The sequence below is a fragment of the Antarcticirhabdus aurantiaca genome (genome assembly GCF_009765365.1).
Classification (GTDB): Bacteria; Pseudomonadota; Alphaproteobacteria; order Rhizobiales; family Rhizobiaceae; genus Antarcticirhabdus; species Antarcticirhabdus aurantiaca.
Map to the genome: position 1 here is coordinate 56,941 of NZ_VTOM01000019.1, position 55,750 is coordinate 112,690.

Below are 55,750 nucleotides of genomic sequence, written 5' to 3' on the forward strand. Positions count from 1 at the left end.
TTGGCCATGCCGCAGTCGAGCAGCATCTGCTCGGCATCGAGGGCGATGATCATGTTGTCTTCGACGACGAGGCCGTTGAGGCCCTGCAGCGCTGGTTCCGGGGTCATGGCGCAATCCCGTGGCAATGGCCCTTCGCGGGCGCGGGGCCGGCATCGATCCGGTCGAGCACGGCGCCGAAATGGCGGAAGGCGGCCTCGGCCCCCGCGAGGCGGGCGTCCTGCCGGGCCGGGGCGGCGAGATCGTCCGGGTCGGCCCCGGCGAGAACCGACAGGTAGGCCGAGAAGCCGGCGGAGGCGTCGGCATCGGCGAGGTAGCGGAAGCTCGCCTCAGGCCAGAGCTCGGCGGCCCGCCGCTGGAGGAGCCGCCGGTGCATGTAGCGCGCCCCGAGCTTGGAGCCTTCGAGGACGTAGGCGATGCCGACCGCCTCGTCGAGGCCGGGCGCTGCGGACGCGGGAGCGGAAGCCTCGGGCGCGCCGAGGGCATCGAGGTCCATGGCCGCGCGGTCGGCTTCGAGGGCGGCGAGGCTGGCGACGAGCGGCGCCACGGCTTCCGGCCGGGCGGCGAGGGCGCTCGCCAGGAGCCGCGGCACGAGATCGGCGAAAGCGGCGGCGTTCATGGCGACGAAGCGGCGGTAGCTCTCGGGCCCCGCTTCTTCCGTCATGCCGGAAAAGCGCGCGTCGAGCGCCTCATGGGCCGCCCGCGTGCCTTCGCGCAGATGCGCCCGCAGCGCCGCCGGGCCGGTCAGGCGCCCATCGGTGGCGGCCTCGATGCTGGTCTGTGCTGAAGGCAATTCGGCTCGTCTCCCCAAGCCCTAGAGGTAGGTGCTCGCGTCGATGGCGCAAGCTCGCGCGAGCGTCCAGCGCTATTTCCGCACCCGGGCGCGGCTCAGAATCGGTCGCGCAGCGCGAACCAGGTGAGGGCGAGGAAGAGGATCGGGGCGCGCAGGGCGCCTCCGCCGGGAAAGGCCGAGATCTTCAGCTCCTCCAGGAGCCGCAGCCGGTCGCGGTTGCCGGAGACGCGCTCGGCATAGAGCCGGCCGGAGAAGTTCGACAGCATGACGCCGTGGCCGGAATAGCCGCCGATGGCCGTGATGCCGGGCTCGACCTCCCGGACATAGGGCATGCGCTGCGGCGTGATGCCGACATAGCCGCCCCAGGCATGCGTGAGGGGCACGTCCTTCAGCTGCGGATAGATCTCGGCGATCTGGCGCTTGATATGGGCGCCGATGTCGCCGGTGGCCGAGGTGTAGGCCTCGCGCCCGCCGAACAGGAGGCGGTTGTCGCGGCTCTTGCGGAAGTAGCGCACGACGAAGCGGGAATCGTCCACCGCCTCGCCGCCCGGCAGGACGTCGGTGCCGGCCGGCAGCGGCTGGGTCGCGCCGATAAAGGAGCCGATCGGCATGATGTGCGCGGCCGTCTTGTTGCTCAGCTTGGTGCCGTAGGCGTTGGCGGCGAGGAGCGCGCGCTCCGCCCGCACCGTGCCGCGCGCCGTCTCGACGACGACGCCCCCGCCCTCGCGCCGCACGCGGGTCACCTTCGTGTCCTCGACGATCCGGGCGCCGGAAGCGTGTGCCGCCCGGGCGAGGCCGACGAGAAGCTTCATCGGGTGGATGTGCCCCGTGCCGGTGTCGCGCAACCCCCCGAAATAGCGGTTCGAGCCGAGGCGCGCCGCGGTCTCCTCGCGCGCCATGACGTTCACATGCGGATAGCCGTAGCGCAGCGCCAGCTTCTCAGCCTCCGCGCGGTAGTCGGCGAGGTAGCGCTTCTTGTGGACGACGGAGAGCTGGCCGAGCCGGTAGTCGGCGTCGATGTTCTCGCTCGCCATGAGATCGAGGAGGTGGGCCTTGGCGTCCTCGGCGAGGTCGAACAGCGCCTTGGCGCGCTCGAAGCCGTAGGCCTCCTCCATCTCGACCACGCCGAGCCGCTGGCCGGTGTTCATCTGCCCGCCATTGCGCCCCGAAGCGCCGTCGCCGAGGCGCGCGCCCTCGATGAGCAGGACGGAAGCGCCGGCGCGCGCGAGGTGCAGCGCGGCCGAGAGGCCGGTATAGCCGCCGCCGACGATCGCGACGTCGGCGCGCGCGTCGCCGTCGAGGGCGGGAAAGCGCGGGCGCGCGACGCCCTCCTCGTACCAGGAGCGGCCCGGCGAGATCGGGGACTGGTGGGGCGTCTCCATCGTCAGACCTGGAGCAGCAGGAATTCCCGCTCCCAGGGGCTGATCACCTGCATGAAGGTTTCGAACTCGCCCCGCTTGATGCCGGCATAGGTGCCGACGAACTCGCGCGAGAAGACGTCGAGGAAGGCGTCCTCCGCCTCGAAGGCGGCCACCGCCTCCAGGAGCCCGCGCGGCAGCGAGATCTCGCCGTCCTCGTTGGCGGTAAGGTCGGTGGGCGAGCCCGGCTCGACCTTGCCCACCATGCCGAGATAGCCGCAGGCGAGCGAGGCGGCGAGCGCGAGATAGGGGTTGGCGTCGGAGGAGGGGAGGCGGTTCTCGACGCGGCGCGAGCGCGCGTCCGAGGTCGGGACCCGGAAGGCCGTGGTGCGGTTGTCGAAGCCCCAGGCATTGTTGGTCGGCGCCGACATGCCGTAGGTCAGGCGCCGGTAGGAGTTGACGTAGGGCGCCATCATGATGAGGGCCGCCGGCACGTAGCGCTGGCAACCGCCGATGAAGTTGAAGAAGGCGGGCGAGGGCGTGCCGTCGGGAAGCGAGAAGACGTTCTCGCCCGTGCGCACGTCCACCACCGACTGGTGGATGTGCATGGCCGAGCCCGGCTGCTTCTCCATGGGTTTCGCCATGAAGGTCGCGTAGATGCCGTGCTTGAGCGCCGCCTCGCGGATGGTGCGCTTGAACAGGAAGACCTGGTCGGCGAGCTCCAGCGGGTGGCCGTGGCGCAGGTTGATCTCCAGCTGCGCCGCGCCGTCCTCGTGGATCAGCGTGTCGATCTCCAGGCCCTGCCCGTCGGAGAAGTGGTAGATGTCGTCGATGAGCTCGTCGAACTCGTTGATGCCCCCGATGGAATAGGACTGGCCGCCCTGGATCTGCCGGCCGGAGCGCCCAACGGGCGGCGTCAGCGGATAGTCCGGGTCGACGTTCTTGGAGACGAGGTAGAACTCGATCTCCGGTGCCACCACCGGGCGCCAGCCCTGGTTCTCGTAGAGCGCGAGGACGCGCTTCAGCACGTTGCGCGGCGTGTAGCCGACGGCCGCGCCCGTCTGGTCGACGAGGTCGCAGATCACCTGCGCCGTCGGATCGGTCTCCCAGGGCACGAGCGAGAGCGTGCCGAGGTCGGGCACGAGCTTCAGATCGCCGTCGTTGGGCGAGTAGCGGAAGGTGCCGGTCTCGTCCGGATATTCGCCCGAGATCGTGTGCATGAAGAGGGCGGAGGGCAGCGCCAGCGAGGTGTCGCCGGTGAACTTCTTGGCCGGCATCATCTTGCCGCGCGCGACCCCGGCGAGGTCCGGCGTGATGCACTCGACGTCCTCGATGCGGCGCGCCGCGAGCCATTCCGCCGCCTCGCCCATGGAGCGCACGCCGCGCTTGGAGTCGAGGAAGGCGCGCTTCTCGGCCGGCGAGAGCTGGACGCCCGACAGGTCGCGCTTGGCCGGCAGGCCGCCGAGATCGGGCTCGGCGACGGGCGGCGGGGCCTTCACGTCCGTCAGTCCGGGGCCGCGATGCGTCTCGGTCTGCCTGGGCGTCGGGTCGGTCATGCAATCCTGCGGCGTTGACGGCGATACGCCGACTATAGAGCGGCGCGGGAAAAGGCGGAAGCCGGGGGCGGTGTGGCGCGCGCGCCTCGGCCGTTCTATCTTGGCGGCATGTGGCGAGGCGGCTTCGGAGGCGAGATGACGACCGTTGCGGGCGGTGACGTTCGGCAGGCGCGAACCCGAACGGCCGAGGCGATCGAGGCGCTGGCGGTCCGCGGCATGCGCGCCTGGGCTGTCGGCTCGCTCGCGCGCGACGAGTTCCGCGCGGATTCGGACGTGGATGTCCTCGTCGAATGCCCGCCCGAATCCGAGTACGAGGCCTTTCGCATCGTCGAGGATCGACTCGGCGCTCAGCCGTTCGACTTCATCCCGGCATCGCGCCTGCGCCCGGACACCTTGAGACATCTCATGGAGGAGGCCGTCGATGCATCCACCCTTCGCGCGCGTCAGGCGCCGGCTGGATGACGTTCGCGAGGCCTTCGACCGGCTGCAGGCGATCGAGGCCGAGATCGTGCCACTTCTCGCCGCCACGCCGGGCGAAGCGGCGGGCGTCGCGCGCAACATGCTGCGCGGATCGGGCATCGAGGGCATCTATTCCGGCATCGAGGGCGTGCTGAAGGCGCTTCTCGTCGCCGCCGACGGAGAGGTTCACGCCGAAGGGGGCGCATGGCACGCCCGCCTCCTCGCGCAGGCGGCCGAACCGACGGGCCGCCGGCCGCCGATCATCTCGCAGGCGGTCTTCGACCGGCTGGACCGGTTGCGGGCGTTCCGGCACGTCGAGCGGAACACCTATGCGCATCTCCTGCGCGCCGGCGACGTGGAGCGCAACGTCCAGATCCTGGTCGAGGCCTTTCCCGCTTTCGAGGTTGAGATCCTCGACTTCCTATCGAGCTTCGACCCCGCCGACGCGTGATCCCGGCCCCACCGCGAGGCAGGACCGGGATCATAAGGCGAGCGCGGCTCAGCGCTCCGTCTTCAGGATCACCGGGATCAGGAGGTCGCCCCAGGTGCCGCCGCCGGAATGGTGGCGGGCGGAGCGGACGAGCTCCACCGAGACGCCGGCCTCGACCGCCTTCATGACCGACTGGTTCAGGCGGTGGAGGTCGTTGGCGAGCATGCGGATGGCCGCCTGCTGCGCGTCGTCCATGGCGGAGGCCTGCTCCTCGGCGCGCTCCTTGACGCGGGTGCGCGGGCGGTTCTCGGCGGCGATGTCGACGATGCTGCTCATGATCGTATCTCCCTGCGTCGGTTGCTGAACGTCACTCGGCCGCGATGGCGGAGGGCTTGAACTGGTCGTGCTCGGTGGATTCGTGCATGGCGGTGGTGGAGGAGAGGCCGCCCGAGATGGCGGTGGCGACGGCGTCGAAGTAGCCGGTGCCGACCTCGCGCTGGTGCTTGGTGGCGGTGTAGCCGTTGGCTTCCGCCGCGAACTCGGCCTCCTGCAGCTCCGAATAGGCCGCCATCTGCCGGTCCTTGTAGCCGCGGGCGAGCTCGAACATGCCGAAGTTCAGCTGGTGGAAGCCGGCGAGCGTGATGAACTGGAACTTGTAGCCCATGGCGCCGAGCTCGCGCTGGAACCGGGCGATGGTCGCGTCGTCGAGGTTCTTCTTCCAGTTGAACGAGGGCGAGCAGTTGTAGGCGAGGAGCTGGTCGGGATGCTCGCGCTTCACGCCTTCCGCGAAGGCCCGGGCCTGTTCGAGATCGGGCTTCGAGGTCTCGCACCAGATGAGGTCGGAATAGGGCGCGTAGGCGATCGCACGGGCGATGCAGGGCTCGAGCCCGTTGCGCACTCGGAAGAAACCCTCGGGCGTGCGGCCGGCGTCGTAGTCGACGAAGGGGCGATCGCGCTCGTCGATGTCGGAGGTGAGGAGCTTGGCGGCCTCGGCGTCCGTGCGGGCGATCACGAGGGTGGGCGTGCCCATCACGTCGGCCGCGAGGCGCGCGGCCGACAGGTTGCGGATATGCGCCTGCGTCGGGATCAGCACCTTGCCGCCGAGATGGCCGCACTTCTTCTCCGAGGCCAGCTGGTCCTCGTAGTGGACGCCCGCCGCGCCCGCCTCGATGAAGGCCTTCATGATCTCGAAGGCGTTGAGCGGCCCGCCGAAGCCGGCCTCGGCGTCGGCGACGATCGGGGCGAACCAGGTCTCGACGCTCTTCGTGCCTTCGGCGTGCTCGATCTGGTCGGCGCGCTGGAGCGTGCGGTTGATGCGCCGGCAGAGTTCGGGCGCGGCGTTGGCCGGGTAGAGCGACTGGTCGGGATACATGGCGGAAGCGGTGTTGGAGTCCGCCGCGACCTGCCAGCCCGAAAGGTAGATGGCCTTCAGACCCGCGCGCACCTGCTGCATCGCCTGGTTGCCGGTCATCGCGCCGAGCGCGTTGACGAAGGGCTCGTTGCGCACGAGGTCCCAGAGGCGGTTCGCGCCGGTCTCGGCGAGCGTGTGGCGGATCGCGACCGAGCCGCGCAGGCGCTCCACGTCGGCGGGCGAATAATCGCGCGTCACGCCGTCGAAGCGGCCGGCGGGTGCGGACGGAACGAGATTGTAAAAGTCGGTCATGCTGCCTGGCCTCGGATCTCGCGGGCGCTCCGGTTGTCGATCGTTTCGACAAACCTTCCAAGCGGCCGTTGCGAACAATCTGTCACCGCAGTTGCAGGGCATCCAGGCTCGATGTCGCGGTCGGGCCGGTCATTCGGGTCGTCTTGTGTCGAGGTTGACAGCCGCGTCTTGTAAATCGGTCACGATTGTAAAAGATGCGGCATCCGAAACGGCGTTCGCAATCCACGGCAACGCGCGCCGCCCATGCTCCCGAACGACATGATCGCGAAACAAAAAGTCATGGCGCCGTCGATGTTTGGAAACCTTTTTCCGCCATGGTCGGCACGCTTCATCGAAAGCGCTGTTGAACGCCATGGAGTGCGAAATGAGCGTCGCCGATTGGGTCGGGCGTGTTCTCAAGGTCGTGCAGGGTATCGCCCGCCCCGCCTACCGCCCCGAGTTGCACTACATGCGCGGGCCCGGCCCCGCCTGCATGCGCCGTTCCGCCTCCGGCGAGCGCTGATCCGCTCCGCCGCGCAGCCTGACGGGGCGCGGCGCTGATGGCCGAGAACAAGATCTTCGCCGGCCCGCGCGTCCGGCGGATCCGCAACGGACTCGGCCTCACCCAGACGGCGATGGCCCAGGCGCTCGGCATCTCCCCGTCCTATCTCAACCTCATCGAGCGCAACGGCCGCCCGCTGACCGTCCAGCTCATCCTGCGGCTCGCCCAGGTCTACAAGGTCGACCTCGCCGACCTCGAGGGCGCCGAGCGCCAGGGCTCCGTGTCCGAGCTGAAGGCGATCTTCTCCGACCCGCTGCTGGCGGGCGAGGTCGCCGGCGAGCAGGAGCTCGTCGAGATCGCGGAGGCCGCCCCGAACGCCGCCGCCGGGATCGCCAAGCTGTATCGCGCCTATCGCGAGAGCCAGGCCCGCTTGTCCGACCTCGCCGATCTCCTCGCCCGCGAGGGGCGGCCGACGCGCGTCCTCGAGGCGCGCCTGCCGATCGACGAGGTGCAGGAGGTCTTCGAGAACCGCCCGAACTACGTCGCCGCCCTCGATTCCGCCGCCGAGCGCCTCCACGCGGCGCTGGAGCCGGGCGACGACCTTTATCCCGCCGTGAAGAGCTGGCTGAAGCGCGAGCACGACCTCGTGGTGCGCGTCCTGCCGGTGGCCACCATGCCGAACTGGCGCCGGCGCTTCGATCGCCATTCGCGCCGCCTCTTCCTGTCCGAGCGCTTGTCGAGCGCCGACCGCTTGCGCGAGGTCGCGATGGAGGCGGTCGGCCTCGCCTTCGGCGCGGCGATCGACGCGGAAGCCGAGAGCTTCGGCTTTTCCAGCGACGAGGCGCGGCGCCTCGCCCGCTTCGAGCTGACGCGCTACGCCGCGCACGCGCTGGTCATGCCCTACGGCGCCTTTCAGGGCGCGGCGGTGCGCGCGGGCTTCGACGTCGAGGTCCTCGCCGCCCGCTTCGGCGCGTCCTTCGAGCAGGTCGCCAACCGCCTGACGACGCTTGGCCGGGCAGGCGCGCCGGGGCTCCCCTTCTTCATGCTGGAGGTCGACAATGCCGGCAACCGCTTCCGGCGGGCCGGCGCGCGCGGCTTTCCGCACCAGCGCTTCGGCGGGGGATGCCCCAAGCTGCCGATCCACTCCGCCTTCGCCCATCCCGGAGAGGTTCTGGTGGAGCGGGCGCAGATGCCGGACGGGGCGGAGTTCCTGCTCGTCGCCCGGACGCTGGAGGGGCTGCGCTCAGGGTTCGGCGAGCGTCCCCGCCGCACCGCGCTTCTTCTCGGCCTCGACGCCGCCCATGCCGGCGAGACGGTCTACGGCCGGGCGCTCGCCGCGCCCGGCGGGCCGGTCGCGATCGGCCCGGCCTGCCGGCTCTGCGAGCGCCAGGCCTGCCTCGCCCGCGCCGAGCCGCCCTTGACGCGCCCGCTCGGCCTCGACGAGATGGTGACGGGCCTGTCGGCCTTCGATTTCCAGTGAGGCGGGGAAGGGGCGGCGATGGGCGTGGCTGAGCGGCCCTGGCGGCGGATGCGCCGAAACGACGTGCCGGCGGTGGACGGGCTCGGCGGCGTCGTCCATCCCGCCTTCTACGAGCGGCCCGAGGTGTTTCTCGATCGCCTCGCGCTGTTTCCCGAAGGCGCCCTGGTCTGCGACGCGCCGGACGCGGCCTTCGGCATCGCCGGCTACGCCATCGCCTATCCCGCGCCGCTCGCCGCCCCGCCGCCGCTCGACACGGTGCTCGGCCGCCTGCCCGCCGACGCCGATGCCCTCTACATCCACGACGTCGCGGTCGATCCCGCCTTTCGCGGCCGCGGGCTCTCCGAAGGCGCCGTTTGGCGCCTCGTCGACCTTGCCGAGGCGCGTTTCGCCGCGGCGACGCTGATCTCGATCTACGGCACGCCGCCCTTCTGGCGCCGCTTCGGCTTCGAGCAGCGGCCGGACCTGATCGACCCGGAGAAGCTCGCCTCCTACGGCGGGGAGGCCGTTTTCATGCTGCGACCGTGCGGCGCGCAAACAAGCAGCTTGGGTCCAAGGACTTGAAAAGCGGCACGAAACATTAGGAATATGGGGGCGGCATCGGCAATAGTGCGCGACGCCCCGCTCCGCCGACTTTCAGGGAAGGTCCCGCCTCGATCATGAAGCAATCCACCGTTCTCCTCGCCGCCGCCGTGCTCGCCGCCTCCGTCGCCGCCGCGCCCGCACAGGAGAAGGTCGTCAACGTCTTCAACTGGTCGGACTACATGGATCCGCAGATCCTTGCGGACTTCACCAAGGAAACGGGGATCAAGGTCGTCTACGACGTCTACGATTCCAACGAGATGCTGGAAACGCGCCTGTTTGCCGGCTCCTCCGGCTACGACGTGGTGGTGCCCTCGGCCGAGTTCCTGGCGCGCCAGATCGAGGCCGGCGTGATGCAGCCGCTCGACAAGGCGAAGCTGACCAACATCGGAAACATGTGGCCGGTGATCACCGACAAGGTCGCGGCCTATGCCGGCGTCAACGATTATTCGGTCAACTACATGTGGGGCACGACCGGCATCGGCTACAATCCGAAGATGGTCGCCGAGCGCATCCCCGACGCGCCGACCGACTCGCTGAAGCTCCTGCTCGACCCGCAATACGCCTCCAAGCTGGCCGATTGCGGCATCTACATCCTCGACTCGGCGAGCGAGGTCATCCCGCCCGTCCTCAACTATCTCGGCCTCGACCCGAACTCGACCGAGCCGGAGGACCTGAAGAAGGCCGAGGAAACCCTCCTCGCCGTCCGCCCCTTCATCCGGCGCTTCGATTCCTCGGGCTATATCGCCGCGCTCGCCAACGGCGAGATCTGCCTCGCCTACGGCTTCTCGGGCGACGTCTTCCAGGCGCGCGACCGCGCCGAGGAAGCGAATGCGGGCGTCGAGGTCGCCTATTCGATCCCCGTCGAGGGCACGCAGATCTGGTTCGACCAGCTCGCCATTCCCACCGACGCGCCTCACCCCGAGGAAGCGCTCGCCTTCATCAACTATCTCATGCGCCCCGAGGTCATCGCCAAGGCGACGGACTTCGTCGTCTACGCCAACGGCAACCTCGCCTCGCAGACGCTGATCGACCCCAAGATCCTGGCCGACAAGGCGGTCTATCCCGACGAGGCGACGCTCGAGCGCCTCTACGTGAAGCTGCCCTACGACGCGCGGGCGCAGCGCCTCGTCAACCGCGTCTTCACCACGGTCAAGACCGGCCAGTGAGCGCCCTGGGCGAGGCGCGGCCGCAGCCCGCGCCGACGGGCCGGTCGCTCGGCAGCATCCGCCGCTCCTTCGCGCCCTGGGCCGATCCGGCCGAGGTTCCGCTGATCGAGTTCGCCCGCGTGTCCAAGCGCTTCGGCAGCTTCGCGGCGGTGAGCGAACTCGATCTCGCGATCTATCGCCGCGAGTTCCACGCCCTTCTCGGGCCGTCGGGCTGCGGCAAGTCCACGCTGCTTCGCATGCTGGCCGGCTTCGAGGAGCCGACGAGCGGCGAGGTGCGTCTCGACGGGCAGACGCTCAACGGCATCCCGCCGCACAAGCGGCCGGTCAACATGATGTTCCAGTCCTACGCGCTCTTCCCCCACATGAGCGTCGAGAAGAACGTCGAGTTCGGCCTGAAGCAGGACGGGATGGCGCGCTCCGAGCGCGCCGACCGCGTCGCCGAGATGCTGAAGCTCGTGAAGCTCGAGCCCTTCCGCAGCCGCAAGCCCGCCCAGCTCTCCGGCGGCCAGCAGCAGCGCGTCGCGCTCGCCCGCTCGCTCGCCAAGCGCCCCAAGGTCCTCCTCCTCGACGAGCCGCTCGGCGCGCTCGACAAGAAGCTGCGCGAGGAAACCCAGTTCGAGCTGATGGACCTCCAGCAGAGCCTCGGGCTCACCTTCCTGATCGTGACCCACGACCAGGAGGAGGCGATGACCATGGCCGACCGCATCTCGGTGATGCGCGAAGGGCGCATCGCCCAGGTCGGAACGCCCGAAACCGTCTACGAGGCGCCGGCGAGCCGCTACGTCGCCGAGTTCGTCGGCGGCGTGAACATCCTGTCCGGCACCGTCGCCGAGCGGCGCGGCGACCGCGTCCGGCTGACCGTCCCCGGCGGGATCATCGAGGCCGACGTGCCGGTGGGCAGCCGGCTGCAGACCGGCTCGCCGGCCGTCTTCGCCGTGCGGCCGGAAAAGCTGCGCATCGCCCGGCACGCGCCGGCCGATCCCGGCGTCAACGCCTTTCGCGGCGAGGTCTGGGACATCGCCTATCTCGGCGACATGACCCTCTTCAACGCGCGCCTGCCCGGCGGCGAGATCCTCAAGGCCGCCACCGTCAACGCCGCGCGCGCCAGCGCCGAGCCGCTCGGCTACGAGGAGGAGGTCTGGCTGACCTTCGCGCCCGACGCCGGCGTCGTCCTGCCGGAATGAGCGCCGACGTGGCCGAACCGGCGGGGGCGCCCGCCGCCCGCCCGGCGCCCGAACCGGCCGGGCCGGAGCGCATCGCCGACAGCGCGTCCTTCCGCCGCCTGGTGGTGGGGCTGCCCTTCGTCTGGCTCCTTCTCCTGTTTCTCGTCCCCTTTCTTCTCGTCCTGAAGATCTCGCTCTCGACGCTCGCCCTCGGCCAGCCGCCCTACGAGCCGGTCTTTCCGCTCGCCGAGATCGCGAGCTTCGGCGAGCGGCTGCGCGAGCTCAGCTTCGAGAACTACCTCTTCCTGACGGACGATCCGCTCTACCTCGACTCGCTGATCTCCAGCCTCGTCACGGCGAGCGTTTCGACGGTGCTCGCGCTTCTCGTCGCCTATCCCTTCGCGCTCGGCCTCGCGCGCGCGCCCGAGCGCCTGCGCCCGATGCTGCTCGTCCTCACCATCCTGCCGTTCTGGACGAGCTTCCTGATCCGCGTCTACGCCTGGATGGGGATCCTCAGGAACGAGGGCTTCCTCAACCAGCTCCTGCTCTGGCTCGGGCTGATCGACCAGCCGCTGGTGATCCTCAACACCAACACGGCCGTCCTGATCGGCATCGTCTACTCCTACCTGCCCTTCATGGTGCTGCCGATCTATGCCAGCCTCGAGCGCCAGGACCCGCGGCTCCTGGAGGCCGCGGCCGATCTCGGCTCGCCCCCCGCCCGCGCCTTCTGGCAGGTCACCTTTCCGCTCTCGCTGCCGGGCGTCCTCGCCGGCTGCCTCCTCGTCTTCATCCCCGCGGTCGGCGAGTTCGTCATCCCCGACCTTCTCGGCGGCTCGGAAACCCTGATGATCGGCAAGACGCTCTGGAACGAGTTCTTCATCAACCGCGACTGGCCGGTCGCCTCCGCCGTCGCGGTGGTGCTGCTCGTGCTGCTCGTCGGCCCGCTCCTTCTTCTCCAGCGCGCCCGCGGCAGCGCCGGCGCCGGGGCGCTCTAGGCATGGGCGGCGCGCGCGGCTGGAGCCCGTTCAACATCGTCTCGGTGGTGGTCGGCTTCGCCTTCCTCTACATCCCGATCGTCCTCCTCGTCGTCTTCTCGTTCAACGCCTCGCGGCTCGTGACCGTCTGGACCGGCTTCTCGACGCAGTGGTACGCCGCGCTGCTCGCCAACCAGCAGCTCCTCGACGCGGCCTTCGTGACGCTGCGGATCGGGCTGATCTCGGCGAGCCTCGCCACCGTCCTCGGCACGCTCGCGGCCATGGCGCTGACGCGCTACGCGCGCTTTCGCGGCCGGCTCCTGTTCAGCGGCATGATCTACGCGCCGCTCGTCATGCCGGAGGTCATCACCGGCCTGTCCCTGCTTCTGCTCTTCGTCGCCGTCGGGCTCGACCGCGGCTTCTGGACGGTGACGCTCGCCCACGTCACCTTCACCATGTGCTTCGTCACCGTGGTGGTGCAGTCGCGGCTCGTGTCGCTGGATCGCAGCCTGGAGGAGGCCGCGCAGGACCTCGGATGCCCACCCTGGAAGTCCTTCCTCGTCGTCACCCTGCCGCTGATCTGGCCGGCGGTCGCGGCGGGCTGGATGCTGGCCTTCACGCTCTCGCTCGACGACCTCGTGATCGCGAGCTTCACCTCCGGCCCGTCCTCGACGACGCTGCCGATGCGCATCTACAGCCAAGTGCGGCTCGGCGTGACCCCGGAGATCAACGCCATCTCGACGATCCTGATCGGCATCGTCACCTTCGGCGTCGTGGTGTCCGCCGTTCTGACCAAGCGCGGCGCCGTCCGGCGCGCGCGCGACGAGCGGCTGGCCGCGGAGGGCTAGGCCGAGCGACGTTCTAGCGGCCGGTCTCGCCGGACGCCTTCAGCGCCTTGCCATGGGCCGTCTCGATCGCCTGCATCGTGTCCTCCAGCCCCTTCAGCGTCGGATCGACCGGCGCGTCGGGCGCGAGGGCGAGGTAGTCCAGCGCCTCGATCGCCGACAGGGCCGCGACGAGCTGGAGGCGCGCCTGCGCGTCGGGCACGGCCGCGCCGCCGGCGAGCCGCGCCTTCACCTCCGCCAGCCGCGCCAGAACCGGACGCGAGGGCGTCGCGGCCGTGCCGGCTGCGGCGGACAGGAGCGGCGCCGCGCGCAGGAACCCGCCGACCGTCGCCGCCTCGACCAGGCGGTCGATCGTGGCCAGGCGATCCGCCTCGCTGTCGATCGCGGGCGGCGCCTTGCCGGCGAGCGCCAGCGGCGGCAGGTCGGGATCGATCACGGGCCCGGCCGCCATGCGCACGCGCATGGGCGCGGGCGGACCGGCAAGGCCCGCGGGCATCGGCTGGACGGCGGCCGCGCCCGGCGTTATCGGCGCTTCGAACGCGGCGGGGCGGCGGATGCCGTGGGTCACCACCGCGTCGAGCACGGCCTCGCGATCGGCCCCTTGCGCCTCGCGCAGGCCCGCGATCGCCGCGGGGATCGGCCGCGCCTCGGGCGCGAAGCGGGGGAGGGGCACCGGCCTCATCGCGGCGAAGGCGCGCGACACGGCCGCCGCCGCCGCTTCGCGCTGCGTGGCAAGGTTCGCCTGATGGGTGGACGGGTCGATGCCGCCGATCGTGCCGAGCTGGCGGCGCATGGTGCCGAGAAAGAAGTCGACGTTCTCGCACAGATAGGGCGAGGGGCTCTGGTCGAGATAGTCGGCAAGGTCCGCCCGGACGCGCTCGGCGACCCAGCGCTCGTTGCTGCCGGCAAGGCCACCCGCCGCGCCCCGGCGCTTGGCGAGCGCGTTCGCCTCGCGCAGCGCGGCCTGCTCGGCCGGTGCGCGCCGCAGCGAGGGGGGCACGAAGAGAAGGGCGCCGGGCAGCGAGGGGTCGCCCGCCGACAGCGCTGCGGCCGCGGGCCGGGCCACGGTCTTGAAGACGCCCGCCCGCACTCCTTCCAGCGCGTCGTGATAGGCCGCCGGGCAGCTCTGCCCGCCGCGTACCTCCGATCCGCCCTGCTGCGCGAGGACCGGCGAGGCCGGCGCGGCGAGGATGGAGGCTCCGACAAGAAGCACTCCGAGATGCTGGACGATGGACGGCATCGCTCCCCCTTGGGCTCGACAGGCGCGCCGATGCTGGACGCGATCCTTGCCGGTAGATTTAAGCGGTAAAGCTGAACAGCCTCTTGCTCCCCCGGCTCAAAGGCTGCGGACCCACCCTCCCGTTGGTCCGCCGCGCCTTGATCGCCGCCGCACGTTCAGGGTATAGACGGGGCGAAAGTGCCGACACGATGTCTATGTAGCTCAGCAGGATAGAGCGCTTTCCCGAGGCATTTAGCTTACCACGTGCGGAAAGGCATGGCTCCGCACGGTGGTAAACTTACCCAAGCAGCCCCGCCTATCGGCGTCGGAGCTTGCACGGGGCACCGGATGCACCGCAGAATCGTCGCGACGTCGGCAGCCGCTTGAAACAGGTTGGTCTATAGGCTAGCGTTTCCGAGGGTTGAGCGAGATCCTCATCGGTGATCGCTCGTCTTAGATGTCTGCGTAGCTCAGCAGGATAGAGCACAGGATTCCTGGTAAAATTGGGCGCCACGAACCGAAAGGGCGTGGTGGATCTGCTCAAAGTCGGGGAACGCTTCTCAAGCTCTTGAGGTGCCGATCCCGAGCCAAGCCGGCTTCGGCCGGAAGGTGTAGAGACTGGTAGGGCAGCACCTAAGGGCTCCGGCCTAGGGTGAAGGGACAGTCCAGACCACGAATGCCGTTCGCGGCAGCGGCGAAAGCCGAAGTGGTATGAATCCTGGGGTCGTGGGTTCGAATCCCGCCGCAGACACCAAGCTCCAGAACATCAAGGTGCGAGAGCGCCGACATGGTTGTCGATCGGCGCCGTGTCATCACCTCGCCGACATCAGCACGCTCAATAGGTTGGCGCGCCGATCGGCATGGAAGCCGGGCGCCGATCCACACACAGGGCAGGGGCAGGGGGACCGGGGACGATGACGGGGCGCGACGCGGTTATCGGCGGCCGTGATCGATGGAAGATCGAGCCGTTGTCGAGGAGGCGCTCGGCCGGAAGGCGCTCGACGTCGGACTCCAGCATCCGCTCCTGGATTCGGCGCAGTTCGGCGATGATCTTGGGATCGACTCGGAAGTCCGGCTCCAGCATGGCCGCCGGTTCGATCAGCATGCGGAAGCGGTAGATCTGCTCGAAAGCCTTGGGCGTCTTGGCGACGGGAAGCAAGCGCCAGCCATAGCCCTGCTTGCGCTCGGCCCAACCCTCGCGCGTCGCGCGAACCAGGATGTCGGAGATCTGGGCCTTGGTCAGCACGTAGCGCTCCCGCAGCATCTGCTCGCTGACTGCCGCCGCGACATTGCGCACGTTGCCGATTGGTACAGCAACCTGTTGAGCGTGCCGACGCCTGCGCGGTTGCGATCAGGCGCCGATCAGCAATCTGACCGACGGCCGCAGCATCCCCCTTGTGGCATTCAGCGGCCTAGGACTCCACCATTGTAGGCAGATGGAGATATGGCGATGACGGTGCGGAAATTTATGGACGTGTCGACCGGGCACCTGACGCGGGATGACGTCGAACTGCTCCAAGCGGGCGCGCTCCCGATCGAGGTCCTGGCGTACGAGTATGGCTGGATCATCTCGACGGCAGGCCTCATGGGGATCGACGGTGTAGAGGAGAATGCGGCCAAGCTCAGCGCCTCCGGCCTTTCTGGCACCTTTATTGAGGTCGCTCGGGCGGCAGGGGCACGAGATTGCTGGATCCTGCGCTTCGACGCCGATGCCGATCTCGACCTCGAGCTGCCGATCGGCGGCTACGGCCTCGACGTCGAGGATGCCAGTCATCCTGGTTGAGCCAGCAGCATCCGAAGAGGATTGCCAACAGAACAGGCACGAAGGATCAGGCGCCGACCACGGGTTCATCTGCCCGTGCCGGTGAACGCATGAGCGATAGGCACTTAGAGCGCGGCAGACTTGGTAGTCGAGACGTGCCGGCCGGCCGCCTCGTTCGCGTCCGAGAGGCTCTCGTCGAACGGCTTGCCGAAGGTGAGAGCCGCGACGAGGGCGCCGACGAAGACGTCGCCCGCGCCGTGGGTGCTGACGAGGGTCACAGGCCGCGCGCGCAGCGTCACCGTCGGTTCGCCCCGCTTGACGCCGGCGACGCCATCGCCGCCGGCCGTCACAACGACGACGGGGAAGCGCGCGGCGAGCGCTTCCGCCGCCGCGCGCGCATCGTCAAGGCCGGCAACGCCCCGGCTGCCGAACTGCTCAGCCTCGATGGCATTGACGACGAGGACGTCGAGGAGGCCGGCGAGATCGTCGGAGAGCGGGCGGTAAGGCGCGGCGTTGAGGCAGACGAGCGCGCCCGCGGCCTTGGCGGCGCGCGCGGCGGCGACGTTGACGGCGTCGGGCACCTCGTTCTGGAGGATCAAGGCGGACGCCCCCGCCCAGAGATCGGCGGCGGCGACGCGGCCGGGATCGATCGCGATGTTCGCGCCCGACACGATCACGGCGCCGTAGTCGCCGCCCGCATCCGAGATCGCGACGCTCATACCCGAGCCGGTGCCGGCCAGCGTCTCGACGTGGGTGGCATCGACACCGCCGTCCTCCAACGCCGCGCGCAGGAAGCGCCCGAACGCGTCGTCGCCGACCGCTCCGGCCATGCGCACGTGCGCGCCGGCTCGTGCCGCGGCGACCGCCTGGTTGCCGCCCTTGCCGCCGAACTTCGGGACCCAGGCGTGGCCCGTCACCGTCTCGCCCTTGCGGGGACGGTCGGGGGCATCGACCATGATGTCGTAGTGGAGGCTGCCGACAACGACGATCACGGGCGGCTGGTGCAAGGTCATGTGGTCCGTCGCTTGGCTTTCACGGCGCCCATGGTGGCGGTGAGGTTGCGCTCGGCGGCCTTGAGGTCGCGGCTGGCGACGGCTGCGAAGACCGCGTCGAAGATGATGAGCTGGGCGATGCGCGCGGCGGCGTTTTCGCCCAGAAGCGGCGACCCTTGAGCCGTCGAGCAGAGGACGACGTCGGCGGTTCTTGCCAGCGGCGAGGTCGCGTAGTTCGTCAGCGCGATGGTGCGCGCGCCGCGCCTGCGGGCGAGTTCCAGAGGCTCGATCACCGCCGTCGTCGTGCCCGAATGCGAGAAGCCGATGGCGACGTCGCCTTCACCGAGAAGCGCGGCGGACATCAGCATCATGTGCGCGTCGTCGAAGACGCTGGTGCGCACGCCGATCCTCAGGAACTTGTGGGCGACGTCGCGGGCGATCTGGGCCGAGCCGCCGATGCCGTAGAGGTCGCGCTGGCGGGCGGAGAAGATCAGGCCCACCGCGCGCTCGAAGGCCTCCGGGTCGAGGATCGAGAGCGTTTCCTCCAGCGCGTGGATGGAGGTGCGGAAGACCTTCTGGGCGATCTCGACGCCGGTGTCGTCGGGCGAGAGCTCCTGGTGCAGCTCGGCCGTCGGCAGGCGGTTGTAGTCGACGACCCCGGCGCGGAAGTCCTTGTAGCCGGAAAAGCCGAGCTTCTTGGCGATCTTGACGATCATCGCCTCCGACACGCCCGCGTCGTCCGCGACGGTCTTGATGCCGGTTCCCTCGTCGAAGTCGCGCCGCCCGAGGATCATCTCCACCACCCGCGCCTCGAGCGGCGTCAGGTGGGGCATCATCATGCGGATCCGGGGGCCGACGGTCCTCGGATCCGTGAAGCTCATGTTCATCCCCGTCCCCTCGTCGCCCGGTCGATCAGCATCGCGACGAGGATGATAAGGCCGGTTGCGAGGAGTTGGTAGAACGCCTGGACGTTGAGGAGCGTCAGGCCGTTGCGGAGCGTGCCCAGGATGATCGCGCCGAGAAGTGTGCCGATCACCGAGCCCTTGCCGCCCATCAGCGAGGCCCCGCCGATTGCGGCGGCCGCGATGGCGTCGAGCTCCCAAAGGTTGCCGAGCGTCGGGTCGGCGGCGCCCAGACGCCCGACGAGGATGAGGCCGGCGATCGCGGCAAGGCCGCCGGAGATCACGTAGCTCGCGATCTTGGTCATGGCGACGGGCACGCCGGCGATGTGCGAGGCCTCCTCGTTGCCGCCGACGGCGAGGAAATACTCGCCGAGCGGCGTCTTGTTGAGGACGATCCAGACGAGGAGCGCGAGCACCGCGACGATGACGACCGGCGTCGGGATGCCGAGGATCGCGCCGTTGAAGAGCGCCCGGAACTCCGGCGGGATGCCGAAGATCGGGTTGCCGCCGGTGTAGATCAGCGCCGAGGCGCGGTAGAGCGAAAGCGTGCCGAGCGTCACGATGAAGGGCTGGAGGCCGCCATAAGCGACGAGGATGCCGTTCACCGCCCCGCAGGCCATGCCGAACAGGAGCGCCGCGGGAATGGCGAGGAGGATCGGCGCGCCGCCGACCATCATCGCGGCGGCCGCGACCGCGGCGATCGCCGCCGTCGGGCCGACCGACAGGTCGATGCCGCCGGCGATGATGACGAGCGTCATGCCGAGCGCCACGCAGGCGTTGATCGAGGACTGCTGGAGGATGTTGAGGAGGTTGCGCTCGGTCAGGAAGTTGGGGCTGAGCGCCGCGAAAACGACGACGATCGCGACGAGGCCGATAAGCGTGCCCGCATCGCGCAGGCCGAAGCCGAGCTTGAAGCCGCGGCGGGCGGGCCGGGGGGTGGCGAGGCTGTCGGTGGAGGACATGGGATCAGGACCCCGTGGCTGAGAGGGTAGGGGACGGGGCGGCGGCTGTTTCGGAACGCGGCACGGCGAGCGCGACGATCGCCTCCTCGCTGATCGCCTCGCGCTCCAGGATGCCGGCGATCGTGCCTTCGCGCATCACGAGGACGCGGTCGGAAACGCGCAGGATCTCCGGAAGCTCGGAGGAGACGACGATCATCGAGCGGCCCTCGGAGGCGAGCTTCTCGATAAGGGCGTAGATCTCGGCCTTGGCGCCGACGTCGATGCCGCGGGTCGGCTCATCAAACAAAAGGATCCGCGCCCCGGCGGCGATCCAGCGGCCGATGATCGCCTTCTGCTGGTTGCCGCCGGAGAACTGGCCGATCGGCCGCTCGATGTCGAGCGGGCGAAGGTTCAGCTCGCGCATCAGCCGCTCGCTCTCGCGAGACAGGGCGCGCTTCTTCACGAAGCCGCCGCGCGAGAAGCGGTGCATGGAGGAAAGTGCGATGTTGGAGCGCACGGAGCGGCGGGCGACGATGCCGTCGCGCTTGCGCTCCTCGGGCAGGAGGCCGAGCCCGGCGGCGATGGCCGCGCGCGGGCGCCCGAGCGCCAGCGGCTTGTTCTCGACGCGGATCGCGCCCGAATCCGGCCGGTCGACGCCGGCGATGAGGCGCAGAAGCTCGGTGCGCCCCGCCCCGACGAGACCGGAAATGCCGAGCACCTCGCCGCGCCTAAGCTTGAAGCTGGTGTTCTTCACGGCGGAGCCGCGCGTCAGGTTCGCGACGTCGAGAACGACCTCCTCGCGCGCGAAACCCTTGTGCCCGGCGGCGGCGAGCTCGCGCCCGACCATGCGGGCGATGACCTCGGCCTCGCTCGTGTCCTTCAAGGCGACGTCGGCGACCTTGCGGCCGTCGCGTAGGATCGTCGCGGTCTCGCAGACGCGGAAGACCTCGTCCATCTTGTGGGAAACGTAGATGATCGAGACGCCCTTGGCGGCGAGGTCGGCGATGAGCACGGCCAGGCGGTCGAACTCGGCAGGCGTGAGGCTCGATGTCGGCTCGTCCATGGCGAGGACCTTGGCGTCCTCCATCATGGCGCGGGCGATCTCGACGACCTGGCGCTGGGCGACCTTCAGGCTGCGGATCGGCGCGGCCGGATCGATCGCGGCGTCGAGCGGAGCGAGGGCTTGCGCCGCGGCGCGCTCCTGGGCGCGGCGGTCGACAAGGAGGCCGCCGGCGGTGCGAAGCGGACGGCCGAGGAACATGTTCTGGGCGACCGTCAGCTCCGGCACGTGCTGGAGCTCCTGATGGATCATCGCGATGCCGGCGCGCCGCGCGGCGACCGGCCCGTGGCCGGACAGGCGTACGCCGTCGACCTCGACATGGCCGGCCGACGGCTCGAAGACGCCGGACAGGATGCGCAGCAGCGTCGACTTGCCCGCGCCGTTCTCGCCGAGAAGTCCATGCACGGTGCCGCGCTTCACGCTCATGCCGACGCCGTCGAGGGCGCGCAAGGGCCCGAAGCTCTTGCCGATGTCGATGAGCCGCAGCCGATCGGGATCGCTCGAAGTCATGGGATCTGCCTGCCTCCTCCCGAGGTCGGATACGGGAGCGCGGGACGGGCCCGCGCCCCCGGCGGATCAGTTCGCGGCCTGCTTCAGAAGGACCTCGCGCAGCGCGTCGCCCTTCACGGCGAAGCTTTCGACGTTGTCCTTGGTGATCAGGGCCTGGGGCGTCGAAACGACGCGCGGCAGGTCCTGGCCGCCGAGGAGCCGGAGCGCGGCCTCCATGGCCACCTCGCCGGTGAGGACGGGGAAGGAATCCACCGTGCCCGTCAGCTCGCCCGCGCGGATCGAGGCATAGGCGTCGGAGATGCCGTCGGTGCCGAACACCACGACCTTGTCCTGGAGCCCGGCCGCCTTCACCGCCTCGACGACGCCGAGCGCCATGCCGTCATTGTTGGCGTAGAAGCCGACGAGGTCCGGGTTCTGCTGGAGGACGGTCGAGGCCGCGTCGTAGGCGACCTGGCGGTCCCAGTTGCCGGGAACGCTCGCGACGACCTCGAACTTGCCGCCCTCGGTGACCGTCTGGGTGAAGCCCGCCGTGCGCTGGCCCGCCGCGAAGACGCCGGCCTGGCCCTCGATCACCGCGACCTTGCCGCCCTGCGGACGGTTCTCCAGGAACCACTGCGCCACGCGCATGCCGTTGTCGCGCTGGACGTTGCCGACGTAATGCTCGGCGCTCGGGATCACCGCGTCGTTGACGTTGATCACCGGGATGTTCTGCGACTTGGCGCTTTCCAGCGCCGGCTGGAGGTTCGAGTCGGTCTGCGGCGAGAAGAGGAGCGCGTTGAAGCCCTGGCTGATCAGGTTCTCGGCGATGGAGAGCTGGCCGAGCTGGTCGCCCTCGCTCTGCGCGGCCTGGTAGACGACCTCGACGCCCGCCTTGTCGGCATAGGCCTGGTAGCCCTCGCCCAGGCTGCGCCAGTATTCGTTGGTCAGCGTCTTGGAAACGCCGCCGACGCGCGTGCCCTCGGCCGCCTTCGGCACCTCGCCGAACTTTTGCTGGAGGGCGGACCACTCGATGCGGTCGGCCTCGGTGTCGGAGTTGAGCGGCGCGAGATCCTGCGCGACGGCGAGCCCGGCGACGAGCGAGAGCGCGCAGGCCCCGACGAGCGCCTTCAAGCGAAGCTTCATGATGTGATCCTCCCGTATAACAATACCGGACGTCGAAGCGCGGTCCGGCTCGCGATCTCGTGGGCGCCCGCCTCAGGCGGCGGCGATCAGCGCCTGGTTGACGATGGACTGGCTGGCGACGCCGTCCTGGTGCGCCTGGGCCTCGCCGAGCCGGTTGTCGGCGTCGAGCCGGTCGGCGACCGCCATCAGCCGGTTCACCGTTTCGATGTTTGTTTCGCACTCGGCGACCGGGTCGAGGCCCGAGGCGTCGGGGAAGGTGTCGAAGTAAAGGGCGCCCTCGTAGCCGTCGCGCCGGATCTGGCGCAGAAGCTCCAGCGTCGAGCGCAGATGGACGGCGCCGACCATCAGCCCGTCGTCGCGCTTGCCGTAGCCGTCGTTGAGGTGGACGCCAAGGAGCTTGGAGCGGCGGTGGATGAGGTGCGCCGCGAAGGCCGGCTGCTCGCCGGCATACAGCGAATGGGCAAAGTCCATGGTGACGCCGAGGTTGGGGCAGCCGGCGTCCTGGATCGCGAGCAGCGTCGTCGCGCAGTCGCGCAGGAGCGCCTGGGCCCGCGGCTCGTCCGGCTTGTACTCGATCGAGACCTGGCAGGCGGGATCGTGCTCGGCGACCTCGCGGATGCCGGCGACCTCGAGGTCCCAGGCCTGGGAATAATCGAGTTGGAAGTTGTAGTCGAAGCCGTCCTGGCCGAGCCAGAGTGTCATCAGGTCGGCGCCCATGGCGCGAGCCGCGTCGATGCCGCGCTTGGTGAGCTCGATCGCCTCTCGCCTCACGGATTTATCAGGATTCGTGAAGGCGCCGAGCTTGAAGGCGGGATTGGTGTAGTAGCGCATCGCCAGCCCGTTGACCTGGAGGCCGAGGTCGCAGATGCGCGCGCCGACCGCTCGAGGGTCGTCGGCCACGTGATCGGGATAGTTCAGGTCCACGTCCGTCAGCCCCTTCGCAGTCGCAGCACGGGCCGCTATCTGCATGAAGCTCGGCTTGCCCTGGAGATCGGGCCAGAAAAGGTGCGGCGCGGAGCCGAAGGAGTTCAGGCGGGTGGCGAAGCGCGACAGGGTCATGGCATCCGTCTCAGCAGTTTCTTCACAAATAATACGAAGATCGTGAAGTTGTCAAATTGCGTGCGCGGCGCGGGCTGGCTATGAGGATCGTGGGGCCTGAGCCCCGCTGGCATGGAGGACGCCCGACGTGAGCCGCACCCTCATCCTCGTCGACCCGCTCCCGCGCACGCTCGACCTCATCATGGAGCCGAGCGTGCGCGCCCGGCTCGAAGCGCTAGGCGAGGTGGTCGCCTTCGAGGACGGGCCGATGCCAGACGAGACGGTCGAGGCGCTCCTGCCCGACACGGTGCTGATCCTCGGCCAGACGGCCATGGGGCGCGAGCGTCTGGACCGGGCGCCCAAGCTCAGGGCAATCATCAACGTCGAGACCAACTTCCTGCCGAACGTCGACTACGAGGCCTGCGCCGCGCGCGGCATCCCGGTGCTGACCCCCGCCTCGGCCTTCGCGGCGCCGGTCGCGGAGGCCGCCCTCGGCATGGCGCTGGATCTTTGCCGCGGCATCACGGCCGCGGACCGGGCCTTTCGCGAGGGAATCGAGGCCTACGGGCTCGAAGGCAACGCCGACACCGTGCGCTTCTTCGGCGCGGATGTCGGCATCATCGGCTTCGGCGACCTCGGGCGGACCTTTCGCGATCTGATCCGGCCCTTCAGGAACACCGTCCGCGTCTTCGATCCCTGGCTGCCGGCGGCCGTCATCGAGCGCGCCGAGGCTCGGCCGGCGTCGTTGGACGAGGTGCTTTCGCGCAGCCGCGTCGTCGTGGTCTTCGCCAGCGTCACGGCCGAGAACGAGGGCTTCATCGGGGCGCGCGAGTTCGCGCTCATGCAGCCGGGCGCGGCCTTTATCCTGATGAGCCGGGCGGCGGTGGTGGACTTTCCAGCCATGCTGGACGCTGCCCGCTCGGGCGCCGTTCGCGTCGCGACCGACGTCTTCCCCGTCGAGCCGGTGCCGGCCGACGATCCCGTCCGCACGACACCGAACCTCCTCCTGTCCGCCCACCGCACGGGCGGCACGCGCGACGCCTTCTTCGAGATCGGCGCCATGGCCGTGGCCGACGCCGAGCTTATCATGCGCGGCCTGCCGCCCGTTCTGTGCCGTCGCGCCGACCCGGCGACTGCCAGCCGCCTGCGCTCCAAGCCTGTCACCGTGTCATGAGTGAAAAACTGTCCCGGCACCAAGCGCTTTGCTGCCCCGCGCCTATCTCCGCAGTTCGAAGCGGCAGGCGACCCTGGATCGCCAAGCTTCAGCACTATCCAGTCGAGTCGTTGCGCGTTGATTCAGATGCAGACAGCAGCGAGTTCGTCGGCCGTTAGGAAGCAAGGAGGTGTCTCGCGGCCCTTCCAACTTGCGATTCAATCAGGACGCATGGTGACGTTGGGGAACTGCCGCAATCGAGGGCGTCGGCTGATGGGGCTGAAGGTCCGAGAAGGGTCGATAGTGTTGAAAAAGGCGCCGTTTCTGCCGCGATGAAGTGGTGATTCAATCCTCCTGAATGTCGATCAGCGACGTTCCGTGACCCCGCCGATGCCAACACGATCAACAGGTTACCATGCCGATCGGCGTCGAAGCTCTACGCCGATCCACAGTCATGCGGATGGTGCCGTGGAGGTTCGTGTCGAAGAGCTCATGGATCTGCTCGATCGAGCTTTCCTCGGCCGCCCCCAGCAGGCCGACGCCGGCATTGTTGACGAGGAGGTCGATCCGACCGGCCGCGGCCTCGACGGTCGCCCCGGCCTCTGCGACCGACGCGTCCGAGGTCACGTCGCAAGTGACGTGCTGGACGCCGCCGGCGGCAGAGCCCGTTGTCGATCGGCGCGTGGTGCCGAAGACGCGATAGCCTTCCTTCGCCAGGGCCTTGGCCGTGGCTAGGCCGATCCCTCCGGACGCTCCGGTCACGATGGCGACCCCGCCGGAGGATGGGACGCTCGAAAGCTTGCTCATTGACGGTGCGATCCTTTTACAGGGCATCGAGGGGAGTGGGACGTCGAAGACCCGGTTATTCCCAGGGGCTGGCGTGCGCCGGTCACGGCAGCGGCATCAGTTCGCAGGAAACGCCGGCGTCACGAGCAGTCGATCGTTTGAGCGCCTGATCTCAAAGGTTGCCGGTGCTTCCTCCGCGCTGCCGGGCGTCGACAGGACGAGGCTTTGACCGTTCTGAAGGGCCGCCTGCACGCGGATGGGAACGGTGCCGGGCGCGTCGCCGACGAGGGTCGCGACGACGAGGTAGTTCGAAGCTTCGACGGTGTAGTAGGCGGTGCCCACGTGCCCCGGCAGATCGATGCGCTGCGCATGGGCGGGCTTTAGCCCATCGGCGAGTGCGGGGCCGGCGATGAGGCCGGCGACGGCGGCAAGGGCGATGGTTCGCGTGATCATCGGTTCAGTCCTTACAGTTTGTGTCGGATGGGGGGGCGCCGGGCGTGCGGCGGCACTGGCCGACCGCGGGGCACGATCGGCGTTGCTGTGGTGTCGGGAGTGGAGGGGTGGGACGCGGGCAGCCCCGAAGGCACGGTCCGCGTCTGCGTCAGGTGAGGTTTAATGCTCTGAGGTCGACCCTCGGTTCTCGCGGCCCGTCGCGGCTGCCGGCCGATCAAGGATGTCGCGGATGGACGCGTCGAGGATCTCCTTCGACAAGACGGGATCGTTGACGCTGCGCGACAGCACCATCGCCCCGATCATGGTCGAGGCGATCGCCATTGCTCGCCTGCGGCGGTCGTCGAGGTCGTCCGGCAGGCAGGCCTCGAGAAAGTCGACGTAGGCGACCACGCCCTCCTCCATGGAGGCGCGAACAGCCGGGCCCGCCCGCGCGGCATCAGGCCCGAGCGCGGCCATCACGCAGCCCTCCGCCTGCTCGTCGCGGTGCTCGGGTGAGAGGTAGGCGCGCACGAGCGGCACGAGGGGGCGCTCCGGATCGCGAGCGGCGAACTCCCGCCAGCGCTCGCGAACGGCGGCATAGCCGCGTGCGCAGGCATTGGCCGCCAGATCCTCCTTGGACGCGAACTGCTTGTAGAAGCCGCCCTGCGTCAGTCCGGCGGCCTCCATTAGGTCCTTAAGGCCGATGCCGTCGAAGCCGTGACGGCGGAACAGGCGGCTGGCGACGTCGATCACCCGTTCGCGGTTAGCTTCGGCCTGGGCTCGGGACACACGCATCGGCAACTCCTTTTTGGATTGCGTCCGACATCTATAGGGCATATAGAGGTCGTACGCAATCTATAAAAGCCCTGGGCGTCGTCCCGTCAACGAGGTGGCTCCATGAAGCCTTGGTTCCTGATCGCTCTCGGCAGCGCCATCCTCGTCGCCGCGGGCGGTGCCGTCGTCGTCTACCCCTCGCTCGCCTCGACCGAGCCGACCGCCAAGCCTGGGCTGATCGACGCCCGAACCGAGCCGCCGATGGTGGCGACCGTCGAGGCGCGCCGGATCGGCGCGTCCGAGCGCGCCTTCACCGGATCGGTCGCAGCCCGGATCCAGAGCAATCTGGGCTTCCGCGTGCCCGGCAAGATCGTGGAGCGCCTCGTCGACGCCGGCGACGAGGTCAAGGCCGGCCAGCCGCTGATGCGCATCGACGAGCGCGACCTGCACCTGGCGCTCACCGCCAGATCCAAGGCGGCGGACGCGGCTCGCGCCGTAGCCGTCCAGGCGCGAGCCGACGAGAAGCGCTACGCCACCCTCCTGAAGCTCGGCCAGTCGCCCCGCCAAAGGTACGAGCAGGCGAAAGCCGCGCTCGACTCGGCCGAAGGCCAGCTCTCCGCCGCCGAGGCCGAGGCCGACGTCGCGCGCAACGAGGCGGGCTACGCCGTTCTCGTCGCCGATGCCGACGGCTCCGTCGTCGAGACGCTCGGAGAGCCGGGCCAGGTCGTGTCGGCGGGCCAGGCGGTCGTTCGCCTCGCACATGACGGCCAGCGCGAGGCGACCGTGTCGCTCCCAGAAACCGTGCGACCCGCGATCGGGTCGCAGGCCGAGGCCAGCGTCTACGGGCTTGGCGACCGCCGCTGGACGGCGACGCTGCGCCAGCTCTCCAGTGCCGCGGACGCCCAGACCCGCACCTACGAGGCGCGCTTTGTTCTGGACGGAGAAGCGGCCGACGCGCCGATCGGATCCACCGTCACGGTTTGGATCAAGGACCCGGTCGCCGCGAACTCCGCCGAGGTGCCGATCGGCGCGATCCTCGACGAGAACGGCACGACCGGCGTCTGGGTCGTCGACCGCGCCGCATCGAAGGTGTCGCTGCGCCCCGTGACGATCCTAGAACTCGGCGAGGAGACCGCCACCGTCTCCGGCCTCGAGCCGGGAACCCTCGTCGCCGCGCTCGGCGCCCATCTCCTCCACGAGGGCGCCGCCATCCGGCTCCTCGCCGCCAAGGGCTTCTGAGCCATGAGGTTCAACCTGTCGGCCCTCGCCGTGCGCCACCGCTCGGTGACGCTCTTCCTCATCATCGTCGTCGCGCTCGCTGGCGCATTCGCCTTTCTCAATCTTGGCCGCGCCGAGGACCCGGCCTTCACCGTCAAGACGCTGATCACGACGACGGTCTGGCCTGGCGCGACCGCGCAGGAGATGCAGGATCTCGTCGCCGAGCCGCTGGAGAAGCGCCTCCAGGAGCTGCGCTACTACGACCGCGTCGAGACCATCGCGCGGCCGGGCGTCGCCTTCATGACCCTGACCCTCAAGGACGACACGCCGCCGAGCGCCGTGCAGGACGAGTTCTACCAAGCCCGCAAGAAGCTCGGCGACGAGGCGCGCAACCTGCCGACCGGCGCCTTCGGCCCCTTCGTCAACGACGAGTTCTCCGATGTCACCTTCGGCCTCTACGCCCTGAAGGCGCCGGGCATGCCGATGCGTGCCCTCGTGCGCGAGGCTGAGGCCATGCGCCAGGAGATCCTCGACGTTCCCGGCGTGAAGAAGGTCAACATCCTCGGCGAGCGCCCGCAGCGCATCTTCGTCGAGTTCTCCTACGCCAAGCTCGCCACCCTCGGCATCTCGGCGCAGGACGTCTTCCTCGCCCTCCAGCGCCAGAACACCGTCGCGCCCGCCGGGTCGATCGACACGGCGGGCCCCCAGGTCTTCCTGCGCCTCGACGGTGCCTATGACGACCTCCAGACGATCGCGGACACCCCGATCGTCGCAGCCGGCCGCTCGCTTCGCCTGTCCGACATCGCCGAGGTGCGCCGCGGCTACGAGGATCCCGCGACCTTCGCCATCCGAACGGAGGGCGAGCCCGCCCTGATGCTGGGCGTCGTCATGCAGGACGGCTGGAACGGGCTCGACCTTGGGGCGGCCCTTGAGGCCAAGACCGCCGAGATCGGCGCGCGTCTGCCGCTTGGGATGAGCCTCACCAAGGTGACCGACCAAGCCGTCAACATCGCCGGCTCCATCGACGAGTTCATGGTCAAGTTCGTGATGGCGCTCGGCGTCGTCCTTCTTGTGAGCCTCATTGCGCTCGGCTGGCGGGCCGGCATCATCGTGGCGCTTGCCGTGCCGCTGACGCTAGCCATGGTCTTCCTGATCATGATCGACACGGGGCGCTTCTTCGACCGCATCACCCTCGGCGCGCTGATCCTTTCGCTCGGGCTCCTCGTCGACGACGCCATCATCGCCATCGAGGTCATGGTGGTGAAGATGGAGGAGGGCATGGACCGGGTCTCGGCCGCCGCCGTCGCCTGGAGCCACACGGCCGCGCCCATGCTGTCGGGCACGCTCGTCACCGTGATCGGCCTGATGCCGGTCGGCTTCGCCCAGTCGACGGCGGGCGAGTACGCCGGCAACATCTTCTGGATCGTCGGCTTCTCGCTGATCGCCTCCTGGTTCGTGGCGGTCGCCTTCACGCCCTATCTCGGCGTCAAGCTCCTGCCGGACATCAAGCCGGTGCCCGGCGGCACGCACGCGATCTACGACACGCCGAACTACCGGCGCCTGCGCACCGTGATCACCGCGGCCGTGCGCCACAAGTTCCTGGTCTGCGCCCTCGTAGTCGTGTCCTTCGGGCTGGCGGTGGTCGGCATGGGCGGGATCAAGCAGCAGTTCTTCCCGTCCTCCGACCGCCCGGAGGTCCTCGTCGAGGTGCGCCTGCCGGAAGGCTCCAGCATCGAAGCGACCACAAGGACGGTCGAGACGCTCGAAGCCTGGCTGGAAACGCAGCCCGAGGCCGAGCTGGTGTCGAGCTACATCGGGCAGGGCGCGCCGCGCTTCTTTCTCGCCATGTCGCCGGAGATGCCCGATCCCGCCTTCGCCAAGATGGTCGTCCTGACCAAGGACGCCGAGACGCGCGAGGTTCTGAAACTCCGCATGCGCGAGGCGATCGCCGAAGGGCTGGCGCCGGAAGCTTATGTGCGCGTGACGCAGCTCGTCTTCGGCCCCTACACGCCGTTCCCCGTCGAGTTCCGCGTCATGGGGCCGGATGCAGGGGAACTGGTGCGCATCTCCGGCGAGGCTTTGTCGATCATGCGTGGCGTCGAGGGCGTGCGCCAGGCCAACCGCGACTGGGGCAGCCGCTCGCCGACCCTGCGCTTCGTTCTCGATCAGGACCGCCTGAAGCTCATCGGCCTGTCGCCGACGGAAGCCGCCCAGCAGCTCCAGTTCCTCTTGTCCGGCATCACGGTCACGCAGGTGCGCGAGGACATCCGCACCGTCGACATCGTCGCCCGCAGCGCCGGCGAGGAGCGCCTCGACCCGACGCGCCTCAAGGACTTCTCACTGACGAGCCGCGACGGCCGGCTGATCCCGCTCGACCAGATCGGCCGCACCGAGATTCGCATGGAGGATCCGATCCTGAAGCGCCGCGACCGCACGCCCACGATCACGGTGCGCTCCGACATCGCCGAGGACGCCCAGCCCCCGGAGGTCTCGACTGCCGTGCTCGCCGCGCTCCAGCCGCTGATCGCCGAGCTGCCGGCCGGCTATCGCATCGAGATGGGCGGCAACATCGACGAGTCGCTGAAGGCCAACGCGGCGCTCGCCAAGGTCTTCCCGATCATGATCGTGCTGACGCTCATCGTCATCATGTTCCAGGTGCGCTCCTTCTCGGCGACATTCATGACCGTCTTGACGGCGCCGCTCGGCCTCGTCGGTGCCGTGCCGATCCTGCTCGCCTTCGACCAGCCGTTCGGCTTCAACGCCATCCTCGGCATGATCGGCCTCGCCGGCATCCTCATGCGCAACACGCTGATCCTCATCGAGCAGATCCGCGAGAACAAGGCAGAAGGGCTCGACGACACCCACGCGGTGATCGAGGCGACCGTCCAGCGCACGCGCCCCGTGATCCTGACGGCGCTCGCCGCGGTGCTGGCCTTCATCCCGCTGACGCACTCCGTCTTCTGGGGCTCGATGGCCTACACGCTGATCGGCGGCACCGCCGGCGGCACGGTGCTGATCCTCCTCTTCCTGCCCGCCCTCTACGCAGCCTGGTTCCGCGTAAAGGCGCCCAAGGCGAGGGAGGCATCCACGGCGACGCAAGGCGCGAGCACAGACCATCACGGCCAATCTGGCGTAGTGCCGGCCGAGTAGGCCCGGCGTGAACCGGACTGGAGCGCGACCCGCTTCCTCGAGGAGATGTCGATGAGCGAGCGACAAGCGCATCATGAGGGACATCCCCCGGCGACCTTTGCGCCGCTTCCGCGGGACGAGCTGGTCGGCCTGAGCGGGCTGGAGGTGCTCCGGCGCATGCTGGACGGGCGGCTCCCGCTGCCGCCGTTCGGGGCGACGCTGGACATCGTACCGGTCGAGGTCTCGGAAGGGCGGATGGTGTTCGCGGGGCGACCGGCCGCCGCCTTCCAGAACCCGATGGGAACGGTGCACGGCGGCTGGATAGCCGCGATCCTGGACTCCGCCATGGGCTGCGCCGTCCACTCCACCCTGAAGGCCGGGCAGAGCTACACGACGACGTCCCTGACCCTGAACTACGTCAGGTCCTTGCTGCCCGGCGGCGTCGAGGTGCGCTGCGAGGCATCCGCCCTGTTCTCGGGAAAGCGCACCGCCACGGCCGAGGGCCGCCTCCTCGACGCGGACGGCCGGCTGATCGCCCACGGCACGCAGACCTGCCTGATCCTCGACGCGCCGCCGCCAAGCGGCGCCTCCGTCGGGTAAGGCGCGCGATTCCCGCCGAAGCGGGCCGATACGACAGCAACCTTTGAGCCGCCGTCGGCCCCGCCGGGAGCCCAGTGCCATTGCTATCCGTGCCCTTCGCCAGGCAGAGCGTTCCGCCTTCTCCAGCCAGAAAGCCCGCCGCACTACTCAGACCGTTATGTCCGCCGGATCAGGCGCGCTCGACGCGTCGGCGCTCGACACGCGCACCCGAGCGCTCCTCACCGATCCCGTCGTGCCGCTGATCCTGGGGCTCGCCTGACCGAACCTCGCCGTCATGCTGCTCCAGGCCTCGACGGGCCTCGTGGAGACTGTTGATCTGCGTGGCCAACAGTCTCAGCCGACACTCAAGCGCTCAACGAGTTACAACGCCAAGCAGCGGCGAAGCGTTCCGCCGATCAGCAGTCATGGTTGAGGTTGTGTCTCGTCCGCTTTCGCGAGAGGCTAAGATGGCTTCTACGAGAACCTGTGCAGCAAACTCCGCCTGCGGTGCGGTGTCGACCATTCGGACGTGATGGTGGCGTTCACACAAAACACCGACAACTAATCGTTCGAAACCTGCGGGCGCAGCTCGTTACAGGGAGCTCTGACGGGCAAAGGCGGCGCCGATTGGTTTTCGCGCAATGGGCTTCCGGCGCTGATTCATTGGAAAAGGACCTCCTGCATTGATGAACCTGTCAGCGTTCGGTGCGGAGTTCCGGCATGAGGCGGTTGATGACGCTGTAGTTGACCGCTGTCCACCACTCCGATCCTTCGCCACAGATCGCATCCTCCGAGGCCGAGATCGCATCGTGATCGGCGCTGACGAGAAAGTCCTCGACATCGTTCAACGAGGCGAAGGCGAGAATCGAAACAGCATCCATGCGCTCAGCCTCGGAATCCTCCTGCGTCGTTCCGAGCGTGTGGAGCTGGGCATAGCGCCTGACGAACTCGTGCGTGGCGCCCTGCGCCATGACGAGCTGCGCGTGCTCGCCCAGGAGGCGGCGCTGGAACTCGTCGCGCGTCAGCTCCGGCCGACGAACATGAATCTTCACCAGGCTGATCGGGTCGCGGTGTCGCGCGCTCGGGATCAGGATGAACTCGCGGGCGATGCCGCGCGTCACCTTTCGGAAAGCGGTCTGCTCGTCGGCGATGATCCGCTCGGCGAACTTCTCCTGCCCGAGCGTTCTCTCGATGTCGGCCTCCTCGCCGTAGACGATGTAGGCCAAACCGTCCCAGCGCGGTCGCTTGAAGGTGGGCACCCGCTTCTCCGGATCGGAGGGCAGGCGGCCGCTCTCGTCCACCATTGCGCGGTAAGGCGGCGGAAGGGCCGATGAGGGTCCGGAGGCGAGCCGGTGCACCTGATCGTAGCGCAGCACGAGCTCGGACGAGCTGCCCGGCTCGTCCCAGGCGAACTTCGGTCCGTGCACCTTGCGCCAGTACTCGTCCCAGTGCTCGAAGGCGAGATTGGGATCGGGCTCGAGCGCCAAGGCGCCCGGGTGACGGTCGGGATGGCGCACTCCGTGGCCGCGATGGTTGCGGGAGGATCCCTCGTCCTGCGGCCGCTCGCCCGGCGGCGTGTCGTCGACGCGGCTGACGAAGGTGGGCGTGACGATGAGCGGCTTCGTCGTCGAAGCGAACTCACGTCGTAGCGGCGCGCGGTGGAGATTGTCGCTTCGCCCGAAGTCCTGCGGCATGGCAATGCTCCTCACGGGATCAGGCGATCGGCGCGCAGCCGCTCGAAGAGCTCGAAGAAGGCCTCGTCGGTCGCTTGGTAGGCGGTGAAGCCGAGGCGCCGGCTCTTGCCCATGTCGGTCACCACCTCGAGAGGTCGGCCGAGATCGGCGTCGGTGTGCCAGGGCGAGGCGAGGCGGGAAAGGTCCGCCTCAGCCAGACCTTCGCGCTCGGCGATCCGCCGCCAGAGCGGCGCGTCGTCCTTCATCTGCTCTTCGAGGGGCGTCACGGTGCCGTCGAAGGGCGCGGGCTCCAGCCCGAACCACTCGGCGAGGCGGCCCCACATCCAGTTCCAACGGAAAACGTCGCCGTTGACGATGTTGAAGTCCTCGTTTGCGGCTGCCGGCGTGGTCGCTGCCCAAAGGAGCTGTTTGGCGAGCTGGCGCGCGTCGGTCATGTCGGTGAGGCCGTTCCACTGAGCGGCCGAACCCGGGAAGCGGAAGGGGCGCCCCGCCTCCCGGCAGAGCGTGGCGTAGACGGCGAGCGTCGTGCCCATGTTCATGGCGTTGCCGACCGCCTTGCCGATCACGGTGTGCGGGCGGTGGACGCTCCAGGTGAAGCCGTCGCGCCGGGCGGCCGCGAAGACCTCGTCCTCCTGCGCGTAGTAGAAGTTCGGCACGTCGAGGCGACCTTGGCTTTCGCGGAACGGCGTCTGGGGCAGGGTGCCTTTGCCGTAGGCCTCGAAAGGGCCGAGATAGTGCTTGAGGCCGGTGACCAGCGCGACGTGGCGCACCGAGCCGGCCGGACGCAGGCCGTCGAGGAGGTTCCTCACCATGCCCGCGTTGACGCGGATGTTCTCGGCCTCCGTGGCCTGCCGCAGCCAGGTCGTGACGAAGACCGCCTCGGGCTTCAGGTCACGCAGGGCGGCTGCCGTTCCCGCGGCGTCCTGAAGGTCGGCCGCGACGGGCAGGACGCCCGGCTGTTCGGTCGGGCGACGGGCGAGGCCGTGGACGGTCCATCCCTCCCGGATCAGGAGATCCGCCGTCGCGCTGCCGACGATGCCGCTCGCGCCGACGACGAGTGCCGAGTGTGCCATGACCGTGATCCTTCTGCTTTGACGTCGAGCTAGTGGGGGTTGCGTTGCGCGTCCAGACGGCACCATTTGGGGACTTAGGCACCAGGAGGTACCCACCCATGCAGCCTGGCTCTTCGGACGATGAGTGGCGCGAGGATTGCGCGCCGCGACGCGTCCTCGAACTCTTCGCCACCAAATGGACGAGAATGATCCTGCACACGCTCTTCGCGCGGCACGACGGGGCCGCGCGGACGGGCGTTCTCCTGCGCAGCCTGCCCGGCATTTCCAAGAAGATGCTGACGCAGACCCTGCGCGAGATGGAGGCGAGCGGCCTCGTCTCGCGTCACGTCCAGGGCACGATCCCGCCGGCCGTCGAGTACCGCCTGACCGATCTCGGCCAGCGCTTCATCGAGCCCGTCGAGATGCTCTATGCATGGGGACGGCAGAACGCGGACGCACTCGACATGTTGAAGGGGCGTCCGACATCCCGTCGTTCTTGAGGCAGGGCGACGTTGCATCCGCGCGGACAAGCTTGGAGGTTCGGACTTAAGTCGCCGCTGTCAGGAGCTCGATGTTCGAGGGATGAGCCTGAAGCTCGCCATTCTCGATGGCCAGGGCAACCTCGACCACCCGCTGATTGATCGGGGCCGATTGGCCGAACCGCTTCAGCGTCTCGACGACGAAGCCGTTGACCTCCCGGATCTCAGCCCTGCGCCCCTTGCGCCAATCCTGAAGTGAGGTCGTCAGCGTGTCCGGTTGCGAGAAGGTTTTGAGGACTTCCTCGAAGATCTGGTCGACGTAACGGTCCGGGTGATTGGTCGTGACCGGTGGCATGCCGATGATCGGGGTGATCGTCGCCCCGTCGGCCAAGGCCGCCTGCATGGCCTCGTAGCCAGCCGCCCGCATGATGTCGAGCATGCCCGGTGCACGCGCGGCGTCCGCCAGGGGTAGGTCGATGATAGCGGACGGGATCAGTTCGGCCGCGTTGACGACGAGCTTCATCCACTTGGCGGAGCGGATATCGTCGGTCACCTCCACGGTTCCGCTGTTGCGAAGGAGTTCGGCGACGGCCTCGACACGGGGCTGCATCGCCGGGTCGACCGCGCCGAGGGCGAACCAGGAGGTTTCGGGGTCGTTCTGCCGGTTGGTCATCCCGGGCGTGAACATGTTCGAGGCGATCTCGATCACGGCGCCGATCGTGCGCTCGCGACCCACGACGTCGGCGATGTCTTCGTGGGTCATGCCATTCTGAAGGCCGACGACGAAGCCGTCCGGCGCCAGGCATGGCTCGATAAGCTGACAGCACCACTTGGTGTCGTAAGCCTTCACGACGAGGAAGACGATGTCGAACGGCTGGCGGATCTCGGCGACCTGGCAGAGATGGAGCGCCGGAACCCTGGCGTTGATCGTCCGGGACGGCAGGTTCACGGTGATCCCACGTTCGCGGATCGCCGTCACGTGCTCGGGCCACTGCTCGATGAAGGTCACGTCTAGGCCGGCCAACGCGAAGTCGGCGCCGATCGATGCGCCCTGCGCACCCGTTCCAAGAAAGGCGATGCGCGGACTGCGCTCCGAATGCCAAGCCATTCGACTCTCCTATTGACGCTGCGGGTTCGTTGTTCCCTGCCGCTATGAGCCGCGGCAGGGTGGTCAGTCTCGTCGTGTGACGGCCACCGCGTGTTCGTGCGGAGGAGGCGTCCGGCCGGTCGCCGCGCCGGTCCTCAGCTCACATCGGCGGATAAGGGGCAGGTGGGACTCCGGAGGGCGCCACCCCCGTCTAATCCCTCCTGCCGTCGGTCCTTGGGTGACGGGGACGCGGCCAGGATTCGCTCGATTGCCGCGTTCGCCGCGGACAGGGCGGCTTGGTGGCTCTTCGAGCCGGACAGCGCGGCGTGGACCTCGGCCGACAGCACCCGCTCCATCTGCGTATAGGCGGGGATGTTCGGCCTCTGCCACGTCGTGAGGAGGTTGCGCTTGGCCAGGCTGTCGACGAAGCGCACGATGGGCGAGCCGGCCGCCGCTTCGGGGTCCGCGCTCGTCGAGAAGCGCGGCGCGATCGGGAAGCCGTTGCGCACGTGCGCCCGCATCGAATCCTTCGAGGTCATCCAGGCGATCGCCTCCGCGGCGATCTCGACGCGCTCCTCGGGCAGGTTGGCGGGTATGGCGAAGACGAAGCCGCCGATCGGGGAGGCCCGACCGCCGCTCGGCCCCGCGGGCTGCGGCAGGTACTCGACCTTCCGCTTCACGACCGACTGGATGTCGTATTCCATGCGGGAGGCGCGCATCGTCCAGCAGTAGGCCATGGCCGCGTTGCCGGACAGAAAGAGCGCGAGGTTCTGGTCCCAGGCCAAGCCGAGCGCGTTGGGCGGCGAGATGTCGAGGAGGCGCTGCATGAAGTCGAGCGTCGCCCGTCCCGCGTCGGAGTCGATGAGGGGGACGAGTTGGGCCAGATCCATGCCCTCCGAGGTGAAGCCGTATGGGCCCGGGTTCAGCGAGATCGGTGGCGTGCCGCAGGCGCCCAGGAAGAACAGGAAGCTCGAAGCGATGGGCATGCCGAGCGCGCCGTCCCAGACGGCGCCGAACATGCCCTGGTCTGGCTGATGGAAGCGCTTGCCGGCCTCGATGACGTCGTCGAACGTCTTCGGAAAGCCGATGTTGCGATCCTCGAAGAGATCCTTGCGCGCCGCCAGGATGCCGATCGTACAGTAGATCGGGATGCCGTAGATCCGCTGGCGCCATTCGGCGGTCGACCGGATGACGGGATGGAAGTCGGAGACGTCGAGCACGTCGGACGCGACCAGACCGTCGAGAGGCTTAAGGAGGCCACGTTCGGCGAGTTCACCCAGCCAGGGCATGTTGACGGTGATCACGTCGTACTCGGAGACCGGACGCTCCGCGTTGGCGAGAACTTCCGCGTAAAGGTCGGGCAGACGACGGAGGCTGAAGTCCCGACCGGAGGCAAGATTGCTGCGCAGGTCGACCCACATGTTGCGCATGGACGAGAAGTAGTTGTCGTCGTTGAGCAGGAAACGGATGCCGAGGGACTCGCTCGCGCGCCGCTCGATCAGTCGGACCGGCGGGAGGGGCTGGGCGCCGAGCGGCGTGCCGCCGAAGTAGTACTGCTCCTCGTCCTCGCCGAGACCCCGCAGCCCGACGGTGCGTGCCAGAAGAGCCTTGATGCCGCGAGCGTAGCTGCGGAACGCGTCGCGCATCGCGGGGCCGGGCTGCAGGGCATGGCTCTTGCCGCCCTTTCCGCGGGGCACGCGCACGATCGTCCCGGTCTCCACAAGCTTGGAGATGAGCCGCATCGACGTGGCGTAGGGAATTCCCGTCACGCTCGCCAAGGTCGAGACCGTCACGACCTGGCCGCGGATTTCCGACTTGATGAGGAAGGTCGTGATGTTCCAGATCGGCTCGTCGTCGACGGCGGGCATGCCCTTGCGAAAGGGTTCGCGCGTCTGCTCAAGGAACTCGATGACGCGAAGGACCTCGTAATCGTTCATGTGCGGCGCCTCCTCCCAACGCCGGCGGGAACTTGTATCCTGTCACCGATTCCCGACCTTGCGATCAAGACGTCCGTCCTCCCGATCCGGGTGAGCGGAGAGCCCGGCGAGACGCTCGCAGATCTCGACGAGAACGAAGAAGTCGTCCTGCCCATGCCCGGTGGCGAAAGCCGCCTCGTACTGCTGGCGCACCGCCGCGGCGAGCGACATCGGCACGTGATCCGAGCGCGCCGCCTCCAGGATGAGGTCGAAGTCCTTCATCATCTGCTCGACCGTGAAGGCCGGATCGAAGTTGCGCGAGACGAGGAGATCCCGCTTGTAGGCGATGAGCGGCGAGGCCACGGCGCTCTGGCCGATGACGTCGAGCATCGTTTCGTCGTCGAGTCCGCCCTTGCGTCCGAGCGTCAGGGCTTCGCCCACCAGGGCCGAGGTCGCGCCGACGAGCGCGTTGAGGACGAGCTTCAGATAGCGCGCCTCTTCCGCGGTCCCGACATGGAACTGGCGCGTGGAGAAAGCCCCGAGTATCGGCAAGACCTTCTGGAAGGCGGCCTCGGGACCGGAGACCATGACGGAGAGCTGCCCGCTCGTGGCGGTCGCCGTGCTGCCCGAGACGGGCGCCCGAAGATACGAGACGTCCCGGTCCGCGAGCGCCTCAGCGATCCGGGCGGAAATCGCCGGCGACACCGTGCTCATCTCGAGCAGGATCTGACCCGGACGCATCGACGCGACCAATCCTTCGGGTGCGAAGGCGAGGCTTTCCAGCACGGCGTCGTTCGGGATCGTGAGCGCGATGACGTCGGCGGCGGCGGCCAAGTCCGGGATCGAGAGCGCCATCTCGGCCCCTTCCGCGACCACGCTCGCCCGGTTCTGCGCGAGCGGCTCATAGACCGTCACGGGCATCCCGTTCTTGAGGACCCGGCGGCTCATGGGCTTGCCCATCTTGCCGATCCCGATCCAGCCCACGTGCAGCGACTTGGCGGCCATCGCGCCTTCCTCCCGAGACCCGCGGACGCCTCCTCCCGTTCGAGGCGCACCGCATCTTGAGCCATTGTTCTCCCAAACGCTGATCGCGTTGTTTAGAGAAACGATGTCCATTTTGGACAAATCAAGATTTGTACCCGCGACGGCGTCTCTCTAACTTCCGGCCTGGGTCGCACGGCGGCCCGTGGGAGGAATAAGGCGATCGATCGGAAGTAATGCTGCGACGCAACATGTTGCGTGCGCGATCGCCGACTTGCGCCCAGGTTCCGACGACTTGGCGACGCTCTGGGAGGAGTTAGACGATGAAACTCGGTTTTTTCAGGTTCGCGCTGTGTGCAGCCACCATGCTGGGTGCCGTGCATTCCGGTCAGGCCGGCCCCTACGAGGGCGCACCGCGCACCTTCCTCTTCAACCCCGCGCAGGAGATCTGCTTCAAGGATACGGCGGAGTACAAGAAGGATGGGCCCTACGTGATCGGGTTCTCCAATGCCGGCCTCGGCGATAGCTGGCGCGTCGTCATGCAGCACTCGCTCATGAAGGCGGCGGCCGACCACAAGGACAAGATCGGGCAGCTCATCGTCACCGACGCGGGGCACGACGACGCCAAGCAGGTCGCCGACATCCAGGACCTGATGTCGCGGCAGGTCGACCTCCTGATCGTCAGCGCCAACACCGAGCAGGCGCTCGATCCGGCGATCACCCGCGCCACCGAGCGCGGCATCCCGGTGGTCATGGTCGACCGCCGCATCGCCTCCGACAATTTCGTGACCTTCGTCACCGCCTCCGACACGATGATGGGTCGCCTCTTCGCCCAGTGGATCGTCGAGAAGCTCGATGGACAGGGCAACGTGATCATGCTCGCGGGCCAGGCCGGGTCGAGCCCGAGCGAGATCCGCAGCCGAGCGGCCATGCAGGTCTTCCAGCAGCATCCGGGGATCAAGATCCTCGACACAGTGTACTCCGACTGGAGCCCGGTGAAGGGCAAGCAGGTCATGCAGGCGGCGATCGCCAAGTACGGCCGCGACATCAACGCCGTCTGGTCGGCCCACGGCCTGCAGACGCCGGGCTCGATCGAGGCCTTCATCGAGGCCGGCTGGAAGGACGGCGAGATCCCGCCGCACACGACGTCCGACGTGAACGGCCCGCTGCAGATGGCGCTCCAGCACAAGGTGCCCATGCTTGAGGTGGGATATCCGCCGGCCATGGGCGGGACGGCCGTCGAGGTGGCGCTGAAGGTGCTCGAGGGGGCGCCGGTGCCCTGCATCTACGAGATCAACTCGCAGATCGCGACGACGGACGGCGACGAGACCGCATCGATCCGCCGCGACCTGCCGATCTCGGAGGTTGTCGTGCCCGAGGGGCCCGCGGACATGCTGGTCACCGGCGGCATGGGCCCCGACTACAACCCGACCACCTTCAGCGTCGACTACCCGCGCTGACCCGAGCGGGTGCGGGACGGTTCGGCCTCCCGCACCCCAGCCATTCGATCCCATCGAACCAGGAGAGCGCCATGCTGTCCCTCCAGGGCATCAGCAAGGGATTCCCGGGCGTCAAGGCATTGACAGACGTCAGTCTCGATGTCGCTGCCGGAGAGATCCACGCCCTCGTCGGCGAGAACGGCGCGGGCAAGTCCACTCTCACGCGCGTCATCGCCGGGGTGTTTCAGCCGGATGCGGGCACCGTCCGCTTCGACGGACGCGAGACCGTCTGGAAGGGGCCGGGAGACGCCAAGAGGCACGGCGTCCACGTCATCTACCAGGAGTTCGTCCTCTTTCCGCACCTGAGCGTCGCCGAGAACATCTTCGTCGGCCACGAGCGGCGCAACCGTCTCGGCCTCATCGACCACGGGCGGACCCGGCGCGACGCCAAGGAGCTCCTTGCGCGCTTCGGCATCGACATCGACCCGGAGGCCTTGGTGCGGGACCTGTCGGTCGCAGACCAGCAGATGGTCGAGATCGCCAAGGCGCTCGTCCACGACGTCAAGCTCTTGATCCTCGACGAGCCCACGGCCGTGATCTCGGGCCGGGAAGTGGACGTGCTCTTCGATCGCCTGCGCCGGCTCAAGCAGCAGGGCGTGGCGATCGTCTACATCTCGCACCGGCTGGAAGAGATCTTCGCGCTCTGCGACCGCGTGAGCGTGCTGAAGGACGGAAACCACGTCGCCACGCGGACCATCGACGAGGTGACGCGGGACCAGCTCATCGCCCTCATGGTTGGCCGGAACCTTGCCGAGCTCTTCCCCGTCCGGCGCTCGGCGAAGGCGCCGGGTCCGGTGGTCGTCGCCGCCCGGAACGTCGAAGTGTCGGGCCGGGTGCGCGGTGCGTCGATCGAGCTGCGGGCCGGCGAGATCACGGGGCTGGCCGGCATGGTCGGCGCGGGCCGGTCGGAACTCGCCCTCGCCATGTTCGGCGCGATCCCGATGCGCTCCGGCTCGCTGGTCGTCGACGGGCGCGAGGTGTCCGGTCTCAGCCCGCGCCGCGCGATCGACCTCGGCATCGGCCTCGTGACCGAGGACCGCAAGGGTCAGGGGCTCGCCATGCTCCTCGACGTCGCGGCCAACGTGTCCGCCTCGACCCTGAACGAGTTCGGTCGCGGATGGCGCTTCGACCGGGCGAGGGAGAAGCGCGTCGCCGAGCAGGAGATCGCCTCCTACCGCATCGCCTGCCGCGGCCCGTCGACTCCCGTCTCCGTCATGTCAGGCGGCAACCAGCAGAAGGTGCTCGTAGCCCGCTGGGCCCGCACGTCGACGCGGCTCCTGATCCTCGACGAGCCGACGCGCGGCGTCGACGTCGGCGCGAAGACCGAGATCTACCGCATCATGCACGAGCTGGCCGACCGGGGCGTCGCCGTCCTGATGATCTCCTCCGAGCTGCCGGAGATCGTCGGCATGTCGGAGCGCGTCGTGGTGATGCGGGAGGGCGTGGTCACCGGCGAACTGAGCAAAAGCGAGATTTCCGAGGAGGCGGTGGTCGAACTGGCCACGCGCCGCCTGGCTGGCTGAGGGCATCGTCATGCAAACCCGAACGCTGCGACTTCCACGCTTCCTCGCGGGAGGGCGGGCCGCGCTCCTCGTCGTGGTCGCGCTTCTCATCCTCCTGTTCGTCCTGGGCGCCTCCGTGTCGGACCGCTTCGCGACGACGGGCAACATGCTGAACGTCTACGAGCAGTCCGCCGGCCTGGCGCTCGTGAGCCTCGGCCAGACGCTGACGATCCTCACCGGCGGCATCGACCTCTCCGTCGGCTCGGTCATCAGTCTCCTGTCGATGCTCACCTCCGGCCTGATCGCGGGCGACGAGGCCATGGTTATTCCGGTGGTCGCCGGGGTGCTGGTCCTCGGCGCCCTGATCGGCGCCGCAAACGGCGTGACGATCGTCGCGACCGGCGTCCATCCGCTGATCGTGACGCTCGGCACTGGCGCCATCGTGCAGGGCGTGGCGCTCCTCTACGGGCTCGGCCCGGTCGGCAGCGTGCCGATCAGCTTCGACGCCTTCGCCTACGGCACCTTTCCCGGCGGGATATCGATCGGCGCGACCGTCGCTCTCGCCCTCTTCCTCCTGGTCTCGTTCTTTCTGAACAACACGCGGACGGGGCGCCGCATCTACGCGATCGGCGACGATCCGCACGCGGCGGACCTGATGGGCCTGCCCCGCCGGCGGATCCTGGTCGGTGTCTACGCAGCCTCCGGCTTCTTCGCCGCGCTGACCGCGGTCTACCTGGTCAGCCGCTTCAACGTCGGCCAGCCCTATACGGGCGCGAACTACACGCTCGCCTCGATCACCCCGGTCGTCGTGGGCGGGACGATGCTGGCGGGCGGGCGGGGCGGGGTGATCGGCACGCTCCTTGGCGTCTATCTCGTCTCGCTCCTCAACAACACGCTGAACTTCCTCGACATCTCCAGCCACTACCAGCTCGTGGTCCAGGGACTCGTCATCATCCTCGCCGTCTCGGTCTACGTGGAAAAGCAAAGGGGTCTCGCATGACCGGCACCAGCCCGATCGGCATGGCCGTTCCCGCACCCCGTCCCGGATCCGCGGACCGGATCCGCGCCTTCGCCTCGCGCTACGCCATCCTCCTCTTCCTCGCGGCCGTCGTGGTGGCGGGCGGGCTCGCGGCGCCGGGGTTCCTGTCGGGATCGAACCTGACGAACATGCTGATGCAGTTCGTTCCGCTGGGCATCGTCGTCATCGGCCAGACCTTCGTCATCCTGGTGCGCGGGCTCGACCTGTCGGTCGCCTCGGTCATGGCGACGGCTGCGGTCGCGGCCACCGCGTTCGGCGGCGTGAACGCGGATGCGCCCGCCGTGTTCGCCACCGCGATCGGGATCGGGGCGGCCGTCGGCCTCGTCAACGGCCTTCTCGTGACGAAGCGGAACGTCTCGCCGTTCCTGGCGACGCTCGCCACCATGATCGTCCTCCAGGGCATCCGCTTTGCGTGGACGCAAGGCGCCCCCTCCGGCAACGTGCCGCCGATCTTCCGCACCATCGGGGCCGGAACCTTCAACGGCATTCCCTACAACGTGCTGTTCCTCCTGGTCGTGGCCGCGGCGGGCGCCGCTGCGCTGCACCTCAGCGGCTTCGGGCGCCGCCTCTACATCACCGGCGGCAACCCGCTGACGGCGCACTTGGTCGGCATCCGGGCGGCCCGCGTCACCCTCGCCGCGTACGTCGTCAGCGGCGTCCTGGCGGCCATCGCCGGGCTCGTGCTCGCGGGCTTCGTGGGCGTCGTCGACAACTTCGTCGGCCGCGGCTTCGAGCTGGACTCCATCGTCGCGGCCGTCGTCGGCGGCGTGGCGCTGTCGGGCGGCAAGGGCACCATCGCCGGCGCGCTGACGGGTGCGGCGATCCTCGTCGCGATCTCCAACCTCGTCGTGATGCTCGGGCTGCCGGTGCAGGCCCAGATCATCCTGAAGGGCATCGTGATCATCGTCGCCGCCAGCTTCTACGTCGCCCGCCGGCGCTGACCGGAACCGACCGCGGCGGCTCCGGTGGCTCCGCAGACCCCGGCGGCATGCGCCCCTGATCCAGCAAAGGCAGAACCATGGAACGGACAGTCCAGGACAAGGTCGTCATCGTCACCGGCGCGGGCCGCGGCATCGGCGAGGCCATCGCGCGGGACCTCGCCCGACGGGGCGGCCGGCTCGTGGTCGCCGACCTCGACGGAGCCCGCGGCTCCCGCGTCGCGGCGGCGATCGGCGAGGACGGCGGCGTCGCGATCGGCGTGCCGGTCGACGTTTCCGAGCGCGCCAGCGTGCGCGCCATGATCGAGCGGACCGTCGCCGAGTTCGGGCGGCTGGACGTCCTCTTCAACAATGCCGGCATCAGCCAGACTTGTCCCTTCCTCGACGTGACCGAGGCCGACTTCGACCGGATCATGGCCGTGAACGGGCGTGGCGTCCTGATCGGGACGCAGGAGGCGGCGCGCCAGATGATCAGCCAGGGCGGCGGCGGAAAGATCGTCAACACCGCCTCGATCGCCGGCAAGCAAGGCTACCCGCTGTTCGCGCACTACTGTGCGTCGAAGTTCGCGGTCGTCGCGTTGACGCAGGCGGCGGCACGCGCGCTCGCCGAGCACCGCATCACCGTCAACGCCTTCGCGCCGGGCGTCGTCGCGACCGAGCTGTGGCTGCAGCTCGACCGCGAGTTCATGGAACACGGCCTGACCGAGAAGCCCTCGCAGGCGATCAACGAGTTCTCGCAGTCGATCCTTCTCGGCCGGCCATCGCAGCCGGCAGACATCATCGGCACGACCGCGTTCCTGGCCTCGTCCGCCTCCGACTACGTCACCGGCCAGACCGTGATGATCGACGGTGGCATGGTCCTGACCTGAACGCCATCATCGAACAGCAAACGGAGGAGGTTCACATGGCAAGGCTCGACGGAAAGGTGGCGATCGTCACGGGGGGCGCGACCGGCATCGGTGAAGCCACGTGCCTGCGCTTCGCCGAGGAGGGCGCGCGCGTCGCGGTCTTCGACGTGTCGGAGGAGGCCGGGCGCCAGACGGCCGAGGCGATCGTCCGCGAAGGCGGCGAGGCGCAGTTCATCCGTTGCGACGTCTCGGACGAGGCGAGCGTCGCCGACGCCGTCGGACAGGTGACGGCACGCTGGGGCCGGCTCGACGTCCTCGTGAACAATGCCGCCATTCCCGGGGTCAACAAGCTGGCGCACGAGGTCGCGCTCGAAGACTGGGAGCGGGTCTTCGCCATCAACGTACGGGGCGTGTTCCTCTGCACCAAGCATGCGCTCAAGCCCATGATGGCGCAGAAGAGCGGCTCGATCGTCAACTTTTCCTCGATCTACGGCCTCATCGGCAACGACGACATTCCGCCCTATCACGCAGCCAAGGGCGCGGTGCTTGCAATGACCCGCACGGACGCGATCTGCTACGGCCGGCACGGCATCCGCGTGAACGCGGTGCATCCCGGCTCGACCAAGACGCCGCTCTTCATGAAGGCCGGCGAGACCTATCCGGGCGGCCTCGACAAGTACCTCGAGATGATGTCCGCCAAGCACGTCCTGCCGCTGGCCGAGCCCGTCGACATCGCCAACTGCGTCCTCTTCCTCGCATCCGACGAATCCCGCTTCGTGACGGGCGCCAGCCTCGTCTGCGACGGCGGCTACACGGCGCAATAAGAACGGGAGAAACCGATGAAAGCCGTCCGCTACCATGCTCAGCGCGATATCCGCCTGGAGGACGTGCCGCCGCCCTCAGGTGAGCTCGCGCCCGACCAGGTCCTCGTCGAGCCGCTCGTCTGCGGCATCTGCGGCACCGATCTCCACGAATACGTCGCCGGACCGATCGTGACGCCGCTGCAGCCGCACGTCTATTCCGGTGCGACGCTGCCGCAGATCCTCGGGCACGAGTTCTCGGCCCGCGTCCTCAAGGTCGGCAGCGAGATAACCCACGTCGCACCCGGGGACCGGGTGTCGATCCAGCCGTTGATCTCGCCGCGGGACGATTATTACGGCCGCCGCGGTCTCTACCATCTCAGCGAGAAAATGGCCTGCGTCGGGCTGTCCTGGGACTGGGGCGGGCTCGGCGAGCAGGCTGTCCTCAACGGCTACAACGTCTTCAAGGTGCCGGACGGCATCAGCGACGTGCAGGCGGCCATGATCGAACCCGCGGCGGTGGCGCTCTACGGCGTCGACCGCGGCAGGGTGGAGAAAGGATCGAGCGTCCTCGTCTCCGGCATCGGTCCGATCGGCGCCCTGACGCTCCTCGCCGCCAAGGCCGCGGGCGCCTCGCCGATCTTCGTGTCCGAGCCAAACCCGAACCGCCGTGCATTGGCCAAGGAGCTCGTTCCCGAAGCGATCGTGTTCGACCCGCGCTCGGACGGTGACATCGCCGCGGCGATCCGGACGCGCACCGAGGACGGCGTTGGAGTCGACGTTGCGCTCGAATGCGTCGGCGCCGAAGCCTCGTTGAACCTGTGCGCCGACGTCGTCCGCCGGCGCGGCACCGTGGTCCAGGTCGGACTCCACACAAAGCGAGCCTCCATCGACGCCATGCTCTGGGCCCTGAAGGACATCACCCTCGAGGCGACCTGGTGCTATCCGACCGACGTCTGGCCCCGCGTGGCCTCCATGATCGAGTCCGGCAACTTCCCCGTCGAGAAGATCGTCACCGCGACCATCCGCCCCGAGGAGGTGGTGGAAAAGGGGTTTGAGGCGCTCCTCGACCCCACGGGGCGGAACATGAAGATCCTGGTCGAGATGGGAGGCTCCGCATGAGCGCCGTGGACAAGCTGCGACTCGATGATCGCGTTGCGGTCGTGACCGGCGCTGCCGGCGGCATCGGCAGCGCCGCCTGCCGCCATCTCGCCTCGCTCGGCGCGAGCGTCGTCGCGGCAGACCGCGACGAAAGCGTGCGTGCCGTTGCCGAGGAGATCGCGGCGGCCGGCGGGCGGGCCGACTGGATCGCCTTCGATGTCTCGGATTCGGCCTCGGTAGACGCGGCGCGCGACGAGGTCCTGTCTCGGCACGGCCGGGTCGACGCGCTCTTCGCCAATGCCGGCATGTCCTACGAGCGGCCGGGCGCCGAGCACAGCGACGAGGACTGGCGGCGGGTGATGCGGATCAACCTCGACGGCGTCTACTTCACCATCCGCGCCTTCGCCGCCGGCATGCTGGAGCGCGGCCGCGGTGCCGTCGTCGCGACGTCCTCGATCGCCGGCGTCAAGGTTGTCCGGCCGGAGCTGCACGTCGGCTACGACGTCTCAAAGGCCGGCGTCGCGCACATGTGCCGCGTCCTCGGGGTCGAATGGGCGCGGCGCGGCGTGCGCGTCAACGCCGTCGGCCCTGGCTATACCGACACGGTCATGCTGACCGAGGTCGGCATCAAGCAGCCCGAGGTGATGGCCCGCTGGATGGACGACCAGCCCATCGGCCGCCTCGTGTCGCCCGCCGAGATCGCGAACGCCGTCGGCTTCCTTTTGTCGGACGCCGCCAGCGGCATCACCGCCCAGCTCCTCATGGTCGACGGCGGCTATTCCGCCGCCTGACCGCAACCCTCGATCGGATCAACCCCATGCACGTCATCGTCCACTGCCTGGACAGGCAAGGCGCCGTCCAGGATCGCCTCGACAACTACGAGGCCCACAAGGCCTATCTAGCAACGTCTCCCGTCCGCATCGTCATTTCCGGCCCGCTCCTGGCGGAGGACGGCGAGACGATGATCGGATCGCTCTTCCTGTTCGAGGCGAACAGCAAGGAGGAGGTCGCCGCCTTCAACGCGGCCGATCCCTTCGCCAAGGCCGGCATCTGGGAGCGCGTCGAGATCCACCCGTTCCTGAAGCGCATGGACAACCGGTAGGAGCGCGGATCATGGAGCCAGTGAGAACGGCGATCGTGGGGCTCGGCTGGTGGGGCCGAAAGATGACCCACCTGATGTCCGGGGGCGATGCCGGACTGGCGCTCGTCCGGGCGGTGGATCCTGCCCCGGAGGCGGCGGACTTCGCCGCCGAGCACGGTCTGGCTTTCTCGGCGGACCTGGATGCGGCCCTCGCCGACCCGGCCGTCGAGGCGGTGATCCTCGCGACGCCCCATGCGTTGCACGAGGCGCAGATCGAGGCGGCCGTCGCGGCCGGCAAGCACGTCTTCTGCGAGAAGCCGCTCGCCCTGACCAAGGCCGGCGCCGAGAAGGCGGTGCGGCTCTGCCGGGAGGCCGGCCTCGTCCTCGGAATGGGCCACGAGCGGCGCTTCGAACCGCCGATCGCCGAGATCATCGAGGCCGCGCGCGAGGACCGGCTCGGCCGCATCCTCCAGATCGAGGCCAACTTCAGCCACGACAAGTTCCTGGGGCTGCCGGCGGAGAACTGGCGCCTCAAGGCCGACCAGGCGCCTGCCGGCGGCATGACGGCGACGGGCATCCACCTCACCGACCTGTCGGTGAAGCTCATGGGGTCGGCGCGCGACGTGCGCGTCGCCTGCGAGAACCTCGCCTCCTCGATCCCGCAGGGCGACACGATGAGCGCGCATATCCGCTTCGCGCAGGGTGGCTCGGCCTATGTCTCGGCGACCCTCGCCACGCCCTTCGTGTCGCGCTTCGCCGTCTTCGGCACGAAGGGGTGGATAGAGGTGCGCGACAAGACGCATGTCGAGGCGCCGAGCGGCTGGGTCGTCACGCGTGCCTCGACCGGCACGCCGATCACCGTCGAGGAAGTCGGCGCGGCCGAGCCCGTGCGCGACAACCTGCGCGCCTTCGCCCAGGCGATCCGGGGCGAGGCCGACTACCCCATCACCGGCGAGGAGATGATCGCGAACATCGCGCTTCTCGAGGCCATCGTCCGCTCGGCCGGCAGCGGCGCGGTCGAGCCGGTTCACTGACGTCAGGATCGTAAGGGAGAGAGCCATGAAGGCCCTGATATTCGAAGCGCCCGAAAAGCCTGTGATCGCGGACGTGGACGTGCCGTCCATCGCACCGACGGAGGTTCTGGTGAGGACGCGTGCCGTCGGCATCTGCCATTCGGACTACGAGCTGCTCGGCGGGCGCTACATCATCCCGATCTCCTATCCCGTCACGCCGGGGCACGAGTGGGCCGGCGAGATCGTGGAGGTTGGCCGCGACGTGAAGGGCTTCGCCGTCGGCGACCGGGTCGTCGGGGAGTGCGTGGTCCGCACGCCCGAGCGTCTCCACCACTTCGGCTTCTCGCTGAACGGGGCGGATCGCGAATACTTCAACGTCAATCCGGAATGGCTGCACAAGCTGCCCGACGCGGTCGACGACAAGAAGGCCTCGCTGATCGAGCCCTTCACCTGCGGCTTCTACGCCGTGCAGCGCTCGGGCGGGACGAACGCGAGCGAGACCGTGGTCGTGTCGGGCGGCGGAACGATCGGCCTCGTCTCGGCCGCGGCCGCCATCGGGATGCGCGCCCGCGTGATCGTCGTTGATCCCATCGCCAAGCGGCGCGAGGTGGCCTTGCGGCTCGGCGCCGACGCCGCGATCGATCCGTCCGACGGGGGCGCCGTGGAGAGGGTGATGGAGCTCACCGGCGGGCGCGGCGCCGACCTCGTCGTCGAGGCCTCCGGTCACGACGCCTCGCTCGCCAACGCCTTCGAGTTCGCGCGCGAGGAGGGGCGGGTGTCGATGGTCGGCATCAACATCGGCCGCAAGGTGCCGGTGAACCTCGGCCTCATCCAGATGAAGAACCTCGAGGTGAAGGGGTGCATCGGCTCGCCCGGCGTCTGGCCGGCCGCGATCCGCTTCCTGGAGCGCACGGGCATCGACCTGTCGCCGATTCAGACCCACGAGTTCGGGCTCGGCGATGCCGTCGAGGCCTTCCGCCTGGGCGCCGATCCTCACGCCTGCATCAAGGTCACGCTGCTGGCGGCTTGACATCGATCCCCGAACCGAAACTGCGCGGGATCCTCCGTCCTCGCGGAGGTCCCGCCGAAGGAGACGACATGACCCACGCATCGAACCCGGCCGCTGGCGACGGCTACTTCACGGAGGCAAATTCCGCCGAGGTCGTGATCGCGCGTCACCGCGAAGCCGAGAACGAGCGGCTGAAGACCGTCATGGACAGCGCGGTGCGCCATCTCCACGCCTTCGTGAAGGAGGTCGAGCCGACCAATGCCGAGTGGATGCGCGTCATCGACTTCCTGACGGCGACCGGGCACGTCACCAACGACTGGCGGCAGGAGTGGATCCTCCTGTCGGACATCCTCGGGGTCTCGATGCTCGTCGACGCCATCGACAACCGCAAGCCGCGCGGCGCCACCGAAACGACCGTGCTCGGCCCCTTCCACGTGTCGAATGCGCCCCGTTACGAGAACGGTCAGGACATCTGCCTCGACGGCAAGGGCGAAAAGCTGCTCGTCACCGGACGCGTCGTCGACACCGAAGGGCGCCCGATCGCCGGCGCGATGCTCGACGTCTGGCAGGCGAACGACGAGGGCTTCTACGACGTCCAGCAGCAGGGCGTGCAGCCCGACATGAACCTGCGGGGCGTCTTCACCGCGGACGAGACGGGCGCGTTCTGGTTTCGCTCCGTGAAGCCGCGCTTCTACCCGATCCCGGCCGACGGACCCGTGGGACAGCTCCTGGGTGCGCTCGGGCGCCATCCCTACCGCCCCGCGCACATCCACTTCATCGTCGCGGCCCCCGGCTTCGAGACGGTGACGACCCATCTCTTCACGCCCGATTGTCCGTATCTCCACACCGATGCCGTCTTCGGCGTCAAGGCGGACCTCATCGCCGACTTCCGCACCGTGGACGATCCCGCCAAGGCTGACGAACTCGGCTTCCCCAATCCGTTCACGCAGGTGGACTGGACCTTCGTCCTCGCTCGGACGGCGGGCGAAGGACATGCGTGACTTCGTCTACAACGCCAATCCCGGCCGGGTCGTCTTCGGATCGGGCACGCTCTCGAGGCTCCCGGGGGAGGTCGAGAGGCTGAACCTGACGCGGGTGCTCGTCGTGGCGACGCCCGAGCAGGAGGCGGACGCCCACCGCATCGCCGGGATGATCGGCGCTCGGGCCGCAGCCGTCTTCGCCGGGGCGCGGATGCATACGCCGACCGAGGTCACGGCGAAGGCGATGGAGGTCGTCGCGGCCGAAAGGATCGACGGCCTCGTGGCGGTCGGAGGCGGCTCGACGACGGGGCTCGCCAAGGCCCTCGCCATGCGGACGGACCTGCCCCAAATCGTGGCTCCCACGACCTATGCGGGATCGGAGATGACGCCGATCCTCGGCGAGACCGAGAACGGGCGGAAAGTCACACGGTCCGACCCGCGAATCCTGCCGGAGGTCGTCATCTACGACGTCGACCTGACCCTGACCCTGCCCGTGGCCATGTCGGTGACGAGCGGCATGAACGCCGTCGCCCACGCGGTCGAGGCCCTTTATGCCCGGGAAGCGAACCCGATCGTTTCCATGATGGCGGAGCGCGCGATCGCCGCGCTCGCCGCCGCGCTCCCGGCCATCCATGCGCGGCCGGACGATCGCGAGGCGCGTTCCGAGGCACTCTTCGGCGCCTGGCTCTGCGGTGTCTGCCTCGGCAGCGTCGGCATGGCGCTGCACCACAAGATCTGCCACACGCTCGGCGGCACCTACGACCTGCCGCATGCCGAAACGCACACGGCCGTACTGCCGCACGCCATCGCCTACAATGCGGCCCACGCGCCGGATGCGATGGAAGCCTTGAAGCGCGCTCTCTCCACGCAGGATCCGGCGGGAGCCGCGTTCGACCTGGCGCAAGGGCTCGGGGCGACGATGGCACTGGAGCGCCTCGGCCTGCCGGAGAGGGCCATGGACGAGGTTCCCGACCTCGTCCTCGCAAGTCCCTACTGGAATCCCGCTCCCCTCGAGCGGGAGCCGCTTCGCAGACTCGTGTCGGCCGCACACGCCGGGCGCCATCCGGCTACGGCGCCGAAGAGCTGAGCGCGCATCCATGCCGAACGTCAAGATATTCGTCGACGAGACCCTTTTCCCCGATCGACGGAAGCCCCTGATCGGTGCTCTCGAATCCGTCCGGTCGATGCTCTGCCGCGAACTGCGGGTGGAGACGGCGGCATGCCAGTTCGCCGTCGTGCCGGTGATCGCGATGGCCGATCTGCCGCGGGCGAACGTCGAGTTGCAGATCCTGTCCAGGCCCGAGCGAACCAGGGAAGTGCTCCTCGGCGTCTGCGGCCACCTGCGCGACATGCTGGAAAGCGCGACACAAGTCAGCGTGGCCGTGCGAGCGAGCGCGCTCCAGGCGGAAAGCTACGTCGTTCTGAGATGATCGAGGCGCGCACGCGGCGTCCGGTCGCGCCGGACGGCGTCGGAAAGGTCGAACGTGATGTCGACAAGGACCGGACCTGACCGTCGTGGCTCGCCGTTCGACGTGCTCTACGCATCAAGCAACAGATGCGTCGGGATCCAGTCCCACGACAACGGCCGCCCACTCCTGATCCTGCGCACGAGCACTCGGCGAAAGATCTATCGAGTCCTGGATCGACATCACGATGCGGAGGTGGGCGTCGCTGTATCGGCCATGATGATGTTCCGGTCGCGAGATCGGTGTGCAAGGCGCATACTGCTGCGACGCAGCATCCATTTCGGACAAATCTTCTGATGATCGGCATCTCGTCCCGAAATAAGCTCAGGACATAACAAATAAGCCACGGCAATTGGGAGGAGTTTGCATTGGGATTCAAGCTGAACGGCGGCGTGAGTAGGCGCCGCTTCCTCAAGGCGTCCGCGGCCATGTCGTTGACGCTCGCCGCGCCTGCGATCCTCACCCGCACCGCGCGGGGATCGGACCAGAAGATCACGATCCTCAACAGTTTTCCGACGCTTGCCAACGAGTACTGGCAAGGCTGGGATGCCGGATGTCGTCTGGCATGCGAGCAACTCGGCCTCGGATACGTGTCCCAGACCTACGACGACTCCGTCGAAAAGCAGATCTCGCAGATCGAGCAGGCGCCCGCTCTCGGCATCAATGCCGTTGTGACGTTCGCGCAGAATGCCGAGATCATCAAGGCGTTGACCGCAACGGCAGCCCAGGTCGGCGTCAAGATCGCGAACGCCCACTCCACGGCCGCCTGGCTTCATCCCGACGACCCATCCTTCGGCGATACGTACCTGCTCTACAGCCAGCCGGACAACGTGCGCGGCACGGCGGCCATGGCGCAGGCCCTGTTCGATCGCATCGGCAACAAGGGCAAGGTGATCTATGTCGGAGGCTTGCCCGGGAACTTCTCGGCCGACACGCGCGCGGCCGGCGTGCAGCTCGCTCTGTCCCGCAATCCCGGGATCGAGCTCGTCGCGCAGCAACCTGGCGGCGAGAACCGGGTGGCGGCCCGTCCGGTGGTCGAGAACCTTCTGACGGCGCATCCCGACATATCCGCCATCGTCTCCTACAACGACGATACGGCGATCGCCGTACTGGACGCACTTCGCGAGCGCGGACTGAGCGGCAAGATCCCGACCGCCGGCATCGACGCCACGCGCGAGATGCTCAACCGGGTGCGCGAGGACGAGAGCGCGCTGGGGACGGTGTCGATCAACGCTCCGTTCATGACCGGCTACTCGGTCGTCACCCTCTACGACGCTCTGGAGGGCGTCACCTACGACCCCCTGGAGCGCATGCGCTTCTTCGACTCGCTGTTCCTCGACTCGCCGGAGGCCGCCGGAGCCTATCTGGGCGCGATGGCGGACAACGGCGGCATCGCATTCGATTTCAAGTCCATGTCGCGGCACCTGAACGGGGAGAACTGGAAACTGCCGTGGGGCATGGAGGTGATCGACCCCTCCCAGCTCTGGAGTTCGATCGAGTCCATGGCGGCAACCAAGCCGGCCGACTGGAGGTTGCCCGAGGCGGTCCAGGCCTCGCTCGATGCCGGCAATGCCGCCAAGCTCAACGAGATGTACCGGGGCCATGCGGCGCCCGGTCCCTTGAGCGCGGTCGCGGGCATGACACGGGCCGGGAAGACCGTTCTTGGCTTCTGAGGCATCGAGGGCGGGCACAGCTTCGGGCGGGCCGTCCGCGCACCTGGAGCTCAAGGGTGTCACCAAGCGCTTCGGCGCCGTGACCGCCCTCGACGACGTCGGCTTCGACATCCCGCTCGGGACCACCCTGGGATTCGTCGGCGAGAACGGTGCCGGCAAGTCGACGCTGATGAACATCCTGTGCGGCATCCAGCGTCCCGACGCCGGCACGTTCGTCCTGCACGGCGAGCCGGTAGTCCTCGCGGGACCCCGGGACGCGGTGCTGCGCGGCATCTTCCGCGTCTACCAGGAGCAATCGCTGGTCTCCGTCTACCCGATCTACCAGAACCTGCTGCTCGGCCTCGAGGATCGGTTCAGCCGCTTCGGGGTCCTGGACCGGCGCGCCATGCGCGCCATCGCGAAGCGGGTCCTCGGCGATCTCGAGATCGATCTCGCACCCGACGTCATCACCGGAAGCCTCAACTTCGGTACCCGCCAGCTCGTGGAGATCGCGAGGGTCGTCGCCCAGTCGGAGGTGCTTGCCATCCGGTACCCGCTCGTTCTCCTGGACGAGCCGACCGCCTCCTTGTCGGGACCGGAACTCGACCTCTTCTACCGCATCGTCGATCGGTTGAAGACGCGCTACCGCGCTTCGATCGTGTTCGTCTCGCATCGTCTCGAGGAGGTCCTGCGGCTGAGCGACCGGATCGTGGTCCTCAAGGATGGCCGCGTCGTGGACCGCGACGTTTCCGAACCCACGGAGGGCAAGCTGCATCGGCTGATGGTCGGACGTGAGCGCTTGGGAGACTTCTACGCCGTCGGTCGGCAACGGACGTCCGCCGGTCCTCCCGTCCTTCGGGTCGCAGGATTCACCTCGGATGCCTTCGCCGACGTCGCTTTCGAGGTCGGGGAAGGGGAGGTCGTCGGGATCGGGGGCCTGGTTCAATCCGGAAAGACGGAACTCGGCCTGGCGCTGTTCGGTGTCATGGAAGCGAGCGGATCCGTCGAGATCGCCGGCGTGGAGGTCTCGCGCGCAAGTCCTGCGGCGCGGATCGCGCTGGGAGCCGGCTATGTTCCCCTGAACCGTCACCGCGACGGGGTGATGCTCGGGCGTTCCAATCTCGAGAACATCGCGCTGCCCTCGCTGGACCGCTTTTCCAGGGGCGGGATCGTCTCGGGTCGAGCGGTACGCCGGATGGCGGAGGCTCAGATCGAGCGGTTGAACATCAGGCCGCGCGATCCGGACTATCGAACCGGAGCCCTCAGCGGCGGCAACCAGCAGAAGGTCGTCCTGGCCAAGTGGCTGGCTCGCGAGCCGAAGCTCCTCGTGGTCGACAATCCCACACGTGGCGTGGATGCGGGAGCGAAGGAGGAGATCTACCGGCTCTTGCGCGAGCTGGCCGAGCGGGGCTGCGCGATCCTCGTCATCTCCGATGACCTCGTCGAGCTCATCGAGCTGTCGAACAGGCTGTTCTTCCTGTCGAGCGGGCGCTTGTCCGATCCCGTCCCAGCGCCCGCCGAGGCCAAGCCGCGGGAGCACGACATCGTCTCCCTGATGTTCTGACCCGTCCTTCCCTCACGCACCGGAATCTGCAATGAACCGCCTCGCCGTACTCGGGAAGCTGACGCCTCTATTGGCCGCCCTCGCGCTGTTCGTTTTCTTCTCCGTCATGCACGACGCGTTCCTGACCTGGCCGAACATCTGGAACATCGTCCGCCAGTCCTCGGTGCTGCTGATCGCGGCGATGGGGACGACCTTCATCATCCTCATCGGTGCGATCGACCTGTCCGTCGGCGCGACCATGACGCTGGCCGCCATCTGCGCGATCACGCTCGTGCCGGTTGTCGGCGAGGCGGGCATCCTGGTCGGGCTCCTCGTCGGCGCCGCCTGCGGCCTCTTCAACGGGGTGCTCAATGCGGTCCTGAAGCTTCCGAGCTTCCTCGTGACCCTCGGGTCGCTCTTCATCTTCCAGAGCCTTGGCCTGATCGTCTCGGGCGGGCGTCCCATTCCCTGGACGACGCCGATCTCCTCGACGCTCGCCGGCGGGGTCGTCTTCGGATCCTTTCCCAAGATCGGCCTCTGGGCGATCGGTGTCCTGGTTCTCTGTGCGCTCTTCGCCAAATTCACCCGCTTCGGGCAGACGATCTACGCGATCGGCGACAACGAGCGCACCGCCCGGATGTCCGGCATCTTCACGACCCGGCTGAAGGTCCTGACCTTCGTCCTGGCCGGCGCCATCTCCGGCCTCGCGGGCATCCTCCTCGGCATCCGCACGTTCTCGGCCTCGCCCGGCATGGGGGACCCGTTCCTGCTCGACACGATCGCGGCCGTCGTCCTCGGCGGCACGCTTCTCACGGGCGGGGTGGGAGGACCGCTTCGCACCGTGCTCGGCGTCCTGGTCATCGTCATCCTGGCGAACGGGATGACGCTTCTCCAGGTCGATCCGTTCTTCCAGGTCGGCATCCGGGGCGCGGTCGTCATCCTGGCGGTCCTGATCACCGGCGGCCGTCGGAGGGTGGACGAGATCGTGAAATAGGAACGTCTTCGTCCGTCCCGAGCTCCCTGTCGAGGGCGGACAGCGACCTCCTCCTGCCTCGGCTCGCGGCGCGGTGGAGGTCGGATGGCCGGGGAGGGGGCGCGGTGTTGCGCAAGCCCTCCCCGGCGTGCGTCGAGACTGGTTCGGGGCCGCGTTGCCGGAGGGCCCTGCTTGAGGCCGGAGGGGCGCCTCCGTCAGTCCACCGCCTTCGGCGGGGATGAGGCGTTCTTGTCGCGGAGGAGGGCGATCACGGCGTCCTGCAGCAGGTGTCGATGACGCGTCCGAATGGCATCGTCGCCTAGCGCGCGGTCGAAGATGTGGCCGAAGGTGTGCTGGTTGGAGACGCGGAAGAAGCAGAAGGACGAGATCAGCATGTGAAGGTCGACGGGATCGATCTCGCGGCGGAAGACGCCGGCCTCCTGTCCGCGCTTCAGGATCGTTTCGATCGTCGAGATGATCGAGACGTTGAGGCTGCCGAGGTTCTGCGAGCGCCGCATGTGCTCGGCGCGGTG

At 68.5% G+C, this 55,750-nt stretch carries 55 protein-coding genes and 1 pseudogene (2 of these 56 running past the window's edge); 32 read left to right on the forward strand and 24 right to left on the reverse strand.

Going from position 1 to position 55,750, the window contains the following annotated elements; translation table 11 throughout:
* The 4 genes from FZN60_RS20555 to FZN60_RS20570 all read right to left on the reverse strand — a co-directional run.
* Positions 1-107: the beginning of a response regulator gene (locus tag FZN60_RS20555; protein ID WP_158875381.1), read on the reverse strand. Its footprint begins 274 nt before the window's first position; 107 of the gene's 381 nt are visible here — the first part of the coding sequence; it begins with the start codon at positions 105-107; the stop codon falls past the left edge of the window.
* Positions 104-790: a biliverdin-producing heme oxygenase gene (locus tag FZN60_RS20560; protein WP_158875382.1), complete on the reverse strand. Its 687-nt coding sequence runs from the start codon at positions 788-790 to the stop codon at positions 104-106. The genes FZN60_RS20555 and FZN60_RS20560 overlap by 4 nt, the downstream gene beginning before the upstream one ends.
* A gap of 95 nt (positions 791-885) precedes the next feature.
* Positions 886-2,172, reverse strand: a complete 1,287-nt coding sequence (locus FZN60_RS20565) for an NAD(P)/FAD-dependent oxidoreductase (protein ID WP_158875383.1) — start codon at positions 2,170-2,172, stop codon at positions 886-888.
* A 2-nt stretch (positions 2,173-2,174) separates the two neighbouring features.
* Positions 2,175-3,605, reverse strand: a complete 1,431-nt coding sequence (locus FZN60_RS20570; RefSeq protein WP_158875456.1) for a glutamine synthetase family protein — start codon at positions 3,603-3,605, stop codon at positions 2,175-2,177.
* A 234-nt stretch (positions 3,606-3,839) separates the two neighbouring features.
* Here FZN60_RS20570 and FZN60_RS20575 point away from each other — a divergent pair, with 234 nt between their 5' ends.
* Together FZN60_RS20575 and FZN60_RS20580 are read left to right on the forward strand one after the other, a co-directional pair.
* On the forward strand, positions 3,840-4,166 hold the full coding sequence (locus FZN60_RS20575; RefSeq protein ID WP_158875384.1) for a nucleotidyltransferase family protein: 327 nt from the start codon (positions 3,840-3,842) through the stop codon (positions 4,164-4,166).
* The gene (locus FZN60_RS20580; RefSeq protein WP_158875385.1) at positions 4,126-4,614 is read left to right on the forward strand and encodes a ribonuclease toxin HepT-like protein; all 489 of its coding nucleotides are present in this window, start codon (positions 4,126-4,128) and stop codon (positions 4,612-4,614) included. Before FZN60_RS20575 ends, FZN60_RS20580 begins: the two co-directional genes overlap by 41 nt.
* 48 nt (positions 4,615-4,662) lie before the next feature.
* Here the strand turns inward: FZN60_RS20580 and FZN60_RS20585 are convergent, their stop codons facing one another.
* Positions 4,663-4,929 carry an SMc00767 family acetate metabolism repressor gene (locus tag FZN60_RS20585; RefSeq protein ID WP_158875386.1) on the reverse strand — a complete coding sequence of 89 codons (267 nt, stop codon included), beginning with the start codon at positions 4,927-4,929 and terminating at the stop codon, positions 4,663-4,665.
* A 31-nt stretch (positions 4,930-4,960) separates the two neighbouring features.
* Positions 4,961-6,256: an isocitrate lyase gene (aceA, locus tag FZN60_RS20590; RefSeq protein ID WP_158875387.1), complete on the reverse strand. Its 1,296-nt coding sequence runs from the start codon at positions 6,254-6,256 to the stop codon at positions 4,961-4,963.
* Positions 6,257-6,620: 364 nt separating this feature from the next.
* Between aceA and FZN60_RS28695 the strand changes: the two genes are divergently transcribed.
* The 7 genes from FZN60_RS28695 (at position 6,621) to FZN60_RS20620 (ending at position 12,950) form a co-directional block, all read left to right on the forward strand.
* Entirely contained in the window at positions 6,621-6,758 is a 138-nt protein-coding gene (locus FZN60_RS28695; protein ID WP_199266611.1) for a hypothetical protein, read from the forward strand.
* Between the two features lie 37 nt (positions 6,759-6,795).
* A complete protein-coding gene (locus tag FZN60_RS20595) occupies positions 6,796-8,217 on the forward strand; it encodes a helix-turn-helix domain-containing protein (protein WP_158875388.1) in 1,422 nt (473 codons plus the stop codon).
* 18 nt (positions 8,218-8,235) lie between these two features.
* Positions 8,236-8,778: a GNAT family N-acetyltransferase gene (locus FZN60_RS20600; RefSeq protein WP_158875389.1), complete on the forward strand. Its 543-nt coding sequence runs from the start codon at positions 8,236-8,238 to the stop codon at positions 8,776-8,778.
* 95 nt (positions 8,779-8,873) lie between these two features.
* On the forward strand, positions 8,874-9,965 hold the full coding sequence (locus FZN60_RS20605) for a polyamine ABC transporter substrate-binding protein (RefSeq protein WP_158875390.1): 1,092 nt from the start codon (positions 8,874-8,876) through the stop codon (positions 9,963-9,965).
* A gap of 5 nt (positions 9,966-9,970) precedes the next feature.
* Positions 9,971-11,149: an ABC transporter ATP-binding protein gene (locus FZN60_RS20610; protein WP_158875457.1), complete on the forward strand. Its 1,179-nt coding sequence runs from the start codon at positions 9,971-9,973 to the stop codon at positions 11,147-11,149.
* A gap of 8 nt (positions 11,150-11,157) precedes the next feature.
* Positions 11,158-12,123 (forward strand): ABC transporter permease, encoded by a 966-nt coding sequence (locus FZN60_RS20615; protein ID WP_246727029.1) that lies wholly within the window; start codon positions 11,158-11,160, stop codon positions 12,121-12,123.
* Positions 12,124-12,125: 2 nt separating this feature from the next.
* Positions 12,126-12,950: an ABC transporter permease gene (locus tag FZN60_RS20620; RefSeq protein WP_158875392.1), complete on the forward strand. Its 825-nt coding sequence runs from the start codon at positions 12,126-12,128 to the stop codon at positions 12,948-12,950.
* A 13-nt stretch (positions 12,951-12,963) separates the two neighbouring features.
* Here FZN60_RS20620 and FZN60_RS20625 read toward each other — a convergent pair whose 3' ends face one another.
* Together FZN60_RS20625 and FZN60_RS20630 are read right to left on the reverse strand one after the other, a co-directional pair.
* A complete protein-coding gene (locus FZN60_RS20625; RefSeq protein ID WP_158875393.1) occupies positions 12,964-14,187 on the reverse strand; it encodes a hypothetical protein in 1,224 nt (407 codons plus the stop codon).
* Positions 14,188-15,001: 814 nt separating this feature from the next.
* Entirely contained in the window at positions 15,002-15,463 is a 462-nt protein-coding gene (locus FZN60_RS20630) for a GntR family transcriptional regulator (protein ID WP_246727030.1), read from the reverse strand.
* Between the two features lie 153 nt (positions 15,464-15,616).
* Between FZN60_RS20630 and FZN60_RS20635 the strand changes: the two genes are divergently transcribed.
* Positions 15,617-15,949: a DUF5983 family protein gene (locus FZN60_RS20635; protein ID WP_158875394.1), complete on the forward strand. Its 333-nt coding sequence runs from the start codon at positions 15,617-15,619 to the stop codon at positions 15,947-15,949.
* 104 nt (positions 15,950-16,053) lie between these two features.
* Here FZN60_RS20635 and FZN60_RS20640 read toward each other — a convergent pair whose 3' ends face one another.
* The 7 genes and pseudogenes from FZN60_RS20640 to FZN60_RS20665 form a co-directional block, all read right to left on the reverse strand.
* Entirely contained in the window at positions 16,054-16,941 is an 888-nt protein-coding gene (locus FZN60_RS20640; protein WP_158875395.1) for a PfkB family carbohydrate kinase, read from the reverse strand.
* Positions 16,938-17,807 carry a MurR/RpiR family transcriptional regulator gene (locus FZN60_RS20645; protein ID WP_158875396.1) on the reverse strand — a complete coding sequence of 290 codons (870 nt, stop codon included), beginning with the start codon at positions 17,805-17,807 and terminating at the stop codon, positions 16,938-16,940. The genes FZN60_RS20640 and FZN60_RS20645 overlap by 4 nt, the downstream gene beginning before the upstream one ends.
* Positions 17,804-18,784 (reverse strand): ABC transporter permease, encoded by a 981-nt coding sequence (locus FZN60_RS20650; RefSeq protein WP_158875397.1) that lies wholly within the window; start codon positions 18,782-18,784, stop codon positions 17,804-17,806. Before FZN60_RS20650 ends, FZN60_RS20645 begins: the two co-directional genes overlap by 4 nt.
* A gap of 4 nt (positions 18,785-18,788) precedes the next feature.
* On the reverse strand, positions 18,789-19,826 hold the full coding sequence (locus FZN60_RS20655; protein WP_439647310.1) for a sugar ABC transporter ATP-binding protein: 1,038 nt from the start codon (positions 19,824-19,826) through the stop codon (positions 18,789-18,791).
* Positions 19,821-20,333, reverse strand: a pseudogene (locus tag FZN60_RS29450) (ATP-binding cassette domain-containing protein); the annotation flags it as partial. The pseudogene FZN60_RS29450 and the gene FZN60_RS20655, both read right to left, overlap by 6 nt.
* Before the next feature lie 66 nt (positions 20,334-20,399).
* Positions 20,400-21,455 (reverse strand): sugar ABC transporter substrate-binding protein, encoded by a 1,056-nt coding sequence (locus FZN60_RS20660; RefSeq protein ID WP_158875399.1) that lies wholly within the window; start codon positions 21,453-21,455, stop codon positions 20,400-20,402.
* A 72-nt stretch (positions 21,456-21,527) separates the two neighbouring features.
* Entirely contained in the window at positions 21,528-22,514 is a 987-nt protein-coding gene (locus tag FZN60_RS20665) for a sugar phosphate isomerase/epimerase family protein (RefSeq protein WP_158875400.1), read from the reverse strand.
* 127 nt (positions 22,515-22,641) lie between these two features.
* Here FZN60_RS20665 and FZN60_RS20670 point away from each other — a divergent pair, with 127 nt between their 5' ends.
* On the forward strand, positions 22,642-23,667 hold the full coding sequence (locus FZN60_RS20670; protein WP_158875401.1) for an NAD(P)-dependent oxidoreductase: 1,026 nt from the start codon (positions 22,642-22,644) through the stop codon (positions 23,665-23,667).
* Between the two features lie 381 nt (positions 23,668-24,048).
* On the opposite strand, the gene FZN60_RS20675 is transcribed toward FZN60_RS20670, so the two are convergent.
* From FZN60_RS20675 to FZN60_RS20685, 3 genes are all read right to left on the reverse strand, one after another.
* Positions 24,049-24,453 carry an SDR family NAD(P)-dependent oxidoreductase gene (locus FZN60_RS20675; RefSeq protein ID WP_158875402.1) on the reverse strand — a complete coding sequence of 135 codons (405 nt, stop codon included), beginning with the start codon at positions 24,451-24,453 and terminating at the stop codon, positions 24,049-24,051.
* A 96-nt stretch (positions 24,454-24,549) separates the two neighbouring features.
* Positions 24,550-24,885, reverse strand: a complete 336-nt coding sequence (locus FZN60_RS20680; protein ID WP_158875403.1) for a hypothetical protein — start codon at positions 24,883-24,885, stop codon at positions 24,550-24,552.
* Between the two features lie 159 nt (positions 24,886-25,044).
* Complete coding sequence (locus tag FZN60_RS20685; RefSeq protein ID WP_158875404.1) at positions 25,045-25,659, reverse strand: TetR/AcrR family transcriptional regulator; 615 nt, start codon at positions 25,657-25,659, stop codon at positions 25,045-25,047.
* A 102-nt stretch (positions 25,660-25,761) separates the two neighbouring features.
* Here FZN60_RS20685 and FZN60_RS20690 point away from each other — a divergent pair, with 102 nt between their 5' ends.
* Genes FZN60_RS20690 through FZN60_RS20700 form a run of 3 tightly spaced genes read left to right on the forward strand, consistent with a single transcriptional unit; the run spans position 25,762 to position 30,585 of the window.
* Entirely contained in the window at positions 25,762-26,877 is a 1,116-nt protein-coding gene (locus tag FZN60_RS20690; protein ID WP_158875405.1) for an efflux RND transporter periplasmic adaptor subunit, read from the forward strand.
* A gap of 3 nt (positions 26,878-26,880) precedes the next feature.
* A complete protein-coding gene (locus tag FZN60_RS20695; protein WP_158875406.1) occupies positions 26,881-30,006 on the forward strand; it encodes an efflux RND transporter permease subunit in 3,126 nt (1,041 codons plus the stop codon).
* 51 nt (positions 30,007-30,057) lie between these two features.
* Positions 30,058-30,585 (forward strand): PaaI family thioesterase, encoded by a 528-nt coding sequence (locus FZN60_RS20700; protein ID WP_158875407.1) that lies wholly within the window; start codon positions 30,058-30,060, stop codon positions 30,583-30,585.
* 674 nt (positions 30,586-31,259) lie between these two features.
* On the opposite strand, the gene FZN60_RS20705 is transcribed toward FZN60_RS20700, so the two are convergent.
* Together FZN60_RS20705 and FZN60_RS20710 are read right to left on the reverse strand one after the other, a co-directional pair.
* On the reverse strand, positions 31,260-32,258 hold the full coding sequence (locus tag FZN60_RS20705; RefSeq protein ID WP_158875408.1) for an EthD domain-containing protein: 999 nt from the start codon (positions 32,256-32,258) through the stop codon (positions 31,260-31,262).
* Between the two features lie 11 nt (positions 32,259-32,269).
* Entirely contained in the window at positions 32,270-33,331 is a 1,062-nt protein-coding gene (locus tag FZN60_RS20710; protein ID WP_158875409.1) for an SDR family oxidoreductase, read from the reverse strand.
* Positions 33,332-33,429: 98 nt separating this feature from the next.
* On the opposite strand from FZN60_RS20710, the gene FZN60_RS20715 reads away from it, so the two are divergent.
* The gene (locus FZN60_RS20715; RefSeq protein ID WP_158875410.1) at positions 33,430-33,810 is read left to right on the forward strand and encodes a winged helix-turn-helix transcriptional regulator; all 381 of its coding nucleotides are present in this window, start codon (positions 33,430-33,432) and stop codon (positions 33,808-33,810) included.
* 46 nt (positions 33,811-33,856) lie between these two features.
* Here the strand turns inward: FZN60_RS20715 and FZN60_RS20720 are convergent, their stop codons facing one another.
* From FZN60_RS20720 to FZN60_RS20730, 3 genes are all read right to left on the reverse strand, one after another.
* Positions 33,857-34,897: a ketopantoate reductase family protein gene (locus tag FZN60_RS20720; RefSeq protein ID WP_158875411.1), complete on the reverse strand. Its 1,041-nt coding sequence runs from the start codon at positions 34,895-34,897 to the stop codon at positions 33,857-33,859.
* Between the two features lie 134 nt (positions 34,898-35,031).
* Positions 35,032-36,813 (reverse strand): extracellular solute-binding protein, encoded by a 1,782-nt coding sequence (locus FZN60_RS20725; RefSeq protein ID WP_158875412.1) that lies wholly within the window; start codon positions 36,811-36,813, stop codon positions 35,032-35,034.
* A 42-nt stretch (positions 36,814-36,855) separates the two neighbouring features.
* Positions 36,856-37,797 (reverse strand): NAD(P)-dependent oxidoreductase, encoded by a 942-nt coding sequence (locus tag FZN60_RS20730; protein ID WP_158875413.1) that lies wholly within the window; start codon positions 37,795-37,797, stop codon positions 36,856-36,858.
* Positions 37,798-38,096: 299 nt separating this feature from the next.
* Between FZN60_RS20730 and FZN60_RS20735 the strand changes: the two genes are divergently transcribed.
* The 17 genes from FZN60_RS20735 to FZN60_RS20815 all read left to right on the forward strand — a co-directional run bounded on the left by FZN60_RS20735 (position 38,097) and on the right by FZN60_RS20815 (position 55,238).
* Positions 38,097-39,233, forward strand: coding sequence for an ABC transporter substrate-binding protein (locus FZN60_RS20735; protein WP_158875414.1), 1,137 nt, complete (start codon positions 38,097-38,099; stop codon positions 39,231-39,233).
* 71 nt (positions 39,234-39,304) lie between these two features.
* Complete coding sequence (locus FZN60_RS20740; protein WP_158875415.1) at positions 39,305-40,795, forward strand: sugar ABC transporter ATP-binding protein; 1,491 nt, start codon at positions 39,305-39,307, stop codon at positions 40,793-40,795.
* A gap of 10 nt (positions 40,796-40,805) precedes the next feature.
* Positions 40,806-41,774, forward strand: coding sequence for an ABC transporter permease (locus tag FZN60_RS20745; RefSeq protein ID WP_158875416.1), 969 nt, complete (start codon positions 40,806-40,808; stop codon positions 41,772-41,774).
* On the forward strand, positions 41,771-42,754 hold the full coding sequence (locus FZN60_RS20750) for an ABC transporter permease (RefSeq protein WP_246727031.1): 984 nt from the start codon (positions 41,771-41,773) through the stop codon (positions 42,752-42,754). The genes FZN60_RS20745 and FZN60_RS20750 overlap by 4 nt, the downstream gene beginning before the upstream one ends.
* Positions 42,755-42,831: 77 nt before the next feature.
* Positions 42,832-43,620 carry a glucose 1-dehydrogenase gene (locus FZN60_RS20755; RefSeq protein WP_158875417.1) on the forward strand — a complete coding sequence of 263 codons (789 nt, stop codon included), beginning with the start codon at positions 42,832-42,834 and terminating at the stop codon, positions 43,618-43,620.
* 35 nt (positions 43,621-43,655) lie between these two features.
* On the forward strand, positions 43,656-44,423 hold the full coding sequence (locus FZN60_RS20760) for an SDR family NAD(P)-dependent oxidoreductase (RefSeq protein ID WP_158875418.1): 768 nt from the start codon (positions 43,656-43,658) through the stop codon (positions 44,421-44,423).
* 15 nt (positions 44,424-44,438) lie between these two features.
* Positions 44,439-45,521, forward strand: a complete 1,083-nt coding sequence (locus FZN60_RS20765) for a 2,3-butanediol dehydrogenase (protein WP_158875419.1) — start codon at positions 44,439-44,441, stop codon at positions 45,519-45,521.
* On the forward strand, positions 45,518-46,291 hold the full coding sequence (locus FZN60_RS20770; protein ID WP_158875420.1) for an SDR family NAD(P)-dependent oxidoreductase: 774 nt from the start codon (positions 45,518-45,520) through the stop codon (positions 46,289-46,291). Before FZN60_RS20765 ends, FZN60_RS20770 begins: the two co-directional genes overlap by 4 nt.
* 26 nt (positions 46,292-46,317) lie before the next feature.
* Positions 46,318-46,602, forward strand: coding sequence for a YciI family protein (locus FZN60_RS20775; RefSeq protein ID WP_158875421.1), 285 nt, complete (start codon positions 46,318-46,320; stop codon positions 46,600-46,602).
* Positions 46,603-46,613: 11 nt separating this feature from the next.
* Entirely contained in the window at positions 46,614-47,615 is a 1,002-nt protein-coding gene (locus FZN60_RS20780; protein WP_158875422.1) for a Gfo/Idh/MocA family protein, read from the forward strand.
* A 25-nt stretch (positions 47,616-47,640) separates the two neighbouring features.
* Entirely contained in the window at positions 47,641-48,624 is a 984-nt protein-coding gene (locus tag FZN60_RS20785) for a zinc-dependent alcohol dehydrogenase (RefSeq protein WP_158875423.1), read from the forward strand.
* 68 nt (positions 48,625-48,692) lie between these two features.
* Positions 48,693-49,604 (forward strand): intradiol ring-cleavage dioxygenase, encoded by a 912-nt coding sequence (locus FZN60_RS20790; protein WP_158875424.1) that lies wholly within the window; start codon positions 48,693-48,695, stop codon positions 49,602-49,604.
* Positions 49,597-50,670, forward strand: coding sequence for a maleylacetate reductase (locus FZN60_RS20795; protein ID WP_158875425.1), 1,074 nt, complete (start codon positions 49,597-49,599; stop codon positions 50,668-50,670). The genes FZN60_RS20790 and FZN60_RS20795 overlap by 8 nt, the downstream gene beginning before the upstream one ends.
* Positions 50,671-50,680: 10 nt before the next feature.
* Positions 50,681-51,013 (forward strand): hypothetical protein, encoded by a 333-nt coding sequence (locus FZN60_RS20800; RefSeq protein ID WP_158875426.1) that lies wholly within the window; start codon positions 50,681-50,683, stop codon positions 51,011-51,013.
* Positions 51,014-51,483: 470 nt separating this feature from the next.
* Entirely contained in the window at positions 51,484-52,722 is a 1,239-nt protein-coding gene (locus tag FZN60_RS20805; protein WP_158875427.1) for a sugar ABC transporter substrate-binding protein, read from the forward strand.
* On the forward strand, positions 52,712-54,265 hold the full coding sequence (locus FZN60_RS20810; protein ID WP_158875428.1) for a sugar ABC transporter ATP-binding protein: 1,554 nt from the start codon (positions 52,712-52,714) through the stop codon (positions 54,263-54,265). The genes FZN60_RS20805 and FZN60_RS20810 overlap by 11 nt, the downstream gene beginning before the upstream one ends.
* 31 nt (positions 54,266-54,296) lie before the next feature.
* Complete coding sequence (locus FZN60_RS20815; protein ID WP_158875429.1) at positions 54,297-55,238, forward strand: ABC transporter permease; 942 nt, start codon at positions 54,297-54,299, stop codon at positions 55,236-55,238.
* A gap of 194 nt (positions 55,239-55,432) precedes the next feature.
* On the opposite strand, the gene FZN60_RS20820 is transcribed toward FZN60_RS20815, so the two are convergent.
* On the reverse strand, positions 55,433-55,750 hold the end of the coding sequence (locus tag FZN60_RS20820; RefSeq protein WP_158875430.1) for a TetR/AcrR family transcriptional regulator. 420 nt of this gene lie beyond the right edge of the window; 318 of the gene's 738 nt are visible here — the last part of the coding sequence; the start codon falls outside the window, past its right edge; it ends in the stop codon at positions 55,433-55,435.

Bases quoted from the DNA above. Each gene is read 5' to 3' on its own strand.
- FZN60_RS20660 (WP_158875399.1), bottom strand. From the start codon at position 21,455: ATGAAGCTTCGCTTGAAGGCGCTCGTCGGGGCCTGCGCGCTCTCGCTC.
- FZN60_RS20635 (WP_158875394.1), top strand. From the start codon at position 15,617: ATGACGGTGCGGAAATTTATGGACGTGTCGACCGGGCACCTGACGCGG.
- FZN60_RS20795 (WP_158875425.1), top strand. From the start codon at position 49,597: ATGCGTGACTTCGTCTACAACGCCAATCCCGGCCGGGTCGTCTTCGGA.
- FZN60_RS20755 (WP_158875417.1), top strand. From the start codon at position 42,832: ATGGAACGGACAGTCCAGGACAAGGTCGTCATCGTCACCGGCGCGGGC.
- FZN60_RS20700 (WP_158875407.1), top strand. From the start codon at position 30,058: ATGAGCGAGCGACAAGCGCATCATGAGGGACATCCCCCGGCGACCTTT.
- FZN60_RS20575 (WP_158875384.1), top strand. From the start codon at position 3,840: ATGACGACCGTTGCGGGCGGTGACGTTCGGCAGGCGCGAACCCGAACG.
- FZN60_RS20725 (WP_158875412.1), bottom strand. From the start codon at position 36,813: ATGAACGATTACGAGGTCCTTCGCGTCATCGAGTTCCTTGAGCAGACG.
- FZN60_RS20580 (WP_158875385.1), top strand. From the start codon at position 4,126: ATGCATCCACCCTTCGCGCGCGTCAGGCGCCGGCTGGATGACGTTCGC.
- FZN60_RS20625 (WP_158875393.1), bottom strand. From the start codon at position 14,187: ATGCCGTCCATCGTCCAGCATCTCGGAGTGCTTCTTGTCGGAGCCTCC.
- FZN60_RS20745 (WP_158875416.1), top strand. From the start codon at position 40,806: ATGCAAACCCGAACGCTGCGACTTCCACGCTTCCTCGCGGGAGGGCGG.
- FZN60_RS20720 (WP_158875411.1), bottom strand. From the start codon at position 34,897: ATGGCTTGGCATTCGGAGCGCAGTCCGCGCATCGCCTTTCTTGGAACG.
- FZN60_RS28695 (WP_199266611.1), top strand. From the start codon at position 6,621: ATGAGCGTCGCCGATTGGGTCGGGCGTGTTCTCAAGGTCGTGCAGGGT.
- FZN60_RS20565 (WP_158875383.1), bottom strand. From the start codon at position 2,172: ATGGAGACGCCCCACCAGTCCCCGATCTCGCCGGGCCGCTCCTGGTAC.
- FZN60_RS20675 (WP_158875402.1), bottom strand. From the start codon at position 24,453: ATGAGCAAGCTTTCGAGCGTCCCATCCTCCGGCGGGGTCGCCATCGTG.
- FZN60_RS20605 (WP_158875390.1), top strand. From the start codon at position 8,874: ATGAAGCAATCCACCGTTCTCCTCGCCGCCGCCGTGCTCGCCGCCTCC.
- FZN60_RS20705 (WP_158875408.1), bottom strand. From the start codon at position 32,258: ATGCCGCAGGACTTCGGGCGAAGCGACAATCTCCACCGCGCGCCGCTA.
- FZN60_RS20650 (WP_158875397.1), bottom strand. From the start codon at position 18,784: ATGTCCTCCACCGACAGCCTCGCCACCCCCCGGCCCGCCCGCCGCGGC.
- FZN60_RS20815 (WP_158875429.1), top strand. From the start codon at position 54,297: ATGAACCGCCTCGCCGTACTCGGGAAGCTGACGCCTCTATTGGCCGCC.
- FZN60_RS20695 (WP_158875406.1), top strand. From the start codon at position 26,881: ATGAGGTTCAACCTGTCGGCCCTCGCCGTGCGCCACCGCTCGGTGACG.
- FZN60_RS20680 (WP_158875403.1), bottom strand. From the start codon at position 24,885: ATGATCACGCGAACCATCGCCCTTGCCGCCGTCGCCGGCCTCATCGCC.
- FZN60_RS20790 (WP_158875424.1), top strand. From the start codon at position 48,693: ATGACCCACGCATCGAACCCGGCCGCTGGCGACGGCTACTTCACGGAG.
- FZN60_RS20770 (WP_158875420.1), top strand. From the start codon at position 45,518: ATGAGCGCCGTGGACAAGCTGCGACTCGATGATCGCGTTGCGGTCGTG.
- FZN60_RS20640 (WP_158875395.1), bottom strand. From the start codon at position 16,941: ATGACCTTGCACCAGCCGCCCGTGATCGTCGTTGTCGGCAGCCTCCAC.
- FZN60_RS20620 (WP_158875392.1), top strand. From the start codon at position 12,126: ATGGGCGGCGCGCGCGGCTGGAGCCCGTTCAACATCGTCTCGGTGGTG.
- FZN60_RS20760 (WP_158875418.1), top strand. From the start codon at position 43,656: ATGGCAAGGCTCGACGGAAAGGTGGCGATCGTCACGGGGGGCGCGACC.
- FZN60_RS20690 (WP_158875405.1), top strand. From the start codon at position 25,762: ATGAAGCCTTGGTTCCTGATCGCTCTCGGCAGCGCCATCCTCGTCGCC.
- FZN60_RS20685 (WP_158875404.1), bottom strand. From the start codon at position 25,659: ATGCGTGTGTCCCGAGCCCAGGCCGAAGCTAACCGCGAACGGGTGATC.
- FZN60_RS20715 (WP_158875410.1), top strand. From the start codon at position 33,430: ATGCAGCCTGGCTCTTCGGACGATGAGTGGCGCGAGGATTGCGCGCCG.
- FZN60_RS20765 (WP_158875419.1), top strand. From the start codon at position 44,439: ATGAAAGCCGTCCGCTACCATGCTCAGCGCGATATCCGCCTGGAGGAC.
- aceA (WP_158875387.1), bottom strand. From the start codon at position 6,256: ATGACCGACTTTTACAATCTCGTTCCGTCCGCACCCGCCGGCCGCTTC.
- FZN60_RS20800 (WP_158875426.1), top strand. From the start codon at position 50,681: ATGCCGAACGTCAAGATATTCGTCGACGAGACCCTTTTCCCCGATCGA.
- FZN60_RS20655 (WP_439647310.1), bottom strand. From the start codon at position 19,826: ATGGACGAGCCGACATCGAGCCTCACGCCTGCCGAGTTCGACCGCCTG.
- FZN60_RS20775 (WP_158875421.1), top strand. From the start codon at position 46,318: ATGCACGTCATCGTCCACTGCCTGGACAGGCAAGGCGCCGTCCAGGAT.
- FZN60_RS20780 (WP_158875422.1), top strand. From the start codon at position 46,614: ATGGAGCCAGTGAGAACGGCGATCGTGGGGCTCGGCTGGTGGGGCCGA.
- FZN60_RS20600 (WP_158875389.1), top strand. From the start codon at position 8,236: ATGGGCGTGGCTGAGCGGCCCTGGCGGCGGATGCGCCGAAACGACGTG.
- FZN60_RS20710 (WP_158875409.1), bottom strand. From the start codon at position 33,331: ATGGCACACTCGGCACTCGTCGTCGGCGCGAGCGGCATCGTCGGCAGC.
- FZN60_RS20665 (WP_158875400.1), bottom strand. From the start codon at position 22,514: ATGACCCTGTCGCGCTTCGCCACCCGCCTGAACTCCTTCGGCTCCGCG.
- FZN60_RS20735 (WP_158875414.1), top strand. From the start codon at position 38,097: ATGAAACTCGGTTTTTTCAGGTTCGCGCTGTGTGCAGCCACCATGCTG.
- FZN60_RS20585 (WP_158875386.1), bottom strand. From the start codon at position 4,929: ATGAGCAGCATCGTCGACATCGCCGCCGAGAACCGCCCGCGCACCCGC.
- FZN60_RS20595 (WP_158875388.1), top strand. From the start codon at position 6,796: ATGGCCGAGAACAAGATCTTCGCCGGCCCGCGCGTCCGGCGGATCCGC.
- FZN60_RS20730 (WP_158875413.1), bottom strand. From the start codon at position 37,797: ATGGCCGCCAAGTCGCTGCACGTGGGCTGGATCGGGATCGGCAAGATG.
- FZN60_RS20645 (WP_158875396.1), bottom strand. From the start codon at position 17,807: ATGAACATGAGCTTCACGGATCCGAGGACCGTCGGCCCCCGGATCCGC.
- FZN60_RS20740 (WP_158875415.1), top strand. From the start codon at position 39,305: ATGCTGTCCCTCCAGGGCATCAGCAAGGGATTCCCGGGCGTCAAGGCA.
- FZN60_RS20750 (WP_246727031.1), top strand. From the start codon at position 41,771: ATGACCGGCACCAGCCCGATCGGCATGGCCGTTCCCGCACCCCGTCCC.
- FZN60_RS20785 (WP_158875423.1), top strand. From the start codon at position 47,641: ATGAAGGCCCTGATATTCGAAGCGCCCGAAAAGCCTGTGATCGCGGAC.